We start from the raw sequence: 57671 nt of genomic DNA on the forward strand, positions 1-57671 counted from the left end.
GCTACGCAGAAACCACGATAGCGGAACAATAATGGATCGGATAATGACAGGTATGCGGAGCAGCATTATGGCCCCGACCGGACACGCCCGCCTGCGTGGCGCGCTTTGTGGGCTGGCTATTGCCCTGACCCCGGCCCTTGCCATGGCGCAGGACGCAGGTGGCCAGCAGCAGAACCCCATTCTGCCCATGCCGCCCGTGCCGGAATTCAAGCCCCTGCCTGCTGGCAACAAGCCTGCGGCGCCTGTTATCGGCATCTTCAACACCCAGCAGATCATGGCGCAGTCCACTGCCGTGCAGAAGCTGCAGACCGAACTGGGCAGCCGCCGTGAAGCGCTGGTCAAGGACGTGCGCGCCGAGGATACGCAGTTGCAGGCGCTGCGCCAGTCCATCATCAAGGCGGGCAAGGCCCCCACGCCCGAGCAGCAGCAGGAGCTGCAGAAGCGCGTGATGGCCGACCGCACCAAGTTCGGCAACCGCAACCGCATCCTTGAAGAAGACGCGCAGGTCGCCCTGAACCAGGTGCAACGCGAAATGCAGCAGGTTGTCAGCGCCATTGCCGCAGCCCGTGGCATGAACATGGTGCTGCAGGCCGGCACCGCTGCCCTGCATGACAACAGCCTCGATATCAGCGATCAGGTCGTGACCTACCTCAACCAGGTGCTGCCCACCGTGTACCTGCCGGGCCCCACGGAAGACCCTGAGGAAATTGCCAAGAGCGGCAAATACCCTGTCATGCCGTTCCAGCCTGCTGATAACGGCGGCGAATAACACCCAAGGGCCGCGCCTGCCGCCCCTGACAATAAAAATTTCAGGGTGCCGCCTTTTTTTTCAAAAGGCGGCATTTTTTTAATTTATTAGCAGTTAGTTACGGCCCTGCCCCACCAGCAGGTTGAGCGTCACGCCGGACAGGATGCACAGCAGCACCCCGTTGCCCAGCAGCAGCCGCGCCAGAGCGTTCATGTGGGTGAACAGGTCCGGGCAGGCCATGGGCAACAGCCCCAGCCCGAGCGAGACGGCAGCAATCAGCCCATTGCGCGTGCCCTCAAAGCGCACATGCAACAGTTCGCGTATGCCGCCCACCGTGGTCATGCCGAACATGACCAGCCCACACCCCCCCAGCACGGGCGCTGGCAGGGCGGCAATCAACGCGCCAAGCTTGGGGAACAGCCCCAGCCCGATCATGACCACGCCTGCCGCCGCCACCACAAAGCGGCTGCGGATGTCGGTCATGGCGATCAGCCCGGTATTCTGGGTAAAGGCATTATAGGGAAAGCTGTTGAACGCCCCGCCCAGCATGGTCGACAGGCCATCGGCCCGCAGCGCGCCTGCAATGGTGACGTCGTTCACCGGCAGGTCCACCACGCGGCCAATGGCCAGGCAGTTGCCAGTTGTTTCCGCCACGATAATGACCATGCTCAGCAGCATGATGAAGACCGGCATGGCGTGGAACTCGGGCAGGCCAAAGGCGAAGGGCGTGCTGACGGCAAACCACGGCGCATCAATCACCATGCCGTAATGCCCCATGCCGCATAGCGCCGCGATCACGCTGCCCGCCACCAGCCCCACCAGCACGCTGATATTGGACCAGAACCCCCGGCCCCATGCCTGCACGCCCACCGTGATGACAATGGTGGCGAAGGCAAGCACAAGATTGGCCACACTGCCAAACTCCGGCGCACCGGGCGTGCCGCCCCCAATCCACCGCCCCGCCACGGGAATGAGCGTAAGCCCGATGATAATGATGAGGCAGCCAATGACCACGGGCGGAAAAAAGCGCATGAGTCGCGCCATGAACGGCGCCAGCACCACCATGGCCAGCCCCGCGCCAATCACCGCGCCAAATACAGAGCGCACGCCATAGATCTGCCCGATGAGCAGCATCGACGCCAGCATGGCGAAGGATGACCCCTGCACGATGGGCAGACGCGAGCCGAATTTCCATACCCCCACACTCTGTATGATCGTAGCGATGCCCGATGTCATCAGCCCGCAATTGATCAGCATGACAGTCTGCGGACCAGACAGGTGCATGGCGGCGGCAAAGACCAGCGGCACCGCCACGGTACCCGCGTACATGACCAGCGCATGTTGCAGCCCGAAGGCAAACAGCATGCCCATGGGCAGCATTTCATCAACCGGGTGGTTTTTCTGTGCTGTCACATGCCCTCTCCACTTGCAGGTACGCGCCTGCACAAAAAGAACCCCGCCTTCTGGTAAAGGCGGGGTCCGGCAGGCGTAAGGGAAATCAGAAAGAGGTGGATACGGTGCCTGTCATGGTAAAGCGCGGCTCGACCATGAAGGAGTTGCCATTGGCATAACGGCCCAGTGGCGATGAGGCACCATAGTAAACCGGATACCCACCCTGCGTGCCTGCGTGATAGATCGCACCCATCGCACCCGTGCGCACGATCGAACCGGTCAGGTTGCTGAAGTTCAGCTTGAAGGTCGGCGACTTGGCATACATGAAGGGCTTGAAGTGATAGCCCAGCGACAGCGTGTCGGTCACATAACCCGGCATGCGCTCGCTGTTATCCAGTGCGACCGACTGCGGGCCGGTGTAATGCACCGCCCCGTTGGCAAAGAAACCCTTGTACTTATACGTCAGGCCAAAATTGGCCATGATACGCGGCGCCATGATGGCCTGCTGCCCCTTGGCGGCATAGGTGATGCCAGTCGTGGGGTCCGTAACGTTGGAATCCTGCGTCGCGTGCAGGTATTCAAATGACGCGTAAGGGCTGAACCCATGAATCGGGCGGCTTGCGATCATGGCGTCAAAGCCGCGCATGGTCTGGTTGCCACCTTCAATCGGCATGAACTGATTGGCACCAATATAGGTGCTCAGAATACGATTGGTCACGTTGTAGTTGAACAGCGACAGGTCAAACATGACGTATTTGTCGTGATACCGGTAGCCCAGTTCTTCCTTGATGGAATACTGGTTCTTCAGCATCTTCTGGTTACCACCCGGCGTCAGCCAGCCGAGATCGTTGGCTGAAGGCTCACGGTAGTCACCCTCGGCATTTACATAGATCTGGTGGTGGTTGTTGAAGGTGTAACCGATGGAAAGCTGCGGCAGGGGTTCGGTCGTGTTCGCCCCCATGCGGCCCACGCTCGCACCGGGTGAAAGGTTCTTGCCATATGTCCAGTTGCTGGCAGCCGAATTCCAGCCCTTGTCCCACGCATCGGACATGACAAACTTGAAGCCCGCATGGATCTGCAGCTTGTCATTAAAGTATTTTGCGGTGTCCTGAATGAAAAGCGCATGCAGTTCGTAACCCGCATTCACGCCCGATACGCCAAAGGTCTCGTTGGAATAGGTGTTCTGATACGCGGCTGCGTTGGGGCTTGGCGTCGAGCCATTGGCCATGGTGTAGCTTAGCGGATAGGACTGGATCGTCTGGTTGTTTTCATACCAGTAGCCAAACGAGACATGGTTGTGCCTGTCGACATCATAGCCCAGCTTGGCAACGACGCCGACCTGACGGGCCTCGTTCTCCAAGAAGAAATTCGTATAGTTACGACCTTCGGCGGAAGAATAATTCGTGCCATATGCCGTATTGTTACCCGGTGAGGCATCCCAGCCCTGACCAAAGCTGAAATAGGACTGCAGGTCGAACGTGAATTTGGCAGGCAGCACCACATGGATCGGTGCCGTCAGAAAGATCTGGTTCCAGTGGTCGTTATTGTTCTTCCAGTAGTTGTCACTGGTGGGGTCGGAGTTACGACCATAGCCTTCGCCCGTGCGCTTGTAGTTTTCAAACGCATCACCATCGGGATAGGCATCGATGACGAAATCCTCGGAGTTCCACGACAAGAACAGCTTGGCGGTGGAGCCGTTGTTCCAGTCCTTCTGCAGGCCAAAATCGATATGCTTGCGCTGGTTGATGCCCGAACCCATCCACGAACGTGAATGCGTGTTGGAGAACGAGAAATAGCTGCGCACGCCGGTATTGCCGATATCACCCGAATCAAGGCGAATGAACTCGCGCGACATGTTGTTCGTGCCATAGGAGAAATCGGTCATCCCGCCGAATTTGTGCGATGCCGTGCGCGAGCGCTCATTCATCACGCCGCCTGCGGCTGACATGGCGGGCAGGTCGGTGGCTGAACTGCCGGGGGTTACCTCGACACTCTCGAGGTTTTCAGAATCGATATCTTCGTTCAGGTATTTGGCTGCTTCCGCCGGCGCGCCATCAAGCATCAGCCCCATGTCGAGGTCGGTCAGGCCACGGGTCTGGATCTGGCCGCCTTCCATGCCCGACGGATCAGGCGAGTTCACGTTCATGCTCGGCAGGTTCTTGACCAGGTCGAGCGCCGTGCTGGTGGGGCTGCGCATTTCAATGAACTGCTTGCCGATGGTCTGCACCGCATGGGGCGCAGTTTCCTGGCGCATCATGCCGCCGCCGCCATCATGCTCCTGGCGCGAGGAAGCCACGCGGATCTGCTCGGGTGCCGATGTGTCCGTAACGCCTGCGGGCGCTGCGCTGCGCTGCTTCGGTGCTGCCGCCTGCCGGACCGGTGCGTGGCGATGGGGGGCAGTCTGCGTGGTGGCCACCTGCGCCCATGCCTCGTTACCTGTGGCGAGGCACATCGTGCCCACCAGGCAGGATACGGCACGCAGGCGCATTTTCAGCCCTGGCATGCGCAGCCCGGCCAATCCGCCCTGTCCTGCCGCGTTGCGCACCTGCCGTATCACGACGTTATAAATATCCCGGCCCGTCTTCATTCATTCCCCCGGCAAATCTGTCCGGCGCCCGCCATTGCGTGCAGCCATACGGTTTTCAGCGGCAGCCATCCCCGTCTGCCTCACTGACAGCATTTTCCGTCCCGTATCGGTCATGCTGAAATAGTTGCGGAAACTGAACATTCCGCCTTTCTGTTGACTTATGAAATACACTTGGGCAGGCCAAGCTTAAAAAACGCAACAGAGTGTTTATCTATCTGGAAACCCGGAAGGGCCCAGCAGGGGTAATAATGCCTATCCCGCTATAAACCAACGATTTTGTGTAATTCTGTTTTTAATTCGATATGAATTAAAGTCGCCAGATCGGCCCCAACAATGTGGGTTGCGTGCTTTTTATGATACAGGCCGTCAGGGCCATATGCCCTAAAAAACGGCATTTCATATCCATGCCTAAGACATGAAAAAGCGGCCCTCCCCGCAAGGGAAGGACCGCTTTTCAAGTCATGATGATGCGTTGTGAAAACGGAGCGCTTACTGCGCGTCCATGAACTGATCGCTTCCCATGATCCCCAGCTTGCTCACGCCAAGACGCTGTGCATCCGCCAGAACATGCGCCACGACCTTGTAGCTGGCCAGGCGGTCGGGATGGATGTGCATCTCGGGCTGGACCGGCTGGGCCGCCGCATCCTTGAAGCGGGACTGAAGGTCCGCCTCGCCTGCAACGGGCTCGCCATTCCAGGTGATTGTGTTGTCAAAATCGATCGCCACCGTATCCACAACCGGGTCAGGCGCGGAGGAAGGCGGCGGGTTGCCCTGCGGCAGGTCGATCGAGACCGAATGCGTCTGGAGCGGGATGGTGATGATCAGCATGATCAACAGCACCAGCATGACGTCAATCAGGGGCGTGGTATTGATATCGACAATACCTTCGTCCTCGGTCGTGCTGTCTGAGCCGACATTCATGCCCATGGTGTCTACTCTCCCCAATGTGGCCGGGGCATGAACCCCGGCCGGGAATGGATATCAGCCGTGCGGCTGCTCAGTGATGAAATCGACGTGAACGATGCCGGCCTGCTGGCAGGCTGCGATCACCTTGCCCACACCTTCGTATTTTGCCGTCTGGTCACCGCGGATCTGGATCTGGGGCTGCGGGGTTTCCGCAGCCGCGTGTTCCAGGTGCGATTCCAGGTCGGCATAGCTGGTGAGCAGCGTCTCGTTCCAGTAGGCCTGCCCGGTCGGCGTGATCGCCACGACGATGTTGTTCTGCAACGTCCGGGTTGGCTGGTTAGCATCCATGGGGAGACTAACCTTGATGGTATGTGTCGCGACGGGGATGGTGATCAGGAAGATGATCAGCAGCACCAGCATGACGTCGACAAGCGGTGTGGTGTTGATGGCCGACACCACCTCGTCTTCATCGCCGCCACCTCCAACTTGCATACCCATGATCAGGCCACCCGGTTATCGATAGTCGTGGTTGTGGGGGAGTTGTCGGGATGGATGGTGATTTCCGCGCCATGGCGGTAGCCACCCATCAGGATCGACTGCACGTCAGCGGCGAAGTTGCGCACCTTGTCGATCGCGCCCTTGTTGCGGCGGACCAGCAGGTTGTAGCCCAGAACGGCAGGAACGGCGGTGCCGAGGCCGATGGCAGTCATGATCAGCGATTCACCAACCGGGCCTGCAACCTTGTCGATCGAAGCCTGGCCCGCGATGCCGATGGCGGTCAGGGCATGATAGATACCCCAGACGGTGCCGAACAGACCCACGAACGGCGAGGTCGAGCCCACGGTGCCGAGGAAGGCAAGGCCGCCCTGCAGCTTGGTCTGGATCACGTCAACCGAACGCTGGATGGACATGGTGGTCCAGGAATGCAGGTCGATGGACTCCTGCATCGTGCCTTCGTGGTGCTCGGCGGCCTTCACACCCGTATCGGCAATGTAGCGGAACGGGGAGTTCGCGGGCAGCGCTGCGGCACCTTCCTTGATGGAACCCTTGGTCCAGAAATCGCTCATCACCTGCTTGGCGGCGTTCATCACGCGGGCCTGCTCGAAGAACTTGGTGATCATGATGTACCAGGTGCCCAGCGACATGAACACCATGATGAGCAGCACGCCACGGGCGATGAAGTCACCGTTGGCCCACAGCGCGCCAAGACCGTAGGGGTTGCCCTCGGGTGCCTTGGGCGCATCGGCCGGGGGAGCGGCGTCAGCAGCAGGTGCCGGGGCCGGTGCCTCTGCTGCGGGAGCGGGAGCTGCCGGTGCGGCGTCAGCGGCCGGGGCGTCGGCGCCCGGGGCCGGGGTTGCGGGTGCGCCAGCGCCATCGGTGGGCGGAGCGGAAACCGCCGGAGCCGAGGCCGCATCGTTCGCGGCCGGAGCGGCATCCTGCGCCAGCGCCGCAAGCGGCGAGGCAGCACACAGCATGGCAGCGAACGCGGCCGAGGCAACAAGGGTGTGTTTACGATGCAGTCTGATCATTTAACCAAAATCCTCTGGAGCAGGATGTTTTTTTCGCGATGCGGGCGGGGTGCTGCCGGCCCCCGCCGCGCCTGACCTAACACTCAGGCTCAGTCGTTCAGACTGAACGTGATCGTATAGAGATGGTGGAACTCCTTGACGGGCACACCATTTTTGACTGCCGGCGCATAACGCGAACGGCGGACCGCCTTCAGGGCTGCGTCGGCAAATGCCTGGCCACCTTTTACGTTGACCACCTGGCAGTTGCTGGTCACGCCGGTCGGCTCCACGTCGCATGCCACGGACACAACGCCCTCACGGCCTTCTTCGGACATTTCCTCCGGATATTCCGGCACGACATGGTTCAGCGGCGACGTGCCAGCCGAATGATCGGGCACGGGCGGCGCGTTGGAGACGGGCGCATCAGCCGGCGGCGTCGCCTTTGCGGGCGGCATGGGCTTGGGCGGCTTCTCGTGCGTCACCTTCATCGGCGGCGGCGGCGTCGGCACCTGAATCTTCGGCGGCGGAATATACGGCGGCGGCGGCTGCGTAATTTCCGGCGGCGGGGGTGGTGGCGGCGGCGGTGGCGGTGGAGGCGGCGGCTCCTTGATCATGTGCACCTCGACCGGCGGCTTGGGCGGCTCCTGGGGCGCATCTGGCGGCGAGCTGAGCCCGAACAGAAGCGCGAGCACCAGCAGCCCCTCGAATGCCAGGACGAGGGCAAAAACGATTACCTTTTGTAGTGTGTTATCACTCTGTTCCGCATACGTCATACCCATACCTCACTCAGAACGGCATAGTTTTTAGGAAGGATTATTACAGAATTTGTTCTGGATGTTCTGATTTCACCAATTTGACTACGGGAGTATGACCAGATTTCTACGAAACGACTGATGCGATCCGCCTTGTTCTCCCCGGCTTGACCCTGAAGCACGATAATCCTCTTTCCCGGCGGAACGGAAAAGCATGACAGTCGCAGCCTCCGGCAGTCCATACGCCAATGCACGGACACTGGATGCATCCTGCCCTGACAAGCCAAGCCATTCATTCATCACGTTTTATCCATAAACATTATTAACATCTCGAAATCAACCCTGATCTTATATGAAATATTTTTATGTGCACCTTCTGCCCTGCAGGCCACTTCCTTCATGGCAAAAGGCCCTCCTGAAGCTGTGTTCCGCCTGCATGGCAGCCAAACAAAAAACCGTTCGTTCCAGCTTGATCAAAAAAAAAATCCAGTCAAGCAAAGTGTTAAAAAAATGAGAGAAAAATCCGTTCACACCCGTGCGGGCGGGCCTCGCCGCCAGCATATTACTTATTCGATATGAATGGGGCCACGCGGGCAATACAGGCAGCAACAGTCATTCCGCCACCACCTTGGTTTCTTGCCAAAAACGGTTCAGGCCGCGCCGTCGCGCTCCACGTTGCCAAAACGGGGCAGCGTGTCGGGGCCGGGCTGGTAGGCCAGCGCCTCGCCCTGCTTGACCATTTCCAGGCAGGCGGTGAACGTGCTGCTCCACGCCGAGCGCCGCAGCCCCGTGCGCCGCACGCCCTCCGCCCCATGCCGAACGGAATCGGGCAGCATGCGGTCCAGCGGCACGGGTTTGCGGGCATGGGCCAGGCAGGCGCGCACCCGTACGCGCGCCTCCTCGACCGAGAACAGGTCAAGCTGCACCGGAGCATAGAAGGGCGTCGGCTCGGGCATGGCGCCCCAGTTGCCATCAAACACCGCAAGGCAACCCCACAGGAATTCGATCCGGTCCACTTTCCAGGCAGCCGATTCGTAACCCTGTGCAGGCTGTGCACCGCCAAAGGCATGAACATCGCGCCCGAGTTGCGCGCGCGCCGCCAGCCAGCCTGCCAGTTGTTCCGCCTGCTCGGCCGCGATCAGGCGCGCGCGCAGCTCGTGCGCCTCCTGCGTCGCCTGCTGCTGGCGCGGATCATCGGCAGGCAGCAAAAGCCGCGAGCGCAGCAGCAGCAGGCCCGACGCCATGACCACCCATTGCGCCTTCATGCCCAGCGGCAGGGCGGCATGCGCCCGCGCGGCCTCGGCCAGTTGATCGATCAGGGCCACGATATCAAGCCGGGTCAGATCGATTTCACGCGCATGGGCCAGTTGCACCAGATGCGTCAGATCACCCTGATACGCATCGAGCATGATGACCGGCTCGGAGCCGGGCCGCGCGGGGTCGAACAGGTCGGACTGGCGGGTCATGTCAGGGGCCGCTGGGTCAGGCGGAAGGTCAGCGTGGGGTAATGCTCCTCCATCCGGCGCACCACGGGCGCTGGCGTGCCGCCACGGGTGAAAAAGCCATACACCACCGCCCGATGCCCGCGCGGCAGCCGCCTGCCCGCCCTGCGCCCCGGCACCAGCGCCACCTGGGCGGGCGCTTCCACCACCCCCCAACTGGCCAACAGCCAGGCGCGGGCATCGGGGTGGGTCACGCCAAGGTGCAGGATGTGTTCGGGCACGGGCACCAGGCGGTTGAAATCCAGCGGGCAGGCGCCCTCGGGCCGCAGGGCCAGGCGGGCATGACGCGCCTCCGCCGCCGCGCGGAACTGGCGGGCAAGGATGCGGCACCCTTCCACCGACAGGCTGCCCCGGTCCTGACCGGGCCTGTTGGCCCCGATGGCCAGCGCGAACATGTCTTCTTCCACCCGCTCGGCATCGAACGGCCACGGAATCAGCCCTGGCCCGGCGGCCTCGGCGGCGAAGGCCGCCATGCCCGCGTCAGGCCCATGCACAAGCAGGTGCCAGCCCTGCCAGGGCACCGGCCCCGCAGGCGCGGGCCAGGCGGAAAGCGGCCGCCGCCCCCGGCGCGCGGCCGGACGACGGGCCGGGGCCGAGGGGCCTTCCTCCTCGCGCGGGGTGGCGGGCGGCAGGTCGGCCCAGGGCAGGCGCAGGGTTTCAGTCATAGGCAAGCAGGTCTGCATAAGGGCGCAGGGCGCGCGGATCACGGTAGCGGGTGCGTTGGCCCAGAGCCGTGGCGTCCATGCCGTGGCGCAGGGCCTCGACAATAAAGCCAGCCCGCAGCGCATGGGCGCTGAGCCGGGCCACGGTGGCGGGGGGCACTTCGGCCATCAGCGCCCGGCGTTGCAGGATGCGGGTCACGGCATAAGGGGTCAGCGCCCGCCCGCCCACGCGCTCGCCCTTGGAAATGGCACGGAACAGCGGCCCGGTCTGCCTGTGCGCCACCTGCTGCCATGCCGTAAAGGCCGCCGCCGGGCACAGGCCACGCTCCTGCGCCACGGGCAGCACTATGGTGGGGGTCTCATGCCCGTCGCGCACCGTCAGCATCACCGCCTGGGGGGTAAGGCGCACATCTTCCACCTGCAGCCCCACCAGCTCCGAGCGGCGCAATGCGCCCGCGAAGCCGAACAGCAGCAGGCAACGATCGCGCAGGCCGCGCACGCCATCGGTACAGCGTTCGGACATGGCGCCCAGCATGGCGGGGGTGACCACGGCGGGGCGCGGCGCGGGGCGGCTGGCCTGCTCCAGCATCTCGGCCAGTGCCGCGCGGATGAGCGGATGCGTGACATCCCACGCCAGGGCGTTGAAGCGGTGCATCTTGCCAATGGCGGCCAGGCGGCGGCGGATGGTGGCGGGGGCAAACGTGCCCAGACTGCGCAGGTAGGCTGCCACCCCCTCAGGCGTTGCGGGAATGGGAGAGATGGCGTGCTCCGCGCACCATTGCGTAAAATGCACCCAGTCCGCCCGGTAAGCGCGCAGGGTGGCCGTGGCCTCCCGCGTGGGGGCCTCCTGTGGCGTGGTCATGGGCATTTTCCGCGTGGCCGGATCAGACCAGTTCCATCCGGTTGACATCCACCATGCCAAAATCCGTGATCTTGAGGTGCGGGATCACCGGCAGCGGCAGGAAGGCAAGCTGGAGGAACGGTTCATCAAGCTGGCAACCCAGGGCGCGTGCGGCGGCACGCAGCACCTCAAGCTGGTCGCGCACGGCCTCGAACGGCGCATCGCTCATCAGCCCCGCCACGGGCAGCGGCATGTCGGCCACCACCTTGCCATCACGCACGACCACAAAGCCGCCGCCGGTCTTTTCCAGATGGTTGACCGCCAGCGCCATGTCGGCATCGTTCATGCCGACCACACAGATATTATGGCTGTCATGCCCCACCGATGAGGCCAGCGCCCCGCCAGACAGCCCGAAGCCCTTAACAAAGCCCCGGCCGATATTGTCGTTATGCCCATGCCGCGCCACCACGCAGATACGCGCGATATCCTGCGCCGGATCAGGCTGTACGATGCCATCCTCCACCGGCAGGTCGGCATGCAGGAAAGGGGTTATGATCTGGCCGGGCAGCAGGCCGATTACGGGGCGCTGCGTGCCGCTGCCCTTTATTTCCATATCCGCCGCGCTGACCGGAGCGGGCAGGCTGATGCTCTCCAGCCCCACGGGGGCAATGACCGCGCGGGCAGCAAACAGCGCATCATTCACCAGGCGGCCCGCGCTGATCACATCCGATACGCGGCATTCGCGCAGGTCATCAAGCAGCACGATATCGGCACGCTTGCCCGGCGCGATCATGCCCCGGTCGCGCAGGCCAAAGGCATTGGCCGCACTGAGGGACGCGCTGCGATAGGCGGCAAGCGGCTCGACACCCAGCGAGATGGCAAGGCGGATCAGGTAATCCAGATGGCCTTCATGCGCGATTTCCAGCGGATTACGGTCATCGGTGCAGAAAGCGAAGAAGGGCGAGGTCACCGGGTTGAGCAGCGGAACGAGCGCGCGCAGGTCCTTGCACACCGAGCCTTCGCGGATCAGCACCATCATGCCCTTGCGCACTTTTTCCAGCGCTTCTTCCGCCGTGGTGGCTTCATGGTCGGTGGTGATGCCCGCGCTCAGGTAGCCATTGAGTTTGCGCCCACGCAGCAGCGGGGCGTGACCATCGATATGGCCCCCGGCAAAGGCTTCCAGCTTTTCCAGGCAGACCGGGTCGCCATTCAGCACGCCGGGAATGTTCATGAACTCGGCCAGGCCAATCACCTTGGGGTGGTCGCGATAGGCCAGCAGATCGGCTGCACCGAGCGTGGCACCCGAGGTTTCAAGATGGGTGGACGGCACGCAGCTTGAAAGATTGACCCGCAGGTCCATCACCGTGCGCAGGGCGGCTTCGGTAAAGTAATCCAGCGCCGGGCGGCCGAGCACGTTGGCCATCTCGTGCGGGTCGCATATGGCGGTGGTCACGCCATGGGGCAGCACGCAGCGATCGAACTCGAAAGGCGTGATGAGCGAGGATTCGACATGCAGGTGCGTGTCAATGAAGCCGGGCACGGCGATGCGGCCACGGCCCTCGATTACGTTGGTGCCCTCGTAGTGGTCCAGCGTGCCGACAATGGTGTCGCCACAGATGGCGATGTCGGTTGGCAGCATCTCCCCCGTCACCAGATCAAACAGGCGCACATCACGGATGACGGTATCGGCCACCATGCGCCCGCTACCCTGTGCAATCCGGCTGGAAATCGTGCTTGCTGCCATCCTGTCCCACTTCCCCATAAAATGATGTTCCCTGCTACTCTATCACAACGGGGCGGCTGGCAAATCGGCACACGAATTCTTTTTCAGGCCAGCGCCCTGCGCCCCGCCTGCATGATTGACAAGGCAGGCGGGATTGATGATCCTGACCGGACCAAGGGGAGTCCCGGCAAGGGGCTGAGAGACCGCTGGCATGGGCAGCCATGCGCGCGGAGACCCTTCCGGGCGCATTGTGCGTTCCGGGGAACCTGATCCGGCTCATACCGGCGGAGGGACTGGTGCGGACAATCGGCAGCACGCCGCATGCCCCCGGCACGCGGTCGCCCGCATGAGGCGTGGCATCTCCGGTTTTCTCTCCACACCCCCTGTCGGAGAGAGGATGCGAGGAGCACTGCCATGACTACCGTCGCTTCGCCTTCATCTCCCGACCATGTCACCACCGGCCCCATCATGGGGTCCGTCAAGGTCTGGTCATCGCCCGAGGGGCATGCGGATATCCGCGTGCCGTTCCGCGAAATCGCGCTCGAACCCAGCGCCAACGAGCCGCCGGTGCGCGTGTATGACACCTCCGGCCCCTATACCGACACCAATGCCCATATCGACGTGCGCCAGGGGCTTAAACCCGTCCGCGCGCCATGGATCGTAACCCGCGGCCTGCCCGCGGTCAGGCCGCGCGCCGTGCGGCCGGAAGATAATGGCTTTGCCAGGGGCGAAAATCTGGTCCCCGCCTGCCCCGCGCCGCATGTAGTGCATGAGGGCCGTCCGGGCCAGATGGTGACGCAATACGAGTTCGCGCGCGCAGGCATCATCACGCAGGAGATGATCTACGCCGCCCACCGCGAGAACCTCGGCCGCGCCACCATGGTCGAGGGCGCTGAAGAGCGCCGTGCCGATGGCGAGGATTTTGGCGCTGACATTCCCGCCTTTGTTACCCCTGAGTTCGTGCGATCAGAGATCGCGGCAGGCCGGGCCATCCTGCCCGCCAACATCAACCACCCCGAGCTTGAGCCGATGGTGATCGGGCGCAACTTCCTGGTGAAGGTCAACGCCAATATCGGCAATTCCGCCGTGACCTCATCGGTTGCGGAGGAAGTGGAGAAGATGGTCTGGTCCATCCGCTGGGGTGCGGATACGGTGATGGACCTCTCGACAGGCCGCAACATCCACAACATCCGCGACTGGATCCTGCGCAACGCGCCGGTGCCCATTGGCACGGTGCCGCTCTATCAGGCGCTGGAAAAGGTGGGCGGCGTGCCCGAGGACCTGACATGGGAAATCTTCCGCGACACGCTGATCGAACAGGCCGAACAGGGCGTGGACTACTTCACCATCCACGCCGGCGTGCGCCTGAGCCATGTGCCGCTGACCGTCAACCGCGTGACCGGCATCGTCTCGCGTGGCGGCTCGATCATGGCCGGGTGGTGCCTGCACCATCACCGCGAAAGCTTCCTGTATGAGCATTTCGAGGAAATATGCGACATCATGCGCCGTTATGATGTCTCGTTCTCGCTCGGTGATGGCCTGCGCCCCGGCTCGATTGCCGATGCGAATGACGCCGCCCAGTTTGCCGAACTTGAAACGCTGGGCGAACTGACAAAAATTGCCTGGGCCAAGGGCTGCCAGGTGATGATCGAGGGGCCGGGCCATGTGCCCATGCACAAGATCAAGGTAAACGTGGAAAAGCAGCTGCGCGAGTGCGGCGAGGCCCCGTTCTACACGCTTGGCCCGCTCACGACCGATATCGCGCCGGGTTACGACCACATCACATCGGGCATCGGGGCCGCCATGATCGGGTGGTTCGGCACTGCCATGCTGTGTTATGTCACGCCCAAGGAACATCTCGGCCTGCCCGACCGCAATGACGTGAAGGTGGGCGTGGTAACCTACCGCATCGCAGCCCACGCCGCCGATCTGGCCAAGGGGCACCCGGCGGCACGCATCCGTGATGATGCCATCAGCCGCGCGCGATTCGACTTCCGCTGGAATGACCAGTTCAAGCTCTCGCTCGACCCGGATACGGCGTGTTCATACCACGATGAAACGCTGCCGCGCGAGGCGCACAAGAACGCGCATTTCTGCTCCATGTGCGGCCCCAAATTCTGCTCCATGCGCATCAGCCACGACCTCAAGGCCAATGCCGAGCGCATGGCCGGGCTGGAGCAGAAAAAGGAAGAGTTCCGCAACAACGGCAACCGGATCTATGTGCCGGTGGATGAGGTCGCGACCCCTGCGGAATAAAACAGAAGTTTTGGGTGAAGCTTTTTTCAAAAAGCTTGAGAAGAACGCCGCCTTTTTGAAAAAAGGCGGCACCCAAAAACTTTTATCCGTGTTTTAATTAAGGAAGGCGTTAACGGGAGGCCACCACCGCCTCGCGCTGCACGGCCACCGCTGCGCCACCATCCCTGCGGATCATGAGAAAGCGCCCGGACCACGATCCTTCAATCCGCCACGTTCCCTCGATTTCAGTGCTATCGGCATTCAGCCTGCCCGCATACAGCACGACATGCTGGCGCGGACCGCCCTCATAGGTTTTGGTAAAACGCACCTCGGCTGCGTGGCGCATGCCACGTACGGTCGAGACAAAACATTCCGCCCCGGCCTGACCTGAGGCCGGGCGCTCCGTTACCGTGCCACCCATGGCGCCACCGGCCTCGAACAGGGAGGCGGAGAAAAACTCCGGCGGCAACGTGCGCGGGTAGCTGAACTGGCCATCCCACTGCCCCGTCACATCAAACCTGTTTACAGCCATTGCGATCTCCCCGCCCCTGAACTGCCTGCCACAAAATAAAACGGGCCATGCCTTACAGCATGACCCGCCTTTTTTCCATTTTCCTGCCTTGCGGGAGGGAAATCAGATCACCTTTTCCACCCAGCCATGGGTATCAGGCGCCGTGCCGCGCTGGATGCCGATCAGGGCATTGCGCAGCTTGGCCGTGACCGGGCCAATGCCCGCGCCATCACCAATCACCGCCTCGCCCTTGTGGCCACGGAAGCGCCCGATGGGCGAGACCACCGCCGCCGTGCCGCAGGCAAACACTTCCTTCAGGCGGCCCGAGGCCGCATCGGCATAAAGCTGGTCAATGGCGTAGGGCTCCTCACGCACGGTCAGGCCCATCTCACGCGCAAGGGTGAGCAGCGAATCGCGGGTGATGCCGCGCAGGATGGTGCCGGTCAGCGGCGGGGTGGCAACCGTGCCATCATCGAACACGAAGAACACGTTCATGCCGCCCATTTCCTCGATCCAGCGGCGCTCCACCGCATCAAGGAACAGCACCTGCGCGCAGCCATGGCCCTTGGCTTCCTGCTGGGCCAGCAGGCTTGCGGCATAGTTGCCGCCGCACTTGGCCTCGCCCGTGCCACCGGGAGCGGCGCGACAGAAATCAGACACCCACACGCTCACCGCTTCCGCACCGAAATAGGCGCCCACGGGCGAGGCAATGACCATGAACAGGTATTCCGACGCAGGCTTGACGCCGAGGAACGTCTCGCTCGCAATCATGTAGGGGCGGATGTACAGGCTCTCATCAGGCTTGCCCGGCACCCATGCATGGTCCACGCGCACGAGCTGGCGCACGGCCTCGACAAACACGTCCTCCGGCAGTTCGGCCATGGCAAGGCGCTCGGCCGATTTGCGGAAACGCGCGGCATTGGCCTGCGGGCGGAACAGGGTAATGCCGCCTTCCGCCGTGCGGTAGGCTTTCATGCCCTCGAATATTTCCTGCGCGTAGTGCAGCACGGCCGCCGCCGGGTCGAGAGTCAACGGCGCATAAGGCTGTACGCGGGCATCATGCCATCCCCTGCCTTCCTGGTAGCGGATCACGACCATGTTGTCGGTAAAGACACGCCCGAAACCGGGATTGGCCAGAATTTCCGCCCGTCGCTCGGGCGAGACCGGGGTCGCGGTGGGTGAAAGCGTGAAGGGAAGGGAAGTGGCGCTGTCCATAGCCGTTATTTCTCTTTCATCATGGCGCTGGCGCGCCATACGGAGCGCGCCCCTGCCCGCCTCAAGCTGCGGGCAACCGCACCAGAAGTTCACCAGAACATTGCGCCGGTCAACCCCGCCCCGTGCGCATGACCCCTGCTTTTACGCCTTGCCCAGCACAAAACCCAAAGCGCGCAGGGCAGCAGGCAGGTGCTCGCGGCCATGGAGTGCGCCCACATCCCCCATTCGCGCCACCACGCCCTCGCTCCAGCCCCGCGCACCCGCGCGGCTGGCCTCAAGGCAGGCGTCATAAGCCTTTATGCTGGCTTCATCGCTGGCAGTAGCGGGGTTGTAGCGTTCCTCATGCAGCACCATAGCCTGCGGCAGGCGCGGCTTGATGGCGGTGGGCTGCGCGCGGTCGGGGTAGCCCACGCTCATGCCAAACAGCGCGAACGTTCCGGGCGGCAGGCCGAGCTCGGCGGCAATGGCCTCGGGCTGGTTGCGCACGGCACCCACGTACACGATCCCCAGCCCGTAGGATTCAAACGTCGCCGCCGCATTCTGCCCGGCCAGCGCCGTATCCACCACGCCGCCCAGAAATGTATCGAGGCAGTCCAGCCCCGGCAGTGCCCGGCCCTGCGCCTGCCCCACATGCTCGAGCCGCGACAGGTCCACCACCCACGCCAGGAACAGCGGCGCCTGCGCGATGAAAGCCTGATCGCCCGCTATTTTGGCCAGCCGGGCACGGCGCGCGGGGTCGCGCACGGCAATTACGCTCCATGCCTGCAGGTTGCATGAGCTCGAGGCCGACTGGGCTGCGGCAATCGCCGCCTCCACCACGCCTTCGGGCAGGGGTGCGGGGCTGAAATGCCGCACGGAACGATGCGCCATGAGGCTGCGCGCCACCGGGCTTTCGGGCAGCGGCTGCGCCGGCGGTTTCGTGCCATAACGGGCCTGCCACAGCGCATTCATGGAGGACTGGGCGGAAAAGGAAGAAACGGTACTGCTGGACATAGGCATGCCTCCTGCCTGTGCAATGCTGGCTGAAAAAGCAGCACACCACAGCGCAACAGCCACAGCTAGCGGGGCGATATCACACCTGCCCTGCACATTTTCATGCCGCGGGCCGGCCCAGGAGGGCAGTACGCCCGCCCACCGTTTGCGCATGGCCCGATTTTTTGAAAATATCTTTCCAGATCAGTTATTTATTTCAGCACGCCCATCACGTTCATGCGAAATCACACGGGTTTAAATAGGAAGAAACACCCCAAGAGAGCATGAAGGCCACAGCACGCACCCTGTTTCAATAATAAGCAAGGAACCCGTTCGCATGTTCGAGGCCCTCATGATCCGCCAGGCCGATGGCGAGACCACCACCCGGCTGGAACAGGTCGACCCCGCAAGCCTGCCACAGGGCGATGTGACGGTTGAAGTCGCGCAGTCGAGCCTGAACTACAAGGATGCGCTGGCCGTGACGCACGGCACGCCGGTGGTGCGGCATTTTCCCATGATTCCGGGCATCGACCTTGCGGGCCGCGTTCTCCACTCCGATGACCCGGTCTTCCGCCCCGGCGATCAGGTTCTGGCCACCGGCTGGGGGCTGGGAGAAAAGCACTGGGGCGGCATGGCCGGCATGGCCCGCCTGCCGGGGCGGTGGCTGCTACCGCACCCTGCAGGCCTGTCGGGGCGGCAGGTGATGGGAATCGGCACGGCAGGCTTTACGGCCATGCTGTGCGTGATGGCGCTGGAAGATGGCGGGCTGACGCCTGCCTCCGGCCCCATCATCGTAAGCGGTGCGGGCGGCGGCGTGGGCGGCATGGCCGTAATGCTGCTGGCACAATTAGGCTATCAGGTGGTGGCGGTGACCGGGCGGGCGCAGCTTCAGGCCTATCTGATCAGCCTCGGTGCGGCTGAAGTGCTGCCGCGCGAGGCGCTGGCCCCCACTGGCAAACCGCTGGAAAAGGCGCGCTGGGCAGGCGGAATCGATGTGGTGGGGGGCGAGGTTCTGGCCACGATGTGCGCCTCCATTACGCAGGGCGGCACGGTGGCGGCCTGCGGGCTGGCAGGCGACATGGCCCTGCCGCTGACGGTGGCCCCTTTCATTTTACGCAATGTGCGCCTGCAGGGAATCGACAGCGTCATGTGCCCCCGCCCGCGCCGCATGACGGCATGGGCGCGGCTGGCGCGTGACATCGACCCCACACGACTGGACAGCATGCTGCATGACGCAACACTGGCCGAGGTGCCTGCCCTCGCGCCGCGGCTGCTGGCAGGGCATATAAGAGGGCGGACAGTCGTCCACCTCACTGATTCAAAATAATAAAAGTTTTTGGCGAAGCTTTTTTCAAAAAGCTTCGAAAAACGCTGCCTTTTTGAAAGAAGGCAGCAGGCAATAAAAAACGGCAGGCGCGAGGGGCGCATGCCGTTCTTCACATCAGGCCATGCAGGGCAGTTGCCCTGCGCCCCTTAGTGGCAGGGGAAGCCAAGCAGATGGCGGCCATCATGCACGAATTCATGCACGTAATGACCGGAAATGAGCGATGTCGCCCCCTGCTCCGCGCCCACGAAGTAGATCAGCAGCGAGGCCAGAACCAGCCCGAACACACCCCACGGCAGCAGGTCGCGCACCGGAATGGCAACCGGCGGGGCGGCAATATTGGCGGACAGGACGGATGTGTCTTGGCTCATGCTGAAAAAACTCCATGGATCATGCTCGACCCGGAGCAGTATGGCATGACAGGGCTGCATGCAATGCCCATGCCGTGTTACCGGATCAGCGGCCATGGTTTCAAAATTGCCCAGCAAGGTCAATCATCCATTGCTCGCCCCACCCTTTCGGGCCACGCAGGGCAGCATGAACCAGACGCTGACCTGCATCGCCCTGCCCGCGCCCGATGAGTTACGCCGCGGCGTCATACCCGTGCGCGATGCCACCCCCGCCCTGCCCGCAGGCTTCATGGACCACCTGCCCCCGGCCGACCGCCTTTTTGTGCCACCCGCCCTGAGCAGAGCCATCGGGGCCGATGCATGTGAAGCCGTGCCCGCCCTGAATGCCGCCGATATGGGCACGTGGCATGGGCTTTCGCTCAAGGCTCTGCCTGCGGCCGACCTGGCCCGCTGGGTGGAAGACGACAGCTTTGCCCCGCCGGGGGGTGAAAGCCGGGACTCGCTGCTAAGCCGCGCAGGTACCTGGCTGGCCGCATGCCCCAAAACGCCAGCACGCATGCTGGTGCTGGCCGATGCCACGGTTGCCCGTGCCCTTGCCATCGCGGCCCTTGGGGGGGATGGCGCCATGATGGCGCGGCTGGACATCGCCCCCCTGACCCGCACGGTACTGACCCGCCACACCACCTGGCGGCTGGCCACAAGCGGCGCGCCCCTGCCCTGAAAACAAGCCGCGCTTTTTTTGACAGCGCGGCCCGCAATCGGCTAGATCCGCCGCTGATGGTTCCCCCAACAGGGAGAATAGGGAAGACGGTGCGCCTGATGGCAATTCCGTCGCTGCCCCCGCAACTGTAGGTGGTCGAATCCGGCCCGGTGCCCGCACCGGCCCCGCCACTGGCCCCATAAGGGCCGGGAAGGCTGTCGGATATTGAGGGTGTGCCCGCCACGCCCTTCGCCACAAGCCAGGAGACCTGCCATCCCCGCCCGTGCGGGATAGATGACCGTTTCGATCGCATGGCTGGCGGGGTGCCCGGCACGCGACTGGCCACCACCTGGCAACGCTGCTGCCGGGCGGGGCATGACCGCGCACCCCGCTTTTCCTGCCGCCCGCGCGGCAGCGCCGCGAAAGGGCACGGACCAGATGACTACTTCCCCCCCGCCACAAACGCCTGCCGTGCACCTGCATGTGTGCGTGACCTGCCGCAGGGGCCTGCCTGCATCCGATAACCCGCAGGGCCGCCAGCTGCACGATGCCATGCAGGCACTGGCCAAAGGCAATTCCAGCATTGTGGTGCATGAGGTCGCCTGCCTTGCCGCGTGCAACGATGGCTGCACCGCCGTGATCGCCACACCGGGTAAATGGGGCTGGCTGCTCGCCAATCTTGGACCGGAAAAGGCAGGTGACCTGCTGACCTATATCGACGCCTATGCCGCATCGGCCAAAGGCACCGTCATGCCATCGCGCAGGCCCGCAAGCCTGTCGGACATGGTGCGCGGCCGCTTTCCCGCATCCCTCTTTTCCGGAGTCTGAGTGCCATGAACATCTCCGCCACGGCCCGCGCCAAGGTGCCCGTTACCGTCATCACCGGCTTTCTGGGCGCGGGCAAGACCACGCTGCTGCGCCACGTTCTGGCCAATGCCAAGGGCAAACGCATTGCCATCGTGGTCAATGAATTCGGCACGCTGGGCATTGATGGCGACACGCTGCGCGCCTGCGGCGTGGAAGGCTGCACGGACGAAGATATCGTCGAACTGACCAATGGCTGCCTGTGCTGCACCGTGGCCGACGACTTCCTGCCCACCATGGAAGCCCTGCTCGACCGCGCGACCCCGCCCGACCATATCGTGATCGAGACCTCCGGCCTCGCCCTGCCCAAGCCGCTGCTGAAGGCCTTTGGCTGGCCCACCATCCGCACGCGCATGACGGTTGATGGCGTGGTGACCGTGGTCGACGGCCCCGCCGTGGAAGCAGGCCGCTTTGCCGATGACCCCGAGGAAGTCGCCCGCCAGCAGGCCGCCGACCCCTCGCTCGACCACGACAACCCGCTTGCCGAGGTGTACGAGGACCAGCTCCTGTGCGCCGACCTGATCGTGCTCAACAAGACCGACCTCATGACACCTGCACAGGCCGATGCGGTCGAGACCGAGATCCGCGCCGAGATCCCGCGCGCGGTCAAGGTGGTGCGCGCCACCGATGGCGAGGTTGATCCCGCCGTGCTGCTTGGCCTTGATGCGGCGGCGGAAGATGACCTCGCCGCCCGCCCCTCCCACCACGATGCCGAGGGTGGCGAGCACGAGCATGATGATTTCGAGAGCTTCGTGCTGCCCATCCCCGAGCAGGACAGCGTGGAAGGATTCATAACCCGGCTGAAGAAACTGGCCGAACAGCACGACATCCTGCGCATGAAGGGCTACGCCACCGTGCACGGCAAGGCCATGCGGCTGGCGGTGCAGGGGGTTGGCAGCCGCTTTCGCCACCAGTTCGACCAGCCCGTGCCCAAGGATGGCCCGCGTACGGGCAACCTTGTGGTGATCGGCCAGAAGGGCATGGACCAGGCTGCCATTGCAGCGGCGCTGGCACAGGCGTAAGGCACGGGCAAACGGCACACGGGGAGCCGCATCATGCACCTGCTGGCACGCGAGGTCCGCACGCTCGACGAAGCCGATCAGGCCGAAGACCTCGGTCACGCACCGGCCGATATCGTGTTCCTGTCCTTTTCGGACAGCGACCTGCTGTGCCTCAACGCCGCCCACGCGGCAGGTGCCGCCCCCGATGCCAGCCTGCGCACCGCAACGCTTGCGCGCCTGCGCCACCCCATGTCGATCGACCTGTACGTAGCCGACACCATCATGGAGTCGCGCTGCGTGGTGGTGCGGCTGCTCGGCGGCCTGGAATACTGGCGCTACGGGGTGGAGGAACTCGGCCGCGCCTGCCAGCAGGCCGGCATTCCACTGGTGCTGCTGGCAGGCGACGGGCGCGATGACCCGCGCCTTGCCGAACGCTCCACCGTGCCCCAACCCCTCCGCGCCCGTCTTGATGCCCTGTTGCGCACGGGCGGAACCACCAACACCGCCACCGCCCTGCGGCTCATGGCCCATATTGCCGGGCGCGGGCCGGATGATGGCGCAGGCCCCGAACCCCTGCCGCCTGCGGGCGTGCTGCATGCAGCCAACCCGGCCCTGCCGCTGCGCGCCATGGTGGTGTTCTACCGCGCCCATCTGCTGGCCGCCGATATCGCTCCCATCACGGCACTTGCCGCTGAACTGGAGCAGCACGGCATGGGGGCGGAGCTTGTTTATGTCACGTCCCTCAAGAACCCGGAATCGGCGGCTTTTGTGACGGCACGGCTGGCGGATGCGCCGCCGGATATCATCATAAACGCCACCTTCTTTTCCGCGCGCGCGGGAGCGGACAGCCACTCTCCGCTCGACATGGCAGGTGTGCCGGTGCTGCAGGTGCAGCAGCCCGGCATTCCCCACGCGCTGTGGCGCGACAGCGTGCGCGGCCTGTCGCAGGCGGACCTTGCCATGCAGGTGGTGCTGCCCGAACTCGATGGCCGCATGCCCGCCTTCCCCATCTCCTTCAAGGAGGACACAACCCCCGGCCTGCCCGCACGCCACGAGCCCTACACACAGGGCATTGCGCTGACCGCCGCCCGCGCGCTGGGCTGGGCGCGGCTGGGGCATAAGCTGCCTGGCCAGCGGCGGGTCGGCATCATCCTGTCCGACTATCCCGGCGCGCAGGGTGCCCCCACTGGGCAGGCGGCGCATGCCGTGGGGCTGGACAGTTTTGCAAGCCTTGAACACATCCTGAGCCTGCTTCACGCCGCAGGCTACGACACGGGTGACATACCCACGGCGGACCAACTAACACACGCACTGGCCCGCGCCCCTGCCACGCCTTTTGTTTCGGTTGCGACCTATCACCAGTGGCTCGAGACCCTGCCGCAGGCCCTGCGCGACCAGCTTGCCGCCTGCTGGGGGGCGCCGGAGGATGATCCCGCCGTGCATGACGGCGCGTTCCACCTGCGTCACCTGCACGCAGGCCATATCCTGATGGCGCTGCAACCCGACCGGGGCACGACAACCGACCGCCATGGCGGCTACCACGACCCCGACACCCCGCCGCGCCACGCCTATGTGGCCTTCTACCTGTGGTTGCGCCATGGGTGCGGGCTTGATGCCATGGTGCATCTGGGCACGCATGGCACGCTGGAATGGCTGCCGGGCAAGGCGGCGGCGCCTTCGGCTGACTGCTGGCCCCCGGTGCTGGTGGCGGGGCTGCCGGTGATCTATCCCTTCATCGTCAACAACCCCGGCGAGGCGGCAGCCGCGCGGCGCAGGCTGGGAGCGGTGACCATCGGGCACATGACGCCGCCCATCGTGGCCGTGAACAGCGCAGGCGCCGATACGGGCGAACTCGAACGCCTGATTGATGAATATGCCGCAGCCGACGGGCTCGACCGAAGGCGGGGCGCCATCCTGCGCGGCGAGATCCTGCAACGCGCGGATGATCTTGGCCTGCTTGATGAAGGCGGCATTGCCCGCGCCGATAACGAGGATGAAGCCCTCGCCCGGCTCGATGCCTATCTGTGCGATGTAAAGGACCTCCAGATCCGCGACGGGCTGCATGTCTTTGGCCGCCCCCCCACCCGGACAGGGGAACTGGCCCAGGCCATCGCCCGCGCCTGCGGCCAGGACGCGCCCGCTGACCTGCCCGCCCGCCTGCACGCCTGCGGCGCGGCGGAGGCTGCCGCCCTGCTGGCAGCCCTTGATGGGCGGTTCGTGCCAGCAGGCCCGGCAGGTGCGCCCACCCGTGGCCGGGCCGACGTGCTGCCCACGGGGCGCAACCTTTATGCCATGGACCCCCGCGCCATCCCCACCCGCTCCGCACTGGTGCTGGCCGAGCGCACGGCGGCGCTGTTGCTGGAGGAACACCTGCAGGATCAGGGCGAGCCGCTGCGCACGCTGGTCATCGACCTGTGGGGCTCGGCCAGCCTGCGCACCGGCGGCGAGGATCTGGCCCTTGCCCTGCTGCTGATGGGCGTGAAACCCGTATGGGATAATGCCTCGGGGCGCGTGAGCGGCATCGAGGTCATTCCCATGGCCGCACTCGACCGCCCGCGCGTGGATGTGACACTGCGCCTGTCGGGGCTGTTCCGCGATGCATTCCCCGGCCAGATCGCACTCTTCGAGCAGGCGGTCCAGACCATTGCCGCCCGCACTTTCGAGGCCCCCGACCTCAATCCGCTGGCCGCCAGCACCGAAGGGCTTGAAGGCGCAGCACGGCATGCCGCCACGGCACGCATGTTTGGCGCGGCGCCGGGCAGCTACGGCACGGGGGTGGAAGATGTGCTGGCCAGCGGCCAGTGGCGCGAACGCGGCACGCTGGGACAGGCCTGGCTTGATGGCTCGGCCTGGACCTATGGCGGCGGACGCGAAGGCCTCAAAGCGCCTGACATCCTTGCCGGGCGCATGGCGCAGGCGGGCGTGCTGCTGCATGTGCACGACCATGCCGAGACCGACATCCTTGAAAGCGTGGACATGGCCACGCATGAGGGCGGCATGGCGGCCGCCGCCCACCTGCTGGGCAACGCGCCCCGCCTCGTGCATGGCGACACATCCCGCCCCGATGCCCCCCGCCTGCGCGGCACGGCGCAGGAGGTGGCCCGCGTGGTGCGCGGGCGGCTGGCCAACCCCGCCTGGCTTGCGGGCATGCGCCGCCATGGCTACCGGGGGGCGAGCGAGATCGCGCGTGGCGTAGAGGCGCTGCACGGTTTTGCCGCCACCGTGCCCGCACGCTTCGACCGGCAGTTCGACCTCGCCTTCAGTCACCTGCTTGATGACCCGGAGATGGACGCCTTCCTGCTCCAGGCCAACCCCGATGCCCATGCCGCCATCCGCCGCCTGATGGCCGATGCCCTGCGCCGCGACCTGTGGCAACCACGCAGCAACAGTGCTGGCATGCTGCTGGACCCCGCGCCATGACCACAGCCCCTTCCGTGCGCGGCTGGTGCCCCGGCCTGCACACCCCCATGGAGGCCGCCGATGGCTGGCTGGTGCGCGTGCGCCCGCCGCTCGGCCGCCTGTCCGCCGCGCAGGCCCGCATTGTGGCCCGTGCCGCCCGCGTGCATGGCAACGGGCTGATCGAACTGACCAGCCGGGGCAACCTTCAACTGCGTGGCCTGACACCACGCAGCGCCCGCGCCTTTGCCCGCGACATGGCCGAAGCGGGCCTTGCCAGCACGGACGCCGCAACCGAGGCAAGGCGCGGCCTGCTGCTCTCGCCGCTGGCTGGCATTGACCCTGACGCCGCACCCGATGCCCCCGCCATCATGCAGGCACTCGATGCCGCCCTGGCCGGAGCCGCGAGCCTGCGCGGCCTGCCCGCCAAGTTCGTCATTGCGGTGGAATGCGGGGGATACATGCCCGCAGGCACGCTGCGGGCTGATATCGTCGTGCGTGCGCAAGGGACTGGCTGGCTGGTGGTGTGCGGCGCGCGCGCCCTGCCCTGCCCTGCCGCCGCCATCGCCCCCACAGTGCTTGCGCTGGCACACGCATTGGCGGCCTCCGGTGGCCGCCCCCTGCGTGATCCGGCCCTTGGCACGCAGGCATTTGCCCACCTTGGCCTGCTTGAGGCCACACAGGCAGCCCCCCCAGCCGCGCATAACATTCCCTGCCTTGCTGGCCCCCTGCCCGGCCACGCCATGGGTGCCGTACTGCCCCCCGGCCCGATGGAGGCTGACCTGCTCGACGCCGTGGCGCAATGGAGCATGCAGGCGGGCAACGGCCACATGCGCATTACCCCCCTGCGCCGCGCGATCGTGTTTGAAGACTGCGCCACGGCCCCACCCCTGCCCGGCCTGATCACGCATGCGGATGATCCGCGCCTGCGCATCAGCGCATGCATCGGCGCGCGCGGCTGTGCCTGTGCCGCGCGTGACGTGATTGCCGATGCTACCCTTCTGGCCCCCGCCTTGCCTGCGCGGGCTACGCTGCATGTATCGGGCTGCCCCAAGGGCTGCGCCCATCCGGGGCCAGCCGACATCACGCTGGTGGCACAGGTGGATGGCTATGGCCTGTGCCCGCATGGCCGGGCGGCTGATACGCCTGTAGACAACGGGCTTTCGCTGGCACAGATACAGCACATCGTGCGGGACTGGCCCCGCAACCTGACCACGCCACGGAACGGGAGAACCCAACCGGCATGACCGCGCAAACGGAACCGTACGACTACATTCACGACGGGGCGGCGATCTATGCCCGTTCCTTTGCCATCATCCGTGAAGAAGCCGATCTGAGCGGCCTGAGTGAGGCCGAAGCCCGCGTGGTGGTGCGCATCATCCACGCCTGCGGCATGGTGGATGTGGCCAAGGCCGTGCGCATGTCGCCCGATTTCGTGGCCAGCGCGCAGGCGGCCCTAAAGGCGGGCAAGCCCATACTGTGCGATGCCAACATGGTGGCCCATGGTGTGACCCGCGCACGCCTGCCGGCCGATAACCCGGTCATCTGCACCCTGCGCGACCCGCGCACGCCCGAGATTGCAAAACGCATCGGCAATACCCGCTCGGCCGCCGCGATGGACCTGTGGGGGGATGATCTGGCCGGTGCCGTCGTGGCTATTGGCAATGCGCCGACCGCCCTGTTCCACCTGCTGGAGATGATCCGTGCGGGCGCGCCCCGCCCGGCAGCCGTGATCGGCATGCCGGTGGGCTTTGTGGGTGCCGCCGAATCGAAGGAGGCACTGGCCGCGTTTGGTGACCTGCCCTTCATCATCGTGCGCGGCAGGCTTGGCGGCAGCGCCATGGCGGCGGCCACCGTCAACGCGCTGGCGAGTGACACGGAATGAGTGCCGGCCGTCTGTCCATTCTCGGCATGGGCCCGGGTGACCCCGAACTCATGACAATCAAGGCCGCGCGCCTGCTGCGTGAAAGCCCGGTGGTGGGCTGGTTCTGTCGCCACGACCGCCCCGGCCATGCCCGCCAGATTGCAGGCGACATGATTGGCCCCGACGCCACCACGCTGCGCTTCGCCTACCCCTTCACCACCGAAATTTCGGTCAGCGACCCGGCTTATCTGATGCGCATGGGCCAGTTCTATGATGAATGCGCGGCACAGGTCGCAACGCACCTTGCGGCGGGCCAGGATGTGGCACTGCTGTGCGAGGGCGATCCGTTCCTGTTCGGCTCGGCCATGTATGTGTTCGACCGGCTGCATGAGCGTTTTGAAAGCACGGTAGTGCCCGGCATCACCGCCATGAGCGGCTGCTGGTCAGCAGCCCGGCGCCCCATGGTGCATGGTGATGACGTGCTGTGCGTCATCCCCGGCACGCTGGATGAAGAGGCGCTGGTGACGTGGCTGGAAAAAGCCGATGCCGCCGTCATCATGAAGCTGGGCCGCAACCTTGCAAAAGTGCGCACCGCCCTGCGCCGCACGGGGCGCGAGGCGCGCGCGATCTATGTGGAACGCGCCAGCCAGCCCACCCAGCGCTGCCTGAAACTGACCGAGATGACCGGGCCTGCCCCCTATTTCTCCATCATTCTCGTGCCGGGCCGGGAGGGCGCACGATGAGTGGCCGCATCTTCGTCGTGGGCCTTGGCCCGGGTGTTGCAAACCAGCGCACGCCCCAGGCCGATGCCGCGCTCGTGCAGGCCACCGACCTGATCGGCTACGCGCCTTATGTCGCCCGCGTGCAGGCAGGCCCGGAGGTGGTGCGCCATGCCAGTGACAACCGCGTGGAGCTTGAACGCGCACAGCATGCCATTGAGCTTGCGCTGGCGGGGCGCACGGTTGCGGTCGTGTCGGGCGGCGATGCGGGCGTGTTTGGCATGGCAAGCGCCGTGTTCGAAGCGATTGACCACGGCCCCGCTGCCTGGCGTGGGGTTGAAGTCACGGTCATTCCCGGTGTCTCTGCCGTGCTGGCCGCCGCCGCCCGGCTGGGCGCGCCATTGGGTGGGGATTTCTGCGTCATTTCGCTGTCCGACAACCTCAAGCCGCAGGCAGTCGTGCATAAAAGGCTGGCGGCGGCAGCGGAAGCGGGACTGGTCATCGCGCTGTACAATCCACGCTCGAAGGCCCGCCCGCACCAGTTGGGCGAGGCGTTCGATCTGCTGCGCACCCTCCTGCCCGGCACCGTGCCGGTTGCCTTCGCGCGCGCCATTGGCCGCCCGGATGAGCGCGTGATCCTGACCGACATCGCCCATGCCGACCCCGAGCAGGTGGATATGAGCACGCTGGTGCTGATCGGCTGCCCGCTCACCCACACCATTGAGCGGGCCGATGGGGAAAAATGGCTCTACACCGCGCGGCGGGTGGATGAGGCAGGATAAAAGTTTTTGGGTGTCGCCTTTTTTCAAAAAAGCGGCGTTCTTCTGAAGCTTTTTGAAAAAAGCTTCACCAAAAACTTCTTTTTTATTTACAGGATTTTTTGTGAGCAGGCTTTCCATGCAACCCCGACAGGCTTTCCAGCCATGCCATGGCGGCCGCGGCATCCGCCACGGTCTGGGCCGGGGCAACGGGTGGGCGATCGACCATGATCACGCCAAGGCCCAGCCTGCGGGCCGCCGCAAGCTTGGCCTGCGTGGCCGTGCCGCCGGAATTCTTGGTCACGATCACATCAATCCGTTCCCGGCGCAAAAGCGCCTCCTCGCCCGCTTCATCAAACGGGCCACGGGCCAGCAGCAGCCGCGTGCCTGCGGGCAGCAGGGCCGCATCAGGCGCGTCCACGCAGCGCAGCAGCCAGTCATGCGGCCCTGCGTGGTGGAAGGGCAGCAGGTCCTTGCGCCCCACGGTCAGCAGCACGCGCCGGGGTGTCGTGCCCAATGCGCCCGCTGCGGCCTGCATGTCGGGCACGCGGGTCCAGCGATCACCCGCCACAGGCGTCCAGCCAGGGCGTTCCACGCGCAGCAGTTTCACATGGGCCTGCGCGCAGGCAGTCACCGCATGGTTGCTCATCTGCACGGCGAAGGGGTGGGTGGCGTCAATCACCGCTTCGACATGATGGGCCAGCAGCCACTCACGCAGGCCGTCCACACCGCCAAAGCCACCAATGCGCACTTCAAGCGCAGGCAGGACCGGTGCGCGGGTGGCCCCTGCGAGCGAGACGGTAACCTTAAAACGGTCCGTGCGCTGCTCCAGCGCCGCATAAAGCTGGCGGGCCTCCGTCGTGCCGCCCAGAACCAGAACCCGCATCTTTTCCTTCCTGCTGCTTGTAAGGCCACACCATGAGCACGCCATGGCTGCATGTTATCGGCATTGGGGAGGATGGTGTCGAGGGCCTGCCCGCTGCCACCCGCGCCCTGATCGCGCATGCGGAAATGGTGGTGGGAGGCGCGCGCCACCTTGCCCTTGCGCACTCCCTGATAACAGGCCAGACGCTGGCCTGGCCGCACCCGCTGGCCGATGGCATTGCCGCACTGCTGCGCTGGCGGGGCAGGCGCGTGTGCGTGCTGGCCTCGGGCGATCCGTTCCTGTTCGGCATTGGCACCACCCTGCGCCGCCATGTGCCGTTGAGTGAGATGATGGGCCTGCCCGCCCCCTCCTGTGTTGCGCTGGCGTGCAACCTGCTGGGCTGGGCGGAGCAGGATGTGAGCCTGCTCTCACTATGCGGCCGCCCGATGGAAGCCATTGCCCCTGCCCTTCAGCCCGGTGGCAGGCTGGTCGTGCTCTCGGCGGATGAGCACACGCCACATGCCTTTGCCCGCTGGCTTGAGGGGCGCGGTTTTGGCGCCTCCGTGCTGCATGTGCTGGGTGCGCTGGGCGGTCCGGGCCAGAGCCACCACACCGCCACGGTGGCCAAGACTGCGCGGGGTGAAGGACCTCTGCCGCCCCGGCTGAACCTGATGGCGCTGGAAGTCATGGCCGACCGGAATGCGCAGGTCATCCCGCTTGCCTGTGGCCTGCCCGATGAGATGTTCGACCATGACGGGCAGATCACCAAGCGCGAGATCCGGGCGGTCACCCTCTCGGCACTGGCGCCACGGCGGGGCGAGATGCTGTGGGATATTGGCGGCGGGTCCGGCTCGATCAGCATTGAATGGATGCTGCGCCACCCGGCCAACCGCGCCATCGCCATTGAAAAATCACCCGCACGCGGCGCACGGATTGCCCGTAACGCGCTCACCCTTGGCGTGCCCGGCCTGCGCGTGATGGCGGGCGAGGCCCCTGCCATCCTGCCCCAAATGCGGGCCGAGGGGCTGGCAGCGCCCGATGCCATCTTCATTGGCGGCGGCATCAGCAACCCCGGCATGCTCGAGGCTGCGTGGGACGTTTTGCGCCCCGGCGGGCGGCTGGTAGCCAATGCCGTAACGCTGGAAAGCGAGGCCGCCGTAATCGCTGCCCATGCCCGCCGGGGCGGCACGCTGACCCGGCTGCATGTGGAGCGGCTGGAGCCGATCGGGCGCTTTCACGGCTTTCGCCCCGGCATGACCGTGACCAGCTACACCGTGAGCAAACCGGCATGATCGTGGCCGGTCTGGGCCTGCGCAGCGGGTGCGATGCGCACGCGCTCATCACCCTCGTGCGGGCCGCACAGGAACATTGCGGCAGGCAGGCGGAGCTTGTAGCCGTGCCTGCCTTCCGCTACCGCGAGGCGGGCGTACAGGAAGCCGCCCGCCAACTAGGTCTGGCGCTGCGGGCGGTAACGCATGAGGAACTGCTGGCGGCCCAGCCGCGCTGCGTCACCCGTTCCGCCCGCGCGCAGGAGGCCCTGGGCGTGGCCTCGGTGGCGGAAGGCTGTGCGCTGGCAGCAGCGGGGCCGCGCTCAAGGCTGATCGTGCCGCGCCTGACGGGCGGCAAGGCAACATGTGCCATGGCACAGGGAGAGGATGCATGACCGTACACTTCATTGGCGCAGGCCCCGGTGCCGCCGACCTGCTGACCCTGCGCGGGCGCGACCTGCTGGCAAAATGCCCGGTGTGCCTGTACGCAGGTTCGATCGTGCCGACCGAGATGCTTGAACACTGCCCGCCCGATGCCCGGCTGGTTGATACCGCACCCCTCACGCTCGACCTGATCGAGCAGGAATATATCCGCGCCCATGCGGCGGGGCAGGATGTGGCGCGGCTGCATTCGGGCGATCTTTCGGTGTACAGCGCCGTGGCCGAACAGATCCGCAGGCTCGACCGCAACAACATTCCGTGGACCATGACCCCCGGCGTGCCCGCCTTTGCCGCTGCGGCCTCCGTGCTGGGGCGCGAACTGACCGTGCCGGAAGTAGCCCAGAGCGTGGTCCTGACACGCGTGAGCGGCCGGGCCTCGGCCATGCCGGAGCGTGAAAAGCTGGCCGCCTTTGGCGCAACGGGGGCTACGCTGGCCATCCATCTGGCCATTCATGTGCTGGACCAGATCGTGGCCGACCTCACCCCGTTTTATGGCGCGGACTGTCCTGTGGCCATCGTGGCGCGCGCCACATGGCCCGACCAGCTCGTGCTGCGCGGCACGCTGGGCGACATTGGCGCAAAACTGGCCGAAAACCCCATAGAGCGCACGGCGCTGGTGCTGGTGGGCCGGGCGCTGGGTACGCATGATTTCCGTGAAAGCGCGCTGTACAACGCCGATTACCACCGCCGCTTCCGCTCCTAAACGTGCGGGAATCATTTGAGGAATAAAAAATAAAGTCTTGGTGCCGCCGAAAGTCTAAAAGAGCGGCATCGTTTAAAGCTTTTTGAAAAAAGCTTTACCAAAAACTTTTATTAATTTATTTCTTTTATTATTTAAGTATAATTATGGAAATGTTATCTTAATATATATCTTTATCTACAATTAAAAAAACAAAATCCCGTAAAAAATAAAAATTTCTGGTAAATATTTTCCAAAAATATTCAAAGAACACCGTCTTTTTGCAAACAGGCGGCACCCAAAAACGTTTATACTTTCAACCGGCAACCGGATGCGGACCATGCCGGGCCACCAGCGTGCCCGCGCGGTCAAACAGCAGCACATCCAGCACGCAGGGCGTGCCCGCCAGCACATCGCACGCCGTCTGCCACGCGCCACGCGCCACCGCCGGGCCAAGGGGGCAGCCTGCTTCGGCGGCCAGCGCGAAGGCGGCTGCGACGGAATGGGCCTGTGCAATGGCGTGCACCAGTGCATCCGGTGCCTCAATGCCGCGCGCAAGGTCTGCCAACCGGCTCATATCCGCCTGCCCTCGCCGGGAATGCAGGTCAAGGAACCCCTGCGCCAGTTTGGTCATCTTGGCCACGCCGCCGCCAATGGTGATGCGCGGCACAGGGTGACGGCGGAGGTATTTGAGCAGGCCACCGGCAAAATCACCCATTTCCAGCATGGCTTCCTCCGGCAGGTCGTATAGTGCGCGGGTGGCGCGTTCCGACACATCGCCCGTGCAGCCCGCCACATGGGGCAGGCCCAGCGCGCGGGCCACATCCACGCCACGGTGGATGCTGTCGATCCATGCAGCACAGGAAAACGGCACGACAATGCCCGTGGTGCCGAGGACGGAAAGGCCGCCCACAATACCCAGCCGGCCATTGAGCGTGTGCCGCGCCATCTCCTCTCCGCCTGCAATCGAGATGGTCACCTCCGCATCGGGTTCGTGCCCGTCCGTACCGGTCAGGGCCGTGCGGATCATGCGCCGGGGCACGGGGTTTATGGCAGGCTCGCCGGGCGGTATGGGCAGGCCGGGCAGGGTTACGGTGCCCACGCCGGAGCCCGCGCGAAACACCACGCCGCTACCTGGCGGGGCACGGCGTACATCCACGCGCACATGCGCGCCATGGGTCACGTCCGGGTCGTCGCCCGCATCTTTCACCACTTCTGCCCAGGCGCTGTCGGGGCCATGACCATGGGCCGCCAGCGCAAAGGCCACATCCTGGCCGCCGGGCAGCGTGATGGTGACCGGATCGGGAAAGCCCTGCCCGCACAACGCTTCCCATGCGGCCTTTGCGGCGGCGGTGGCGCAACTGCCGGTCGTCCACCCCCGGCGCAGGGTAGTATGGGTACGCTCCATCGGGATGACCTTCTCGTCCAACAGGGGTAAGGGTGGCATCGCTCGCCACGCTTTAGCAGGAACGCACATGATGACACGAGGGCTGATGATCGCCGCCCCCCGCTCGGGCGGTGGCAAGACCACGCTCACACTGGCCCTGCTGGCCGCGCTGCGCCGTCGCAATATAGCCGTGCGCGGGGCCAAGACCGGGCCGGACTATATCGACCCCGCTTTCCACGAGGCCCTGACCGGCCGCACCAGCCTCAACCTCGATAGCTGGGCCATGCCCCCGCACCTGCTTGATGGCGTGATGGCACAGGCCCGGAACGACTGCGACGTGCTGGTGACCGAGGCCTCGATGGGCCTGTTCGATGGATTGATGGGGCCTGCGGGCGCACGCGGGGCGCCAGCCGATATCGCGGCGCGATACGCCCTGCCCGTGCTGCTGGTACTCGACATTTCGGGTCAGGGCCAGTCAGCCGCCGCCACCGCGCTGGGCTTTGCAACACTGGACCCGGCGGTAAAGATTGCGGGCGTGATCCTCAATCGCGTCGGCTCCCCCCGCCATACCGCCATGGCCACGCAGGCCATGGAAGCCATTGGCCTGCCGGTGCTTGGCGCATTCGGGCGCGATACGCAGCTTGAACTGCCCGAGCGCCATCTGGGACTGGTGCAGGCCCGCGAGCATGGCGGCCTCGACGCGCTGGCCGAACGGCTGGCCACACAGGCCGAGCGCGACCTTGACCTTGACGCCATTCTGGCCTGCGCAGCCCCCCCGCGCCTGCCCACGCCCGTCAGCAGCCCGTGCGCCCTGCCGCCGCCGGGGCAGCGCATTGCGGTGGCGGATGATGCGGCATTCTCGTTCCTGTATGCCCATCTCATCGCGGGCTGGCGGCAGGCCGGGGCGGAACTGCATCCGTTTTCACCCCTTGCCGATGAAGGTCCGGGCAAAGACTGCGATGCCTGCTGGCTACCCGGCGGCTACCCTGAACTGCATGCGGGCCGCCTTGCCGCATGCGGGCATTTTCGCACGGCACTGGCCCATTTCGCCCGCACCCGACCCGTGCATGGAGAATGCGGGGGCTTCATGGTGCTGGGCGAGAGCCTGACCGACAAGGCGGGCGAGACCCACCGCATGACCGGCCTGCTCGGCCATGCCACCTCCTTTGCCAAACGCCGCATGAACCTTGGCTACCGCAGCGCCACATTGCGCGAAGGCTGCGCCATAGGCCCTGCAGGCACCGTGCTGCGCGGGCATGAATTCCACTACGCCACGGTAACCGACCCCGGCCCGGACACGCCGCTGGCTGACATGACCGATGGCTACGGCATGGACCGGGGCACGGGTGGGGCAAGGCGGGGGCATGTTTCGGGCACGTTCTTCCATGTGCTTTCTACGCTTGGACATGCAACCTGAAAGCGGAACAGTCCGTATCTGAAGCTTTTATTACGATTGAAGAATTTAAATTGTTTTATATCAAATGTTTATGGAAACATGATGACCGCTCGGAGGAACCGGACGTCATTTATTGTGAATTTGATGGCGAGAGAACCGAACTGAGAAAAATCGAGCTGTATGAAAATGGCCAGCACGGCGTGGCAACACAAACATTCTCGACCGGTGATACCCACCTCGCCGATATCGCCATCCCCCCGCTTGAAGAGATCAATGCCGACCCCCGGTTTGAAGCGCGTGACATAACCGCGGCGGAATTTGAGGCGGTATGGCAGGCGTGCCAGCCATACCGCGGCATGCACGCGCAGCAGTACTCAACGCAACCCCTGCACTGCAAACATATCGGCACCAGCGATAACGCAGGTATCGGGGCAAACGTGATGGACAATATTCCCGGCAGTATTTAATAATAATTATTACTTACTTTTACCATTCGGATTACTCCTGTCTTATGCGACTGAATGACCTGCCACGCGGAACCGACGCCGTGATCGACAGCGTTGATGATAACGGCAGCCCCGACCCTGTGGCGCAGCGCCTGCGTGAGCTGGGCTTTGTGCCGGGCGAGGCCGTGCGCATCGTGGCGACCGCGCCGCTGGGCGGTGACCCGCTGGCCGTGCGCATTGGCTTCACCCGCTTTGCCCTGCGCCGCACCGAGGCGCAGCGCGTGCGCGTGCATGTGGTAAAAGAGGCGGCATGACCCCGCTCAACATAGCCCTGGTCGGCAACCCGAACTGCGGCAAGACCGCCCTGTTCAACCTGTTGACCGGCAGCAGGCAGAAAGTAGCCAACTACGCTGGCGCCACCGTGGAGCGCAAGGAAGGCTGGTTCACCACGCCTGCCGGCCGCAGCGTGCGCCTGCTCGACCTGCCCGGCGCCTACAGCCTCAACGCCACCAGCCCTGATGAGGCGGTGACGCGTGATGTCTGCGCGGGCACCTATCGCGGCGAGACCGCGCCTGACCTGCTGGTCTGCGTGGCCGATGCCACCAACCTGCGCCTTCACCTGCGCTTCGTGCTGGAAATGCGCAGCCTCGGTCGCCCCGTGGTGCTGGCGCTGAACATGATCGATGCAGCCCAGCGCAGCGGCATGGAAATTGACCTGCCGCGCCTGCAGGCGGAGCTGGGCATGCCCGTCGTGCCCACGGTAGGCATCAGGCGCAATGGCGCGCGTGACCTGCTGGCCCAGCTCGATGGCGTACCGCCGCCCGTGCCCGCACCCCTGCCGCCGGGCACCGACCTGCACGCCATGGTGCGCCAGATCCTGGCAGACTGCGTTACCCACGCCACCCCATTATCGGACCGGATGGAGGAGCGGCTCGACCGCTGGGTGCTGCACCCGGTCTGGGGACCGGTGATCCTGCTCGTGCTGCTGTTCCTCATGTTTCAGGCGGTATTTGCCTGGGCGCAGCCGCTCATGGATGGCATTGACGCGGGCATGGGGCTACTGGGCGAGCAGGTGGGCCGCCTGATGCCCGATGGCGTGCTGCGCAGCCTGATCGTGGATGGCGTGATCGCGGGTGCTGGCAGCGTGGTGACCTTCCTGCCGCAGATCCTGATCCTGTTCCTGTGGATTCTCGCACTGGAGGAATCAGGTTACCTGCCACGCGCGGCCTTCCTGCTTGACCGGCTGATGTCGGTGGCGGGCCTGAGCGGACGCTCGTTCATTCCGCTGCTGTCGAGCTTTGCCTGCGCGGTACCGGGCATCATGGCCACCCGCACCATCCAGAACCCGCGCGACCGGCTGGTGACCATTCTCGTCGCCCCGCTCATGACCTGCTCGGCCCGGCTGCCGATCTATACCCTGCTGATCGGGGCGTTCATTCCGCACCGTAACGTGGCGGGCTTCATGAACCTGCAAGGCCTGGTGCTGTTCGGGCTTTACGCGCTGGGCATCGTGTCGGCACTGGTGGTGGCGCGCATCATGCGCTGGCGCAACCCCGACCGGCGCGAAGCCACCCTGCTGATGGAACTGCCCGCCTACCGCCTGCCCAACCCGCGTGACCTGGCGCTGGGGCTGTGGGAGCGGGCGCGCATCTTCCTCATGCGCGTAGGCACCACCATCGTCTCGCTGACGGTGCTGCTGTGGGGGCTGTCCAGCTTTCCCAAGCCGCCTGCGGGCGCCGTGGGGCCCGCCATCGACTGGAGCCTTGCCGGGCGCATCGGGCACATCATGCTGCCCGTCTTCGCGCCGCTGGGCTTCAACTGGCAGATCTGTGTGGCTCTCATTCCCGGCCTTGCCGCGCGTGAGGTGGCGGTAGGCGCGCTGGCCACGGTCTATTCGCTGGGCTCAGGGGCCGATACCGACCAGGCAGCCCTTCAGCTTGGCGGCATGCTGCCCACGCACTGGAGCCTGCCCACGGCGCTGTCGCTGCTGGCATGGTATGTCTATGCCCCGCAATGCGTGGCAACGCTTGCCGTCATCCGGCGCGAGACCGGTTCATGGCGCGTGGTGGCGCTGACGGCAGCCTACCTGTTCGGCCTGGCCTACGGTGCGGCCTTTCTCACCTATCACATCGCGCGGATGTTCTGATGCACGCGTCACAGTGGCTTCAGGCACTGGTGGCGGCAACGCTGGTTACGGCATGCGCCGCCTACTGGCTGGGGCGGATATTTCCCCGGCTGGGGCACAAAGCCTGGCAGGGCACGGGTGGCCTGCTCCGCTACCTCCATGCGCCCGAGGCCCTGATACGCCATGCGCAGACAAGAAGCCGCCCGCGCCCGAAGGGCGCATGTGGCGGCTGTTCGGGCTGCGCGGGCAAGGACGACTGCGGCCCGAAAACCTGACATGCGTGGAATATGGCAATTTTGCGTACGGGATGTGATGGATCAACCGCGCCGTGAATGCTATATGGACGCATCCGTTACGGAAATTATTAAAAACGGCGTTAATTCATATCAATGCGGTATAATGATTATCTTGGATAATATGTAATATGGTTATCATCATCCTATGATATTCCTGCGGCCGCCATACGCTGTCCCCGCCCGGACAATGGTGCGCCGCGCCCTGCATTTCAGGCCGCCTTATACCCCTGCCGCAGCCGCCTGCCGGTAGCTGCTCCTTGTCCTTTTTTCGAGGTAATTCAATGTCAAAGCCCAACCTGAGCGCTGAAGTCCTGATTTCGGCACTGGAGCAGGCCATAGACGCAACCGTGATTATTGATGACAGGAACGAGGTCATCTTCTTCAATCAGGCGGCGTCGAACCTGTGGGGCCTCGACAAGAAAGACGTGCTGGGCAAGAACGTGAACGTGCTGGTGCCCACGCTGCACCGGGACGGGCATGATGCCTTTGTCGAGCGCAGCCGGGGCAGCGAACACAACCGCATTGTCGGCACCTCGCGCGAGGTGGAGTTCACCCGCTCGGATGGGGAATATATCTGCGGCGAGCTTTCGCTGTCCAAGGTCGTGACCCATGACGGGCGCATCTTCTTCATGGGCGTGATGAAGAATGTCACCAACGAAAGCCAGCAGCGCAAGATCCTGATCCTGCAGAACGACGTGCTGCAGGCACTCGCCAGCGACATGATGATCCAGGACGTGGCCGACCTGCTGTGCCGCCGGGTGGAAAGCTTCGTGCCCGGCACGGTGGCCGTGCTCATGCTGATTACGCCAGACGGGCAACTGCGCGTCCTGTCCAGCCCCACGCTGCCCAAGCGCTACCGCGCCTCGCTCGAGAGCCTGTATGTCTCGTCATCCGAACTCGAGAAGCTGCGCGTCGACCCCAAGCATGCCACCCGCATGGTGTGGGACAGCTACCGCTCGCTCGGCATCTCGCTCGGCCTGCAGCAGTGCTTCTGTACTCCGGTCAGCACGCGTTCGGGGCAGGTGAAGGGCATTTTCGCCCTCTATGCGCGTGAAGACCAGGGCCGCAATACGTGGCCGCAGCGCATTGTCGATTCGTGCATTCCCTTCTGCGCGCTGGCATTCGAACAGAACGCGACGCAGGAGCATATCTCCCACCTTGCCAATTTTGACAGCCTGACCGGGCTGCTCAACCGCTCCTCGGTGCACAAGGTGATCGAGAACATGATCAGCAAGCAGGATGGCAACCTGCAGTTCGCCATCTTCATGCTCGATATCGACCGTTTCCGCGATATCAATGATGCGCTTGGCCATGTCTATGCTGACCAGTTCCTAATCGAGATCGCAGGGCGCATCCGCTCCATCGCCAAGGAGGATTACGTGCTCAGCCGCTCGGGCGGCGATGAGTTCGTGGTGGTGGTGCCCAACTGCCCGCACAAGGAAGCCACAGCCTTTGCCGAGCACCTGCTCGCCTCCATGACCATGCCCATGCAGATCGGCCAGAACACGCTGACCATTTCATGCTCGATCGGCATCAGCACCTACCCCGATAACGGGCCGGACAGCGAATCCCTACTCAGCACCGCCGATGTGGCGCTGCGCCAGGCAAAGGAAGACGGGCGCGGCATCTTCCGCTTCGCCAATCTGGAAAAGAACCAGGTGGCGCAGGACCGGCTGGTGCTTGGCTCGGCGCTGCGTGACTCGCTGGCCAAGGGCATGCTCAACCTGCATTACCAGCCACAGGTGCGCACCCACACGCTCGAGCTCAGCGGCGTGGAAGCCCTGTCGCGCTGGCACCATCCGCACCTTGGCAACATCTTCCCCTCACGCTTCATCGCCGTGGCGGAGGAGACCGGCCAGATCGAGGCCATTGGCCGCTGGTCACTGCTTGAGGCGTGCCGCCAGATCGTGAAATGGGACCGCGACGGCGTGCATGTGCCCACCGTGGCCGTGAACCTGTCTGCCGTGCATTTCCGCAACCGCGCGCTGCCCGAGCATATCGCCGCCCTGCTCAAGGGTCATAACCTCAAGCCCGCGCGCCTGACGGTGGAAATTACCGAAAGCGTGATGATGGATAACAGCCGCGACACCGAGGAAGTGCTCCAGTCGATCCGCAATATCGGCTGCGGCCTGTCTATGGATGATTTCGGCACCGGGTATTCATCGCTCTCGCGGCTCACGCGCCTGCCGCTGACCGAGATCAAGATCGACCGCAGCTTCATCAATGATTTCGAGCACGACACCAATGCCCAGGCCGTGACCATGGCAGTGATCGGCATCGGCTCGCGGCTGGGCATGACGGTCGTGACCGAAGGCGTCGAGACCGAACAGCAGCGCGACCTGCTGGAAAAGCTGAATTGCGACGTGATGCAGGGCTACCTGTTCGCCAAGCCGCTCGCACCTGACGACTTCGAGAAGTGGATGCGCCACCACCAGACGATCCGGCAAATGCTGCCCGCCGCGCCAGCTGCCAAAAATGTTTCGTCAAAAAAGAAATCATCCTAAATTACCAACAGGTCAATTCAGGTTTTCCGATCCGTATCCGAGGTAACAGAATGTCCGCACCGCATGATAACAGGCTCCGTGCCCTTACACATGAAGATGCCGACTTCTGGGCGGACGTGGTGGATAATGTCCTTATTGTTGCGGTAACCGACCGTAAGGGCATCATTACATACGTCAATGATAAGTTCTGCGAGATCAGCCAGTATTCCCGCGAGGAACTGCTTGGCCACACCCATCGCATCCTGAACTCGGGCGAGCACGGGAAGGCCTTCTTCCGCGAGATGTACCAGACCCTGCTGGCAGGCCGCACCTGGTATGGCAACCTGTGCAACCGCGCCAAGGATGGCAGCCATTACTGGGTGGCCACCACCATCATGCCGCACCGCAATCCGCAGGGCGAGATTACCGGTTTCGTGGCAAGCCGGTTTGAAATCACGGAACTGATGAACACCAAGGTCCGGCTCAAGAAACAGGCCGCGACCGATGTACTGACCGGGCTGCTCAACCGTGGCGGCTTCAATGCCAGCCTTGTCACGGCCCTCGAGAACGCCAAGCGCCCGCACCCCGAGCCGCAGGCGCTGGTCATGTTCGATCTTGACGGGTTCAAGCCTGTCAATGACATCCATGGCCACCATGCGGGCGATGAAGTGCTCAAGATGATCGGGCAGCGCCTGCTCGAGCTGATCGGCCCCGATGATGCGATCAGCCGGCTTGGTGGCGATGAGTTCGCCATCATCCTGCGCCGCAGCCTCAAGCTCATGCCGCTCGAGACCATCCTGACCAAGGTGCAGAACCTTCTTGAAGAGCCGATCATGCTGGACAGCGCCACGGTGCGCATATCCGGCAGCATCGGGGCCACGCCTATCACGGCGGCGGACACGCTTGAGGGCCTGCAGAAAAACGCCGATGTAGCGGTCTATGCCGCCAAGCAGTCAGGCGGCAAGCAGGCGCGCATGTTCACGCCGAGCCTGCACAAGACCACGATGGAGCGCGCCAAGATCCTGACCGAGGCCCGCAAGGGAGTAGAACTCAGGCAGTTCGAGGTTTACTACCAGCCCATACTCAACGCGCGTACCGGCCGCATCGAGCAGGCGGAAGCGCTGATGCGCTGGCATCACCCCGATCGGGGCCTGCTCTCCGCCGGGGCGTTTACCGATGTGTTTGCCGACTCGGCTCTGGCCCAGATCATGGAGACGCACCTTGTGCAGTCCTTCCATGACGATATCCAGAAATGGAAGGAAGCGGGCCTGCCGAGCCTGCGGCTGGCGGTGAACCTGTCGCATCTGGACCTGCTCAACCTGGAGCAGCAGATCGACCTGTTCAGCGAGATCCGTGAACTCAACCTTGAGCCCTCCACCTTCATGCTGGAAGTGACCGAGCAGATGCTGCAGGGGCGGCGGGCGGAAAAAAGCCGCCTGCGCCTGCGCGCCCTGGCGGAAGACGGATTTGGCCTGGCAATGGACAATTTCGGTTACGGCACGGTGCGCCTGTCCACCCTGCGTGAACTGCCTCTGCAGTCGCTCAAGCTCGACCGCTGCCTCGTACGCGACATCGCCACCGACACGGAAGCCCGCAGCCTGCTCGCTGCCCTCATCAAGCTTGGTCATGGCTATAATCTGGCCGTAACGGTGGAAGGCGTGGAAACACAGGAAGAATTCGACACCGTGCGCGCGCTGGGCGTGGATTACGTGCAGGGTTTCTTCATCTCACGTGCGGTTTCCGCAACAGAGTTGATCCGTATTACCCAGCGCGATGCCTGGAACCCCGTGAAGACAACCACGGCCTGAGAGAGCGTGGGCTATCTTTTTTAGAAAGACGGCGGGCTTCTGAAGCTTTTTTTCAAAAAGCTTCACCAAAAACTTCTTTTGTCATTCATAAAAAAACCCACCCGGCAACAAGGCCACCGGGTGGGTTTTTTGTTACTGCGCCGGGTCAGATATGGATGGCGCGCTTGTCCACATCGAGTGCCGCTTCCTTCACCGCCTCGCTCAGCGTGGGGTGGGCATGGCAGGTGCGGGCAATATCTTCCGACGAGGCGCCGAACTCGATCGCCATGGTGCATTCGGCAATCAGTTCGCCCGCCATCGGGCCGATAATGTGCACGCCAAGCACCTGGTCGGTCGTGGCATCGGCCAGAACCTTCACGAACCCGTCGGTCATGCCGATGGCGCGCGCGCGACCATTGGCGGTGAAGGGGAATTTGCCAACCTTGTAGGCAACGCCCTCTTCCTTCAGGTTCTCTTCGGTCTTGCCCACGGTCGCCACTTCCGGCCACGTATAGACCACGGCCGGGATCGCGCCGTAATTCACATGGCCTGCCTGACCTGCCAGCAGCTCGGCTATGGCAACGCCTTCTTCCTCGGCCTTGTGGGCCAGCATGGGGCCTGCAATCACGTCGCCAATGGCATAGATGCCGGGCACACTGGTGGCGTAATGCGCGTCGGTCACGATACGGCCGCGCTTGTCGAGCGCGATACCCGCTTCCTCCAGCCCGAAGCCCTTGCTTGCTGCCGTGCGGCCAATGGCCAGCAGCACCACGTCGGCTTCCAGCGTTTCAGCCGTTCCGCCCTTGGCGGGTTCCACGCTCAGGGTCACGCCCTTGGGGCTTTTCTCGGCCTTGGTCACCTTGTGGCCCAGCTTCATCTTCAGGCCCTGCCTGGTCAGGATGCGCTGGAAGGTCTTGGCCACCTCGTTATCGGTGCCGGGCACCAGACGGTCGAGATATTCAATAACCGTCACATCCGCGCCAAGGCGGTGCCACACGCTGCCCAGCTCAAGGCCGATCACGCCGCCACCAATCACCACCATCTTTTTGGGCACGGCAGAAAGCTCAAGCGCACCGGTGGAGGTGACGATCTGCTTTTCATCCACATCCACGCCCGGCAGGCCCGCACTGTCGCTGCCGCTGGCAATGACGATGTGCTTTGCCGTAACCGGCTTGCCATCAACCGTGATGCGCCCCGTGCCCTCGATCTTGCCGGTGCCCTTGAGCCAGGTGACCTTGTTCTTCTTGAACAGGAACTCCACGCCCTTGACGTTCGCATCAACCACGGACTGCTTGCGCGCCATCATCTTCGCCAGATCCAGCTTCACGCTGTCGATGATGATGCCCATCTCGCCATATTCATCCTTGGCGGCATGGAAGTTCTCGGACTGCTGCAACAGCGCCTTGGACGGGATACAGCCCACATTGAGGCAGGTGCCCCCAAGGGTGGCGCGCTTTTCCACGCAGGCCACCTTGAAGCCAAGCTGGGCTGCGCGAATGGCGCACACATATCCACCCGGGCCCGCGCCGATCACGATCACGTCGTAATCCGTCTCGCTCGGTGCCTCGGCTGCGGGCTTCGCCGCAGGGGCTGCCGGGGCAGGTGCGGGTGCAGCAGCCTGCGCGGGTTTTGCGGCGGCAGCCGGAGCCGCCTTGGCGCCACCCGCACCTGGCGTAAGGGTGGTCAGCACGGTGCCGACCTCGACCTCATCGCCTTCGTTGACGGCATGCGCACCGAGCACGCCTGCCTGCGGGGCGGGCACTTCCACGCTGACCTTGTCGGTTTCCAGCTCAGCGATCGGGTCATCGGCATTGACCGCGTCACCGGGCTGTTTGAGCCATTTGGCGACCGTGGCCGTGGTCACGCTCTCGCCCAGCGTGGGCACCTTGATATCGATTGTCATGTCTTGTCAGTCCTGCTTGCTATGCGGTTGCGCGTAGGGGCCGCGACACTGGCGCGGCCCCGGCAGGCATCAGACCTGCAGCAGCAGACGGCGCGGATCTTCCACGTTCTGCTTGACGCGCACAAGGAAGCTGACCGCCTCCTTGCCATCCACGATCCGGTGGTCGTAGGTCAGCGCGATATACATCATCGGGCGGATCACCACCTGCCCGTTCACCGCCATCGGGCGCTCCTGGATGGCATGCATGCCAAGGATGGCCGACTGCGGCGCGTTGATGATGGGCGTGGACATGAGCGAGCCATAGATGCCGCCATTGGTGATCGAGAACGTGCCACCCGACAGTTCATCGATCTTGAGCGTGCCTTCGCGGGCCTTCTTGCCAAAGCCTGCAATCGCGCTTTCGATCTGTGCGAAGCCCATCTTGTCGGCATCGCGGATTACGGGCACGACCAGCCCGTTGGGGCCGCCCACGGCAATGCCGAGGTTGACGAACTCGCGGTAGATCACGTCATCGCCGTCGATCTCGGCGTTGATGGCCGGGAATTCCTGCAGCGCCGCAATGACCGCACGGCTGAAGATGGACATGAAGCCCAGCTTCACGCCGTTATGCTTCTTGATGAACAGTTCCTTGTATTCGGCGCGCATCTGCATCACCGCCGACATGTCCACCTCGTTGAAGGTGGTCAGCAGGGCTGCGGTGTTCTGCGCATCCTTCAGCCGGCGGGCAATGGTGCGGCGCAGGCGCGTCATCTTCACGCGCTCTTCACGCGGGTCGTCCTGACGCGGCGGGCGCGGGGCGGCGGCAGGAGCAGCCGCGCGCGGCTGTGAGAGGAAGCTCTGCACGTCGCCCTTGGTGATGCGCCCGTCCTTGCCCGTGCCGGTGCCGACCTGGGCGGGCGTTACACCCTGCTCGGCCATGGCCTTGCGCGCGGCGGGGAAGGCCACGTTGGCCGCACCCTGTGCCGCCACATCGGATGGCGGGGTGGCAGGCCGCGCCACCGGGCCCGGGGTTGCGGGCTGGGCCTGCACGCCAGCGGGGGCGGCTTCCTTCTTGGGCGCGGGGGCGGCAGCAGCCTTGGGGGCTGCGCCACTACCGGCCTCGATGGTGGAGAGTACGGTGCCCACTTCCACTTCGGCGCCTTCAGGCACCAGCAGCGGGCCAAGCACGCCAGCCTGCGGGGCGGGCACTTCCACGCTGACCTTGTCGGTTTCCAGCTCCACCAACGGGTCATCCTCGTTCACGGCGTCACCCGGCTGCTTGAGCCACTTGGCGATGGTTGCCGTGGTTACGCTTTCACCCAGTGTCGGTACCTTGATCTCGGCAGACATTTCCTGTTTCCCAATCCCTTGGCCGCCCCTGCCCCAACCGGGCTGCGGGGCGGCCCTATTCGTTATTTGGGGGTGCGGCCGGCAGGCCGCCCCCGTGTTGTGTGTGCTCTATCCGGCCCGTATCAGGCGCTGACGCCCAGCGCCTTGTTCACCAGTGCCGCCTGCTCGGCCACATGCACCTTGGCCAGACCCGTGGCCGGGCTTGCCGCCGCAACCCGCCCCACAAAGGTCGGGCGCGTGCTTTTGTGGCCAATATCGGTCAGCACGCCCTCGATCAGGCGATCGACAAAGGTCCAGCCGCCCATGTTCTCGGGTTCTTCCTGGCACCAGATCACCTTGGCCTGCCTGTAGCGGGCCAGTTCCTCGCCCAGCATCTTGGCCGGGAAGGGATAGAACTGCTCAAGGCGCAGGATGGCGACGTTATCGAGCTTGCGCTCGCGGCGCTCGGCCAGCAGGTCATAATAGACCTTGCCCGAGCAGATCACCACGCGGTCCACCTTGTCGGGGGCTGCAATCGGGTCGATCTCGCCAATGACCGGCAGGAAGCGCGTGCCCGGCCCGAAATCCTTGAGTTCCGACACCGCCAGCTTGTGACGCAGCAGGGACTTCGGCGTCATGATGATCAGCGGCTTGCGGTAGTCGAGGAAGAGCTGGCGGCGCAGCGCGTGGAAGTAGTTGGCAGGCGTGGTGATGTTGCACACCCGCATGTTGTTCTCGGCGCACAACTGCAGGTAGCGCTCGAGGCGGGCGGAGGAATGCTCCGGCCCCTGCCCCTCATAACCGTGGGGCAGCAGCATCACGAGGCCCGACATGCGCAGCCACTTGGTCTCGCCCGAGGCAATGAACTGGTCGATGATGACCTGCGCGCCGTTGGCGAAGTCACCGAACTGCGCCTCCCACAGCACCAGTGCGTTGGGGTCGGCCAGCGAGTAGCCGTATTCAAAGCCCAGCACCCCGAATTCGGACAGCAGCGAGTTGTAGATCTCGATGGCCGCCTGATCCTTGGCGATGTTGTTGAGCGGCACGTAGGTGTTCTGGTTCACCTGATCGATCAGCACCGCATGGCGCTGGCTGAAGGTGCCGCGCTGGCAATCCTCGCCCGAAAGGCGGACATGGTGCTTGTCGAGCAGCAGCGTGCCGAAGCCCAGCGCCTCGCCCGTGGCCCAGTCGATGCCCGCGCCGGTCTCGAACATCTTCGCCTTGGCCTTGAGCTGGCGGATGATCTTGGGGTTGGCGTTGAAGTCATCGGGCACATGGGCCAGCGATGCGCCAACTTCCTTCAGCCGGTCGATGGCAACACCGGTTTCGGGCGCGGGCAGGGTCGTGTCGACCGGTGGCGGCTTGAGGCCCTTCCACGCACCTTCCAGCCAGTCGGCCTTGTTGGGCTTGTAGCCCTGTGCGGCCTGATAGGCCTGCTCGAGCCTGTTGTGGAAGCCATCCCACTCGGCGGTCACTTCAGCTTCGGTCACCACGCCTTCGCGCACAAGGCGGTCGGAATAGAGCGTGCGGATGGTAGGCCGCGCCGCGATGGCCTTGTACATGGTGGGCTGTGTGAAGGACGGCTCATCGGACTCGTTATGGCCGTGGCGGCGGTAGCCCACGATGTCGAGCACCACGTCGGATGCGAACTTCTGGCGGAACTCGGCGGCAAGGCGCGAACAGTAGATCACCGCCTCCGGCTCGTCGCCATTGACGTGCAGGATCGGCGCCTGCACCGCCTTGGCCACGTCCGTGCAGTACAGACCCGAGAAGGAATGGACCGAGACGGTGGTAAACCCGATCTGGTTGTTGACCACGACGTGGATCGTGCCGCCGGTGCGGTAGCCGATCAGCTGCGACATGGCCAGCGTTTCATACACGATGCCCTGGCCCGCAAACGCCGCATCACCATGCAGCAGCACGCCCATGTGGCGGCCACGCTGGTGGGGGTCGTCATCATCCTGTGTTGCGCGCACCTTGCCGATCACGACCGGATCGACCGCCTCGAGGTGCGAGGGGTTGGGCTGGAGCGAGATATGAACGGGGGTGCCGCCAATCTCGACATCGGTGGAGGTGCCGAGATGGTATTTCACATCGCCCGAGCCCTGCACGTCGTCGGGCTTGAAGGACACGCCGGCGAATTCGCTGAAGATGGCGGTGTAGGGCTTGCGCACGATGTTGACGAGCGTGTTCAGACGCCCGCGATGCGGCATGCCGATGGCCACCGAGCGCACGCCGCCCGAGGCCGCCTGGTCGATGATGGCGTGCAGCGCGGGGATGGTCACGTCCTCGCCCTCAAGGCCGAAGCGCTTGGTGCCCACATAGCGCTTCTGGCAGAAGGACTCGAAGCCTTCCGCCTCGGTCAGCTGCTGCAGGATGACCTTCTTCTGCTCGGGGCTTGCGCCCTTGCGCCAGTTATCGCCCTCAAGCCGCGCCTGCACCCACATGCGCTGCTCGGGATCCTGGATGTGCATGAACTCCGCACCGATCGGCCCGCAATAGACCGCGCGCAGGGCATCGAGCACCTGGTTGATGGTGGCGGTGTCCGAGCCGATCAGGCTGGCGACGATGTGGCCGAGATAGATCGGGCGGTCGCAATCCTTGGGGCCGAAGCCGTAGGTGGCAGGGTCGAGATCCGCATGGGGCTTGGGCACCTGCAGGCCAAGCGGGTCGAGCCGGGCCTCAAGATGGCCACGCACGCGGAAGGCGCGGATGAGCTGGGTCGCGCGCAGGCTGTCATCAGCCGCCGCCTTCAGGCTCTCCGCCGTAACGCCCGCCGCCTTGCCGTTGGGCAGGGGGGCCGGTTCATCGCCGGTGATGATATGCGGGCGCGGCGCCCAGGAGGCCCCTTCCGCATCATGAACGATTTCGGTGCCTTCCTCATGCAGTTCCTGGAACAGGGAGGCAAAGGAAGGATCGACGCTGTTGGGATCGGCCACCCAGCGCGCATACAACTCGGCCAGATAGGCCGTATTGGCGCCGCTGAATGCGGTCGAAAGAATATCTACGCCCGCCATATTGAAGACATCTCCTCGCTGGCGGCCTTTGTGGCCGCGCTATTTCCGGGTCCGGCCTGAAACGGCAGCCAGCCCGATTTGTATCGCTACCCTAGCCGCACCCTTGCCGGGATACCGCCATCATTCATCAGGATCAGGTCTGCTTGCCGCGCATACTGACATTTTCGTGCCTGACCCGTGATGGCGGGGCGTGGCGCTGCAAAACATCGCTTTTCGCGGCACGGCACCCGGCTGATGCGAACTTGCCCATACCCAAGCAAAGACAGTGCCGCTTGCCTACCGCCCCGGCAGTCACACCACCGCCATAATCGTCACGATGGCGTGACCCTTCCGCCGTTTGCGCCCATCATGCGTTGAGGTGCGGCAACTGCATGTAGGCGGCACTCTGCATCTCCTCGAGCCGCGAGGCAGTGCGCTCGAATGCGGTCGCTCCCTGCCCTTTGGCGTAGATGGCATCGGGCCGGTCCTCGGCGGATGCAAACAGCTTGACGTTCTGTTCGTACAGCGTGTCGATCAGCACGATGAAACGCCGCGCCTCGTCAAAATTGTCCGGCCCCATGCGCGGCACGCCATCAAGCACGAGGTTGGGGAAGCGCGTGGCCAGTGCCAGGTAGTCACCGGCACCCAGCGGCCTGCCGCACAGCTCGGCAAAGCTGAAGCGCGCCACCGGGCCTGCCGCGCGCGTCACCTTCAGTGGGCGGCCCATGATATCGAGCGTTACGGGCACCACCGGCGCGCCATCGGCCAGCCGGTCAAAGATCGAGTCGAGTTCCTTTGTCGCCGCCGCATCGACAGGGATGATCCATGTCTGCATGCCGCGCGCATTGCCGCGCCGGTAATCACGCGGGGAGTCGAGGATGACGGTATCAACCTCCTTGAGGATCGCGGCGATGAAAGGCTTGAACGCATCGGCGCCGGGCCGGTCCTGAAACAGGTCCTCGGGCTTTGTGTTGGATGTGGCCACCACCACCACGCCATCGGCAAACAGGTAATCGAACAGGCGGCCAAGGATCATGGCGTCCGCGATGTCATTGACCTGGAATTCATCAAAGCACAGCAGCCACGCCTCCTGCGCGATCTGGCGGGCAAGCGGCGGGATGGGGTCGGACAGGGAGGGGTCGGCTTCCTTCATGTCATGCAGGCGCTGGTGCACATCCTGCATGAAGCGGTGGAAATGCACCCGGCGCTTGTGCTCCACGGGGGCGAGGCTGAAGAACAGGTCCATCAGCATGGTTTTGCCACGCCCCACCTGCCCCACCATGTACACGCCGCGCGGCCGGGCCTGCTCGTGCGCGGGCCTGCCTGCCAGGCCAAACCGCGCCTTCAGCCCGCCCAGCCAGCCACCGGCGGCCGGGGCGGACTGCACCACCGGGTGGTAGTCGCGCAGTTCGCGCCAGAGCTGGTCGAGCCTGCGGGCGGCTTTTTCCTGCTCGGGGTCGCGGTCAAGACGGCCTGAAGCCACGCGGGCCTCATAGGCGGCGAAAGGGCCTGTGGCTGCGGGCGGCGCCGCAGCGGACAGGCGGGCGGGGGCGATATCCGTATTCATGATATTTTGGCGATAGTCCGTTAAAAAAGCCCCAGCAAGGCCCCGATCTCGCCAAACTGTGTCATGACAGGGGTTCTCTCCATCTGGTGAACTCAAACCCTACCAGATGGAGAACTTGTGATGACTGACTGGAACGCCTACCGCGCCCATCTTGGCGAGTCCATCGGCGCGTTTGCCACCCTCTCGCCGGGCACGCTCAAGGGACTCCAGACCCTCGATCGCGCAGGGGCCGAAACCGGCCACCTCGATGCCAAGACCCGTGAACTGATCGCGCTGGCCGTTGCCGTGACCACACGGTGCGACGGGTGCATCTCCGTCCATTCCACCGCGGCGGTCAAAGCCGGGGCCACCAAGGCGGAAATTGCCGAGGCGCTGGGCGTTGCCGTGGCGCTGAACGCGGGCGCTGCCGTGGTCTATTCCAGCCGCGTGCTCGATGCGGTGGATACGGTCAAAACCTGATCCGCGCGATCACTTGCGGGTGAAGGCAACTGGCCCTAGTCTGGTGCGTATTGGTTTTCTGGCCCGATCACAGGGCCGCTTTCACCCGCGTGCTTGCAGAGATGGCATGATCCAACCCGTCACCCCCGACTATGCAGCACTTGAGGCGACGCCGGTTGCAAGCGCGCCCTTCGCCCATGTGGTGGTGCCGCATTTCATTACCCCCCCGGACCTGAAGGCGCTGGCCACGAGCCTGCCCGCCATTCGCTCGGGCGGGTCGTTCCCGCCCGCGGCACTCAGCCTTTCACCGCTCATGGCAGGCCTGGTGGCGGAGCTTGAGGGGCCGCGCCTGCGCGCGCTCATCGCCGCCAAATTCGACCTCGACCTTGATGCCGCCCCAACCATGCTGACCCTGCGCGGGCGCACGCGGGCGAAGGACGGACGCATCCACCGCGATTCCGACAGCAAGCGCGTAACCGTGCTACTGTACCTCAACGCTGCCGATGAAGCCGCCTGGGCCCGGCATGAAGGCTGCCTGCGCCTGCTGCGCAACGGGCATGACCTGGAGGATTTCGCCGCCGAGATCCCGCCGGTCAATGGCACGCTGCTCATCTTTCCCAACGGGCCGGACACATGGCATGGGCACCGGCAGTATGTCGGCCCGCGCCATACCATCCAGCTCAATTACATGACCAATGACACCCGCGCACGCAACGAACTGCGCCGCCACCGGTTATCCGCCCTGACCAAGCGGCTGCCCTGGGTGGCCTGAAACAGCCCGGGCCATTGTTTCGCCACGCGGGGCGCCCATCATGCCCCCCGTTCTTCGCCTTCACGACACGCCGAGGTACTCAAAGCCCATGAAGCTGCGTAAACTTACTGCTTCCCTCCTGTCAGCCAGCTTCGCCCTTGGCCTGCTGGCCACCGCCACGCCTGCGGCCCATGCCCAGCCCTGGCATGGTGGTCCGCGCGGGCCCGGCCCCGGCTGGCATGGCGGCCCGCCGCGCGGCGGGTGGCATGGTGGGGGTGGCTACCGCCGTGGTGGCGGTGGCGCGGGACTGGCCGTGGGCAGCGGCATTGCAGGCCTTGCGGTTGGCGCCATGCTGGGCAGCGCGCTGGCCGAACGGGGTGCTGCCCCTCCGCCGCCTGCCTATTATCCGGCGCCCCCGCCTCCGCCGCCGCCCCCGGCCTACTACCCGTATGGCGGCGGTTACTGACCGCCTGACATCCCACGCATCTGATCTCTCCCGCGAAGGAAAATATACAACATGATGTTCCGCCGGTTTCTCCCTGCTGCCGCCCTTATGATGCTGCCCGCCATGACCATGGCCGCCGACATGCAGCCTGCAGCCCCTACGGCCCCCGCAGCACAGGGCACGCCCAACTCGACCGCATCCCTTGCCCATACCCCGCACGATCCTGCCCCCGACGAGGTCGAGGCCCATATCAAGGCGCTGCATGACGAGCTGGGCATCACCAAAAAGCAGGAAACGCTCTGGACGCCGTTCGCGCAGGACATGATGGACAATGCCCAGCGCCTGCATGACGCCATCGAGGCCCGCCGCGACAAGCTGCCCAAGATGAACGCGGTGGAAAACATGCAGTCCTATGCTGACCTCGTGGCCGAGCGCGCGCATGACATGCAGACGCTGAACAGCGCATTTGCACCGCTTTACGACAGCTTCTCCAAAAAGCAGCGCAAGCATGCCGATACCCTGTTCGTGCAGGGTGACAGCGAGCATGCCGAGAAGCAGCAGGAGCGTGCTGCCGCGAGCCAGGGCGCAGCCGCTGCCCCCGCCGCGCAGTAAGACCGCCTGCACCCATGCAAAAAGCCCGCACCATCATGGTGCGGGCTTTTTTTATTCAGTGAACAGTTTCGGGTGAAGCTGTTTTTAAAAAGCTTTGGAATAACACCGCCTTAAAAAAAGGCAGCACCCGAAAACTTCCGTTATTTCAGGCTTTGTCCAGCGGGTACCAGGTGCGCCCGTCACGCGCCAGCAGCGCGTCCGCCCCACTGGGGCCGGTAGTGCCTGCATCATACAGTTCGGGGCCGGTACTGTCCTGTGCCCAGGCCTGCAATACGGGATCGACCGCTTTCCATGCCGCCTCAATGTTGTCGGCGCGCTGGAACAGGGTCTCATCGCCCATCAGGCAGTCATAAAGCAGGGTCTCGTAACCCACATTGGGTGACCTGGTGAACACGTCTTCGTAACGGAAGCGGGCCTGCACGTCGGTCAGGTCCATTTCCGGCCCCGGCTTCTTGGCGCCAAGCTCCACCGTCAGCCCCTGGGCGGGCTGGATGTTGAGGATGATGCGATTGGGCGGCAGCTTCTCGGTCTCGGTATCGCGGAACATCAGCATCGGCGGCTTGCGGAACTGCACCACCACCTCCGTGCGTCGCCCCCCCAGCCCCTTGCCGGTGCGCAGGTAGAACGGCACGCCCGCCCAGCGCCAGTTCTCGACATGCAGCTTGAGCGCCACATAGGTCTCGGTATTGCTGTGGGGCGCAACACCGGGGCTTTCGCGGTAGCCCACCATGGGTTTGCCCTCCACGGTGCCGGCTGCGTACTGGCCGCGCACGGCATCCTTCGGGTCGATGGGGGTCACGGCCTCGAACAGCTGTTCCTTGGCGTTGCGCACGCTCTCGGCATCAAAGGTGTTGGGCGGCTCCATCGCCACCATGGCAAAAAGCTGGAACAGGTGGTTGGGCACCATGTCGCGCAGCGCGCCGGTGGGCTCATAGAACGCGCCGCGCTGCTCCACGCCAATGGTCTCGGCGGCGGTGATCTCGATATGATCGACATATTCGTTGCGCCATAGCGGCTCGAAGATCAGGTTGCCGAATCGCATGGCGAGAATGTTCTGCACCGTCTCCTTGCCCAGGAAGTGGTCGATGCGGAACACCTGCGACTCGTCAAGCACCGACAGCACGCGGCGGTTGAGGGCCTGGGCGGAGGCAAGATCGGAGCCAAACGGTTTTTCAATCACCACCCGGCGGAAGGCGCCATCCTTCTGCGCCACGACTCCGGCAGCACCCAGCGTTTCCACCACGGTGGCAAAAAAGCGCGAGGGAATGGCGAGGTAGAAGATGGCATTGGCGGGCAAGCCCGCGCCAAGGCTGCGGATGGCATCGACATCGCTGAAATCCGCCTTCACGTATTCCAGCCGCTGCGCCAGCCAGTCCCACTGCGCGGCATCGATGCTGGGGGGGTGGAATTCGGCGTTGGGGTCGTGGGTAAAGGACTGCATCATGGCATTCAGCCCGTCGCGCCAGGCGGCCGTGGTGCTGTCCACCCGGTCCACCCCGATCACGCGGAAATCCGGGTGCAGCAGGCCGCTGCCCACCAGATTGTACAGCGCCGGCACCAGCAGCCGCTTGGTCAGGTCGCCATGCGCGCCGAATATGACCAGCGTGCACGGCGGCGCGCGGCGCGCGCCTGCGGGGGTGACCGGGAGCACTGCTGCGGGCGTTGCGGGAATATCAGTTGATGAGGCCATGATCTCTTTAACCGTCCTTGCCTGCGCGGCCGCGGGGGAGGCCACAAAGGCCCCCCACGCACGGGCGCGATGGGTCAAGCGTGCATCGGGCACGCGGTACGCCACAAGACCTATCACCGCATGCAGGCCACCACCTTGACCTGCCCCCGATTCGATTCCGCCCGTTTGAGGCGGCACAGGCTGCTTGCACGTTGGCGGCGCAGGCTCTAGGTGTCCCTACAGTGACGGAAAACGGCCCGTTCTGCGTGAATGGACCGGCATGACAGGACAGGAAAGAAGATTATGGGTTACCGCGTTGCGGTGGTGGGCGCCACCGGTGCTGTGGGGCGCGAAATCCTCAAGACTCTGGCCGAGCGCCAGTTCCCTGTGGATGAGATCGTGGCCCTTGCCTCCGCCCGCTCGGCGGGCAAAGAAGTCTCGTTTGGCGACAAAAAGGTGCTCAAGGTGCAGAACCTCGAGACCTTCGACTTCACCGGCTGGGATGTCGCCCTTTTCTCGCCCGGCGGCGCGGTCTCGGCCGTGCATGCGCCGCGCGCGGCCAAGGCTGGCTGCATCGTGATCGACAACACATCCCATTTCCGCATGGAACCGGATGTGCCGCTCGTGGTGCCAGAGGTCAATCCCAACGATGTGAAGAAAGCGAAGCGCGGCATCATTGCCAACCCGAACTGCTCGACCATCCAGATGGTGGTTGCACTCAAACCGCTGCACGACCTGTTCACAATCAAGCGCGTGGTGGTGGCCACTTACCAGGCGGTTGCGGGTGCTGGCAAAAGCGGCATGGACGAGCTGTTCAACCAGGCGCGTGGCAGCCTGGTGGGCGACCCGATCAAGGCCGAGCAGTTCACCAAGCAGATCGCGTTCAACTGCATTCCCCATATCGACCGTTTCATGAATGACGGGGCGACGAAGGAAGAGTGGAAGATGACGGTCGAGACCCGCAAGATTCTCGACCCCGACATCGCGGTTTTCGCCACATGCGTGCGGGTGCCGGTGTTCATTGGCCATGCCGAGGCCATTACCGTCGAATTCGAGGAACCCGTTGATCTTGCACGCGCCCGCGAGGCCCTGCGCGAGGCGCCGGGCGTGGTGCTGCATGACAAGCGCGAGGATGGCGGCTACGCCACCCCGCTCGAGATCGTGGGCGAGGATGCGACCTATGTCTCGCGCCTGCGCATCGACCCCACCGTACCCAACGGACTTGGCTTCTGGTGTGTTGCTGACAACCTGCGCAAGGGTGCTGCCCTGAACGCCGTGCAGATTGCCGAAACCATGGTCGCCCTCGACCTGCTCGGGCACTGAAAAACGGGCCTTCGGTGGCGGCGCAGCGCGGCTGTACCGCCAGCGTGGCAGGGGCAGGGTCTCTCAACCTCGTGTTCCCCACCTGCGTTGACCCCGCCCGCCGCGCGGCGTAGGACCGAATTCAGACAAGGCGACGGAACAAACCGAAGCCATAACAGGGAAATTGACGAGACGACCATGCAGGATGTCCGTGATGCGCTCTATGTAGGGCAGCGAAGCGACGGAACTCTGACCAGGCGGCCTATGTCCCCACACCTCCAGGTCTACCGCTTCCGTCTTTCCATGTTCCTTTCAATCGCCAACCGCATTGCCGGTGTCGCCGCCGCAGGCGGTTCGGCACTTGGCCTGTGCTGGATCAGCGCGGCGGCAAAGGGACCCAAATCTTTCAGCAAGGTCCAGAAAGTGACCGGCAACCCGCTTGGCCAGATGCTGATGGCAGGCTGGGCGCTGGCTCTGGTCTACCACTTCGTGGCGGGGCTGCGCCATCTGGCGTGGGATAGCGGCTATCGCTTCTCCAAAAAGGAAATCAACGAGGATGGTCCGGTCGCCGTGGGTGTCACGGTCGGCACCACCCTGGCGCTCGTCGCCGGTATCGTTGGCGTTGCGATCTGTCGCTCCCGCAAAAAGGCATCCTGACCATGAGCAATCCAAAGAAGCCACATGTCACGGTCATGCGCTCGCAGCTGTCACGCGCGCGCGGCCTGGGTTCGGGGCAGGCCGGTGTCGGCCACTGGTGGGCCGAGCGCGCATCGGCGGTGGCCCTCGTGCCGCTGTCGGGCTGGTTCGTGATCCAGGTATTCCGCCTTGCTGGCGCATCACAGCCGGAAGTGGCGAAGTGGGGGGCACGCCCCTTCAACACCACCATGATGCTGTCGCTGGTGATCCTGACCTTCTACCACACCCAGCTTGGGCTGCAGGTCATCATTGATGACTACGTGCACGGCAAGGCGCACCTGCCTGCCGGCCTGCTGATGAAGGGGATCGTCTTCCTTCTGGGTCTGTTCGGCGCGGTTTCCGTACTGAAGCTGGCACTTGCCGGCAGCAGCCGGAGCACGATTGCCGCGGGCTGAGGCCCGCGCCATCGCCTGAGCAGAACATGACATTCGCGGACCGGCGGGCCGCACTTCCGGCTGGCCGTCCGAACGAGCATCGGGACACGTCCAAGAAATGAACGCGACCACTTCACCACTCACCGGCTCCTACAGGATCGTTGACCACGCATATGACGTGGTTGTCGTAGGCGCTGGTGGCTCCGGCCTGAGGGCCACGCTGGGCATGGGGGCTGCTGGCCTCAAGACCGCCTGCGTGACCAAGGTTTTCCCCACACGCAGCCACACCGTTGCAGCGCAGGGCGGCATTGGCGCATCGCTTGGCAACATGGCCGAGGATAACTGGCGCTGGCACATGTACGACACCGTAAAGGGGTCGGACTGGCTGGGCGACCAGGACGCCATCGAATACATGTGCCGCGAGGCCGTACCCGCCGTGCAGGAACTCGAGCACATGGGCGTGCCGTTTTCACGCACGGAAGATGGCAAGATCTACCAGCGCCCCTTCGGTGGCCACATGCGCAATTATGGCGAGGCTCCGGTGCCCCGCGCCTGCGCCGCCGCCGACCGCACGGGCCATGCCATCCTGCACACGCTGTACCAGCAGTGCCTGAAGCATAACGTCGAATTCTTTGTCGAATACTTCGCCATCGACCTGATCATGGATGAAGAAGGTGCCTGCCGTGGCGTAATGGCCTGGTGCCTGGAAGATGGCACGCTGCACCGCTTCCGCGCACAGAAGGTGGTTCTGGCCACCGGCGGTTATGGCCGCGCCTACCACTCGTGCACCTCCGCGCATACCTGCACCGGTGATGGCGGCGGCATGGCGATCCGTGCCGGCATTCCCATGCAGGACATGGAATTCGTGCAGTTCCACCCCACCGGCATCTTCCCTGCAGGCTGCCTGCTGACGGAAGGCTGCCGTGGCGAGGGTGGCTACCTGACCAACTCCAAGGGCGAGCGCTTCATGGAGCGTTATGCCCCCACCGCCAAGGATCTCGCCTCGCGTGATGTCGTCTCGCGCGCCATGACCATCGAGATCAACGAAGGGCGTGGCTGCGGGCCGGAGAAGAACTACATCATGCTCCATCTCGAGCATCTTGGCCCCGAGATCCTGCATGAGCGCCTGCCCGGCATTTCCGAGACCGCGCGCATCTTCGCAGGTATCGACGTGACCAAGGAGCCGGTGCCGGTCCTGCCCACGGTGCACTACAACATGGGTGGCATCCCCACCAACTACCATGGCGAGGTCATCCGCCCCACGGCTGATGATGTCGATGCGGTGGTGCCCGGCCTGATGGCCGTGGGTGAAGCGGCCTGCGTGTCCGTGCATGGCGCCAACCGCCTTGGCACCAACTCCCTGCTCGACCTCGTGGTGTTTGGCCGCGCCGCTGCCCAGCGCGCCGCAGCCACCATCAAGAGCGAGGAAGTCATCAAGCCACTGCCCGAGGGCGCGGGTGATGCCGCGATCGCACGCTTTGACAGGCTGCGCTACGCCAAGGGCAAGACCCATGTGGCTGACATGCGCTCCAAGCTGCAGCGCACCATGCAGAAGCATGCCGCCGTGTTCCGCAATACCGAGAGCCTGGCGCAGGGTGTGGAGAAGATAAAGGAAATCTGGTCGGAACTGCCCGACATCTCGATCAACGACCGCTCGCTGATCTGGAACAGTGACCTGATGGAAGCGCTCGAGTTCGAGAACCTGCTCGCCAATGCCACCGTGACCATGGCAGGCGCCGATGCCCGCCACGAAAGCCGCGGCGCGCAGGCCCATGACGATTACCCCGATCGTGATGACAAGAACTGGATGAAGCACACTGTCGCCCACATGACCGACGCGGGCGACGTTACGCTGAGCTACCGCCCCGTGCACATGAAAACGCTGACCGACGATGTGCAGGTCTTCC

General features: G+C 64.4%; 51 protein-coding genes and 1 riboswitch (1 of these 52 cut by a window edge). Of the genes, 30 read left to right on the forward strand and 21 right to left on the reverse strand.

The window, feature by feature from the left end:
• The first annotated feature begins 52 nt into the window (after positions 1-52).
• Positions 53-769 carry an OmpH/Skp family outer membrane protein gene (locus tag FMA36_RS04605; protein ID WP_159263612.1) on the forward strand — a complete coding sequence of 239 codons (717 nt, stop codon included), beginning with the start codon at positions 53-55 and terminating at the stop codon, positions 767-769.
• Positions 770-862: 93 nt separating this feature from the next.
• Here FMA36_RS04605 and FMA36_RS04610 read toward each other — a convergent pair whose 3' ends face one another.
• The 6 genes from FMA36_RS04610 to FMA36_RS04635 all read right to left on the reverse strand — a co-directional run bounded on the left by FMA36_RS04610 (position 863) and on the right by FMA36_RS04635 (position 7920).
• Entirely contained in the window at positions 863-2161 is a 1299-nt protein-coding gene (locus FMA36_RS04610; protein ID WP_240906477.1) for a nucleobase:cation symporter-2 family protein, read from the reverse strand.
• Between the two features lie 85 nt (positions 2162-2246).
• On the reverse strand, positions 2247-4727 hold the full coding sequence (locus FMA36_RS04615; protein ID WP_159261169.1) for a TonB-dependent receptor: 2481 nt from the start codon (positions 4725-4727) through the stop codon (positions 2247-2249).
• A 489-nt stretch (positions 4728-5216) separates the two neighbouring features.
• Entirely contained in the window at positions 5217-5654 is a 438-nt protein-coding gene (locus FMA36_RS04620; RefSeq protein WP_159261171.1) for an ExbD/TolR family protein, read from the reverse strand.
• Between the two features lie 54 nt (positions 5655-5708).
• Positions 5709-6131 carry an ExbD/TolR family protein gene (locus FMA36_RS04625; protein WP_159261172.1) on the reverse strand — a complete coding sequence of 141 codons (423 nt, stop codon included), beginning with the start codon at positions 6129-6131 and terminating at the stop codon, positions 5709-5711.
• Positions 6132-6133: 2 nt separating this feature from the next.
• Positions 6134-7162, reverse strand: coding sequence for a MotA/TolQ/ExbB proton channel family protein (locus FMA36_RS04630; protein ID WP_159261174.1), 1029 nt, complete (start codon positions 7160-7162; stop codon positions 6134-6136).
• Positions 7163-7251: 89 nt separating this feature from the next.
• Positions 7252-7920 carry an energy transducer TonB gene (locus FMA36_RS04635; RefSeq protein WP_159261177.1) on the reverse strand — a complete coding sequence of 223 codons (669 nt, stop codon included), beginning with the start codon at positions 7918-7920 and terminating at the stop codon, positions 7252-7254.
• Positions 7921-8292: 372 nt separating this feature from the next.
• Between FMA36_RS04635 and FMA36_RS04640 the strand changes: the two genes are divergently transcribed.
• Positions 8293-8472 carry a hypothetical protein gene (locus tag FMA36_RS04640; protein ID WP_159261179.1) on the forward strand — a complete coding sequence of 60 codons (180 nt, stop codon included), beginning with the start codon at positions 8293-8295 and terminating at the stop codon, positions 8470-8472.
• 71 nt (positions 8473-8543) lie between these two features.
• Here FMA36_RS04640 and FMA36_RS04645 read toward each other — a convergent pair whose 3' ends face one another.
• The 4 genes from FMA36_RS04645 to ade are packed head-to-tail and all read right to left on the reverse strand — an operon-like array spanning position 8544 to position 12642.
• On the reverse strand, positions 8544-9359 hold the full coding sequence (locus tag FMA36_RS04645; protein WP_159261180.1) for a segregation/condensation protein A: 816 nt from the start codon (positions 9357-9359) through the stop codon (positions 8544-8546).
• Entirely contained in the window at positions 9356-10060 is a 705-nt protein-coding gene (locus FMA36_RS04650) for a hypothetical protein (RefSeq protein WP_159261182.1), read from the reverse strand. The genes FMA36_RS04645 and FMA36_RS04650 overlap by 4 nt, the downstream gene beginning before the upstream one ends.
• Positions 10053-10919 carry a tyrosine-type recombinase/integrase gene (locus FMA36_RS04655; protein WP_240906478.1) on the reverse strand — a complete coding sequence of 289 codons (867 nt, stop codon included), beginning with the start codon at positions 10917-10919 and terminating at the stop codon, positions 10053-10055. The genes FMA36_RS04650 and FMA36_RS04655 overlap by 8 nt, the downstream gene beginning before the upstream one ends.
• 22 nt (positions 10920-10941) lie before the next feature.
• The gene (gene ade, locus FMA36_RS04660; RefSeq protein WP_159261184.1) at positions 10942-12642 is read right to left on the reverse strand and encodes an adenine deaminase; all 1701 of its coding nucleotides are present in this window, start codon (positions 12640-12642) and stop codon (positions 10942-10944) included.
• Between the two features lie 393 nt (positions 12643-13035).
• On the opposite strand from ade, the gene thiC reads away from it, so the two are divergent.
• Positions 13036-14877 carry a phosphomethylpyrimidine synthase ThiC gene (gene thiC / locus FMA36_RS04665; protein WP_159261186.1) on the forward strand — a complete coding sequence of 614 codons (1842 nt, stop codon included), beginning with the start codon at positions 13036-13038 and terminating at the stop codon, positions 14875-14877.
• 109 nt (positions 14878-14986) lie between these two features.
• Here thiC and FMA36_RS04670 read toward each other — a convergent pair whose 3' ends face one another.
• The 3 genes from FMA36_RS04670 to FMA36_RS04680 form a co-directional block, all read right to left on the reverse strand.
• A complete protein-coding gene (locus FMA36_RS04670; protein WP_159261188.1) occupies positions 14987-15388 on the reverse strand; it encodes a hypothetical protein in 402 nt (133 codons plus the stop codon).
• 102 nt (positions 15389-15490) lie between these two features.
• On the reverse strand, positions 15491-16582 hold the full coding sequence (locus FMA36_RS04675; RefSeq protein ID WP_159261190.1) for a branched-chain amino acid aminotransferase: 1092 nt from the start codon (positions 16580-16582) through the stop codon (positions 15491-15493).
• Between the two features lie 141 nt (positions 16583-16723).
• On the reverse strand, positions 16724-17575 hold the full coding sequence (locus FMA36_RS04680; protein ID WP_159261191.1) for an NADPH-dependent oxidoreductase: 852 nt from the start codon (positions 17573-17575) through the stop codon (positions 16724-16726).
• A gap of 316 nt (positions 17576-17891) precedes the next feature.
• Between FMA36_RS04680 and acuI the strand changes: the two genes are divergently transcribed.
• Positions 17892-18881: an acrylyl-CoA reductase (NADPH) gene (gene acuI, locus FMA36_RS04685; RefSeq protein ID WP_159261194.1), complete on the forward strand. Its 990-nt coding sequence runs from the start codon at positions 17892-17894 to the stop codon at positions 18879-18881.
• A gap of 146 nt (positions 18882-19027) precedes the next feature.
• Here the strand turns inward: acuI and FMA36_RS04690 are convergent, their stop codons facing one another.
• Positions 19028-19249 carry a CbtB domain-containing protein gene (locus FMA36_RS04690; RefSeq protein WP_061275445.1) on the reverse strand — a complete coding sequence of 74 codons (222 nt, stop codon included), beginning with the start codon at positions 19247-19249 and terminating at the stop codon, positions 19028-19030.
• Positions 19250-19343: 94 nt separating this feature from the next.
• On the opposite strand from FMA36_RS04690, the gene FMA36_RS04695 reads away from it, so the two are divergent.
• From FMA36_RS04695 to cobJ, 8 genes are all read left to right on the forward strand, one after another.
• Positions 19344-19949 carry a histidine phosphatase family protein gene (locus FMA36_RS04695; protein ID WP_240906479.1) on the forward strand — a complete coding sequence of 202 codons (606 nt, stop codon included), beginning with the start codon at positions 19344-19346 and terminating at the stop codon, positions 19947-19949.
• 40 nt (positions 19950-19989) lie between these two features.
• Positions 19990-20218, forward strand: a riboswitch (cobalamin riboswitch).
• A 148-nt stretch (positions 20219-20366) separates the two neighbouring features.
• Entirely contained in the window at positions 20367-20756 is a 390-nt protein-coding gene (locus tag FMA36_RS04700) for a DUF1636 domain-containing protein (protein ID WP_159263620.1), read from the forward strand.
• Positions 20757-20761: 5 nt separating this feature from the next.
• Positions 20762-21814, forward strand: coding sequence for a cobalamin biosynthesis protein CobW (gene cobW / locus FMA36_RS04705; RefSeq protein WP_159261196.1), 1053 nt, complete (start codon positions 20762-20764; stop codon positions 21812-21814).
• 33 nt (positions 21815-21847) lie between these two features.
• A complete protein-coding gene (gene cobN / locus FMA36_RS04710) occupies positions 21848-25213 on the forward strand; it encodes a cobaltochelatase subunit CobN (RefSeq protein ID WP_159261198.1) in 3366 nt (1121 codons plus the stop codon).
• Positions 25210-26436, forward strand: a complete 1227-nt coding sequence (cobG, locus tag FMA36_RS04715; protein ID WP_159261200.1) for a precorrin-3B synthase — start codon at positions 25210-25212, stop codon at positions 26434-26436. The genes cobN and cobG overlap by 4 nt, the downstream gene beginning before the upstream one ends.
• Complete coding sequence (locus FMA36_RS04720; protein ID WP_159261201.1) at positions 26433-27074, forward strand: precorrin-8X methylmutase; 642 nt, start codon at positions 26433-26435, stop codon at positions 27072-27074. Before cobG ends, FMA36_RS04720 begins: the two co-directional genes overlap by 4 nt.
• Complete coding sequence (locus tag FMA36_RS04725; RefSeq protein WP_159261204.1) at positions 27071-27796, forward strand: precorrin-2 C(20)-methyltransferase; 726 nt, start codon at positions 27071-27073, stop codon at positions 27794-27796. Before FMA36_RS04720 ends, FMA36_RS04725 begins: the two co-directional genes overlap by 4 nt.
• Entirely contained in the window at positions 27793-28554 is a 762-nt protein-coding gene (cobJ, locus tag FMA36_RS04730; RefSeq protein ID WP_159261205.1) for a precorrin-3B C(17)-methyltransferase, read from the forward strand. The genes FMA36_RS04725 and cobJ overlap by 4 nt, the downstream gene beginning before the upstream one ends.
• An 82-nt stretch (positions 28555-28636) precedes the next feature.
• On the opposite strand, the gene FMA36_RS04735 is transcribed toward cobJ, so the two are convergent.
• On the reverse strand, positions 28637-29416 hold the full coding sequence (locus FMA36_RS04735; protein WP_159261207.1) for a cobalt-precorrin-6A reductase: 780 nt from the start codon (positions 29414-29416) through the stop codon (positions 28637-28639).
• Between the two features lie 32 nt (positions 29417-29448).
• Between FMA36_RS04735 and cbiE the strand changes: the two genes are divergently transcribed.
• From cbiE to cobM, 3 genes are read left to right on the forward strand one after another with little or no spacing between them, the layout of a single operon-like run.
• Positions 29449-30687, forward strand: a complete 1239-nt coding sequence (gene cbiE, locus FMA36_RS04740; protein ID WP_159261209.1) for a precorrin-6y C5,15-methyltransferase (decarboxylating) subunit CbiE — start codon at positions 29449-29451, stop codon at positions 30685-30687.
• Positions 30684-31058: a cobalamin biosynthesis protein gene (locus FMA36_RS04745; protein ID WP_159261211.1), complete on the forward strand. Its 375-nt coding sequence runs from the start codon at positions 30684-30686 to the stop codon at positions 31056-31058. The genes cbiE and FMA36_RS04745 overlap by 4 nt, the downstream gene beginning before the upstream one ends.
• The gene (gene cobM, locus FMA36_RS04750; RefSeq protein WP_159261213.1) at positions 31055-31807 is read left to right on the forward strand and encodes a precorrin-4 C(11)-methyltransferase; all 753 of its coding nucleotides are present in this window, start codon (positions 31055-31057) and stop codon (positions 31805-31807) included. The genes FMA36_RS04745 and cobM overlap by 4 nt, the downstream gene beginning before the upstream one ends.
• Before the next feature lie 292 nt (positions 31808-32099).
• On the opposite strand, the gene FMA36_RS04755 is transcribed toward cobM, so the two are convergent.
• Positions 32100-33191, reverse strand: a complete 1092-nt coding sequence (locus FMA36_RS04755) for a cobalt-precorrin-5B (C(1))-methyltransferase (protein WP_159263622.1) — start codon at positions 33189-33191, stop codon at positions 32100-32102.
• A gap of 70 nt (positions 33192-33261) precedes the next feature.
• Here FMA36_RS04755 and FMA36_RS04760 point away from each other — a divergent pair, with 70 nt between their 5' ends.
• The 7 genes from FMA36_RS04760 (at position 33262) to FMA36_RS04790 (ending at position 41724) form a co-directional block, all read left to right on the forward strand.
• Complete coding sequence (locus tag FMA36_RS04760; RefSeq protein ID WP_240906548.1) at positions 33262-34587, forward strand: cobyrinic acid a,c-diamide synthase CobB; 1326 nt, start codon at positions 33262-33264, stop codon at positions 34585-34587.
• 50 nt (positions 34588-34637) lie between these two features.
• Positions 34638-35033 (forward strand): DUF6881 domain-containing protein, encoded by a 396-nt coding sequence (locus FMA36_RS04765; protein WP_159261216.1) that lies wholly within the window; start codon positions 34638-34640, stop codon positions 35031-35033.
• 44 nt (positions 35034-35077) lie between these two features.
• Positions 35078-35326 carry a FeoA family protein gene (locus tag FMA36_RS04770; protein WP_159261218.1) on the forward strand — a complete coding sequence of 83 codons (249 nt, stop codon included), beginning with the start codon at positions 35078-35080 and terminating at the stop codon, positions 35324-35326.
• A complete protein-coding gene (gene feoB, locus FMA36_RS04775; RefSeq protein WP_159261220.1) occupies positions 35323-37158 on the forward strand; it encodes a ferrous iron transport protein B in 1836 nt (611 codons plus the stop codon). Before FMA36_RS04770 ends, feoB begins: the two co-directional genes overlap by 4 nt.
• Positions 37158-37412, forward strand: a complete 255-nt coding sequence (locus FMA36_RS04780) for a DUF6587 family protein (RefSeq protein ID WP_159261222.1) — start codon at positions 37158-37160, stop codon at positions 37410-37412. Before feoB ends, FMA36_RS04780 begins: the two co-directional genes overlap by 1 nt.
• Positions 37413-37714: 302 nt before the next feature.
• Complete coding sequence (locus tag FMA36_RS04785) at positions 37715-39937, forward strand: EAL domain-containing protein (protein ID WP_159261224.1); 2223 nt, start codon at positions 37715-37717, stop codon at positions 39935-39937.
• A gap of 50 nt (positions 39938-39987) precedes the next feature.
• On the forward strand, positions 39988-41724 hold the full coding sequence (locus FMA36_RS04790) for a putative bifunctional diguanylate cyclase/phosphodiesterase (RefSeq protein WP_159261226.1): 1737 nt from the start codon (positions 39988-39990) through the stop codon (positions 41722-41724).
• Positions 41725-41869: 145 nt separating this feature from the next.
• On the opposite strand, the gene lpdA is transcribed toward FMA36_RS04790, so the two are convergent.
• From lpdA to zapE, 4 genes are all read right to left on the reverse strand, one after another.
• Complete coding sequence (gene lpdA, locus FMA36_RS04795; protein WP_159261228.1) at positions 41870-43606, reverse strand: dihydrolipoyl dehydrogenase; 1737 nt, start codon at positions 43604-43606, stop codon at positions 41870-41872.
• A gap of 69 nt (positions 43607-43675) precedes the next feature.
• On the reverse strand, positions 43676-44935 hold the full coding sequence (gene odhB, locus FMA36_RS04800) for a 2-oxoglutarate dehydrogenase complex dihydrolipoyllysine-residue succinyltransferase (protein ID WP_159261230.1): 1260 nt from the start codon (positions 44933-44935) through the stop codon (positions 43676-43678).
• Between the two features lie 122 nt (positions 44936-45057).
• The gene (locus FMA36_RS04805; protein WP_159261232.1) at positions 45058-47931 is read right to left on the reverse strand and encodes a 2-oxoglutarate dehydrogenase E1 component; all 2874 of its coding nucleotides are present in this window, start codon (positions 47929-47931) and stop codon (positions 45058-45060) included.
• 346 nt (positions 47932-48277) lie between these two features.
• On the reverse strand, positions 48278-49477 hold the full coding sequence (gene zapE, locus FMA36_RS04810; protein WP_159261234.1) for a cell division protein ZapE: 1200 nt from the start codon (positions 49475-49477) through the stop codon (positions 48278-48280).
• A gap of 120 nt (positions 49478-49597) precedes the next feature.
• Here zapE and FMA36_RS04815 point away from each other — a divergent pair, with 120 nt between their 5' ends.
• From FMA36_RS04815 to FMA36_RS04830, 4 genes are all read left to right on the forward strand, one after another.
• A complete protein-coding gene (locus FMA36_RS04815) occupies positions 49598-49936 on the forward strand; it encodes a carboxymuconolactone decarboxylase family protein (protein ID WP_159261236.1) in 339 nt (112 codons plus the stop codon).
• Positions 49937-50042: 106 nt separating this feature from the next.
• On the forward strand, positions 50043-50687 hold the full coding sequence (locus FMA36_RS04820) for a 2OG-Fe(II) oxygenase (protein WP_159261238.1): 645 nt from the start codon (positions 50043-50045) through the stop codon (positions 50685-50687).
• Positions 50688-50775: 88 nt separating this feature from the next.
• Positions 50776-51132 (forward strand): hypothetical protein, encoded by a 357-nt coding sequence (locus FMA36_RS04825; protein ID WP_159261240.1) that lies wholly within the window; start codon positions 50776-50778, stop codon positions 51130-51132.
• A gap of 51 nt (positions 51133-51183) precedes the next feature.
• Positions 51184-51723, forward strand: coding sequence for a Spy/CpxP family protein refolding chaperone (locus FMA36_RS04830; protein WP_159261242.1), 540 nt, complete (start codon positions 51184-51186; stop codon positions 51721-51723).
• Between the two features lie 145 nt (positions 51724-51868).
• On the opposite strand, the gene zwf is transcribed toward FMA36_RS04830, so the two are convergent.
• Entirely contained in the window at positions 51869-53413 is a 1545-nt protein-coding gene (zwf, locus tag FMA36_RS04835) for a glucose-6-phosphate dehydrogenase (RefSeq protein WP_159261244.1), read from the reverse strand.
• 282 nt (positions 53414-53695) lie between these two features.
• On the opposite strand from zwf, the gene FMA36_RS04840 reads away from it, so the two are divergent.
• From FMA36_RS04840 to sdhA, 4 genes are all read left to right on the forward strand, one after another.
• Positions 53696-54715: an aspartate-semialdehyde dehydrogenase gene (locus FMA36_RS04840; RefSeq protein ID WP_159261245.1), complete on the forward strand. Its 1020-nt coding sequence runs from the start codon at positions 53696-53698 to the stop codon at positions 54713-54715.
• Between the two features lie 243 nt (positions 54716-54958).
• Complete coding sequence (gene sdhC, locus FMA36_RS04845; RefSeq protein ID WP_159261247.1) at positions 54959-55351, forward strand: succinate dehydrogenase, cytochrome b556 subunit; 393 nt, start codon at positions 54959-54961, stop codon at positions 55349-55351.
• Between the two features lie 2 nt (positions 55352-55353).
• Complete coding sequence (gene sdhD / locus FMA36_RS04850; RefSeq protein WP_061274364.1) at positions 55354-55785, forward strand: succinate dehydrogenase, hydrophobic membrane anchor protein; 432 nt, start codon at positions 55354-55356, stop codon at positions 55783-55785.
• 97 nt (positions 55786-55882) lie between these two features.
• Positions 55883-57671 carry the 5' portion of a succinate dehydrogenase flavoprotein subunit gene (gene sdhA / locus FMA36_RS04855; RefSeq protein ID WP_159261249.1) on the forward strand. 23 nt of this gene lie beyond the right edge of the window, so only the first 1789 of its 1812 coding nucleotides appear in the window; it begins with the start codon at positions 55883-55885; the stop codon falls past the right edge of the window.

This window comes from Komagataeibacter xylinus, from assembly GCF_009834365.1.
Lineage (GTDB): Bacteria > Pseudomonadota > Alphaproteobacteria > Acetobacterales > Acetobacteraceae > Komagataeibacter > Komagataeibacter xylinus_D.

Excerpts from the sequence above, each read along its gene's own strand:
- FMA36_RS04725 (WP_159261204.1), top strand. The coding sequence starts at position 27,071 with ATGAGTGCCGGCCGTCTGTCCATTCTCGGCATGGGCCCGGGTGACCCC.
- sdhD (WP_061274364.1), top strand. The coding sequence starts at position 55,354 with ATGAGCAATCCAAAGAAGCCACATGTCACGGTCATGCGCTCGCAGCTG.
- FMA36_RS04690 (WP_061275445.1), bottom strand. The coding sequence starts at position 19,249 with ATGAGCCAAGACACATCCGTCCTGTCCGCCAATATTGCCGCCCCGCCG.
- FMA36_RS04640 (WP_159261179.1), top strand. The coding sequence starts at position 8,293 with ATGGCAAAAGGCCCTCCTGAAGCTGTGTTCCGCCTGCATGGCAGCCAA.
- FMA36_RS04635 (WP_159261177.1), bottom strand. The coding sequence starts at position 7,920 with ATGGGTATGACGTATGCGGAACAGAGTGATAACACACTACAAAAGGTA.
- FMA36_RS04830 (WP_159261242.1), top strand. The coding sequence starts at position 51,184 with ATGATGTTCCGCCGGTTTCTCCCTGCTGCCGCCCTTATGATGCTGCCC.
- FMA36_RS04680 (WP_159261191.1), bottom strand. The coding sequence starts at position 17,575 with ATGTCCAGCAGTACCGTTTCTTCCTTTTCCGCCCAGTCCTCCATGAAT.
- FMA36_RS04615 (WP_159261169.1), bottom strand. The coding sequence starts at position 4,727 with ATGAAGACGGGCCGGGATATTTATAACGTCGTGATACGGCAGGTGCGC.
- sdhC (WP_159261247.1), top strand. The coding sequence starts at position 54,959 with ATGTCCCCACACCTCCAGGTCTACCGCTTCCGTCTTTCCATGTTCCTT.
- FMA36_RS04625 (WP_159261172.1), bottom strand. The coding sequence starts at position 6,131 with ATGGGTATGCAAGTTGGAGGTGGCGGCGATGAAGACGAGGTGGTGTCG.
- zwf (WP_159261244.1), bottom strand. The coding sequence starts at position 53,413 with ATGGCCTCATCAACTGATATTCCCGCAACGCCCGCAGCAGTGCTCCCG.
- cobG (WP_159261200.1), top strand. The coding sequence starts at position 25,210 with ATGACCACAGCCCCTTCCGTGCGCGGCTGGTGCCCCGGCCTGCACACC.
- FMA36_RS04790 (WP_159261226.1), top strand. The coding sequence starts at position 39,988 with ATGTCCGCACCGCATGATAACAGGCTCCGTGCCCTTACACATGAAGAT.
- FMA36_RS04700 (WP_159263620.1), top strand. The coding sequence starts at position 20,367 with ATGACTACTTCCCCCCCGCCACAAACGCCTGCCGTGCACCTGCATGTG.
- cobW (WP_159261196.1), top strand. The coding sequence starts at position 20,762 with ATGAACATCTCCGCCACGGCCCGCGCCAAGGTGCCCGTTACCGTCATC.
- ade (WP_159261184.1), bottom strand. The coding sequence starts at position 12,642 with ATGGCAGCAAGCACGATTTCCAGCCGGATTGCACAGGGTAGCGGGCGC.
- cobN (WP_159261198.1), top strand. The coding sequence starts at position 21,848 with ATGCACCTGCTGGCACGCGAGGTCCGCACGCTCGACGAAGCCGATCAG.
- acuI (WP_159261194.1), top strand. The coding sequence starts at position 17,892 with ATGTTCGAGGCCCTCATGATCCGCCAGGCCGATGGCGAGACCACCACC.
- FMA36_RS04645 (WP_159261180.1), bottom strand. The coding sequence starts at position 9,359 with ATGACCCGCCAGTCCGACCTGTTCGACCCCGCGCGGCCCGGCTCCGAG.
- cbiE (WP_159261209.1), top strand. The coding sequence starts at position 29,449 with ATGAGCACGCCATGGCTGCATGTTATCGGCATTGGGGAGGATGGTGTC.
- FMA36_RS04735 (WP_159261207.1), bottom strand. The coding sequence starts at position 29,416 with ATGCGGGTTCTGGTTCTGGGCGGCACGACGGAGGCCCGCCAGCTTTAT.
- FMA36_RS04650 (WP_159261182.1), bottom strand. The coding sequence starts at position 10,060 with ATGACTGAAACCCTGCGCCTGCCCTGGGCCGACCTGCCGCCCGCCACC.
- FMA36_RS04745 (WP_159261211.1), top strand. The coding sequence starts at position 30,684 with ATGATCGTGGCCGGTCTGGGCCTGCGCAGCGGGTGCGATGCGCACGCG.
- cobJ (WP_159261205.1), top strand. The coding sequence starts at position 27,793 with ATGAGTGGCCGCATCTTCGTCGTGGGCCTTGGCCCGGGTGTTGCAAAC.
- FMA36_RS04620 (WP_159261171.1), bottom strand. The coding sequence starts at position 5,654 with ATGGGCATGAATGTCGGCTCAGACAGCACGACCGAGGACGAAGGTATT.
- FMA36_RS04655 (WP_240906478.1), bottom strand. The coding sequence starts at position 10,919 with ATGACCACGCCACAGGAGGCCCCCACGCGGGAGGCCACGGCCACCCTG.
- FMA36_RS04820 (WP_159261238.1), top strand. The coding sequence starts at position 50,043 with ATGATCCAACCCGTCACCCCCGACTATGCAGCACTTGAGGCGACGCCG.
- FMA36_RS04805 (WP_159261232.1), bottom strand. The coding sequence starts at position 47,931 with ATGGCGGGCGTAGATATTCTTTCGACCGCATTCAGCGGCGCCAATACG.
- feoB (WP_159261220.1), top strand. The coding sequence starts at position 35,323 with ATGACCCCGCTCAACATAGCCCTGGTCGGCAACCCGAACTGCGGCAAG.
- FMA36_RS04815 (WP_159261236.1), top strand. The coding sequence starts at position 49,598 with ATGACTGACTGGAACGCCTACCGCGCCCATCTTGGCGAGTCCATCGGC.
- FMA36_RS04605 (WP_159263612.1), top strand. The coding sequence starts at position 53 with ATGCGGAGCAGCATTATGGCCCCGACCGGACACGCCCGCCTGCGTGGC.
- FMA36_RS04780 (WP_159261222.1), top strand. The coding sequence starts at position 37,158 with ATGCACGCGTCACAGTGGCTTCAGGCACTGGTGGCGGCAACGCTGGTT.
- zapE (WP_159261234.1), bottom strand. The coding sequence starts at position 49,477 with ATGAATACGGATATCGCCCCCGCCCGCCTGTCCGCTGCGGCGCCGCCC.
- thiC (WP_159261186.1), top strand. The coding sequence starts at position 13,036 with ATGACTACCGTCGCTTCGCCTTCATCTCCCGACCATGTCACCACCGGC.
- lpdA (WP_159261228.1), bottom strand. The coding sequence starts at position 43,606 with ATGACAATCGATATCAAGGTGCCCACGCTGGGCGAGAGCGTGACCACG.
- FMA36_RS04760 (WP_240906548.1), top strand. The coding sequence starts at position 33,262 with ATGACACGAGGGCTGATGATCGCCGCCCCCCGCTCGGGCGGTGGCAAG.
- FMA36_RS04770 (WP_159261218.1), top strand. The coding sequence starts at position 35,078 with ATGCGACTGAATGACCTGCCACGCGGAACCGACGCCGTGATCGACAGC.
- FMA36_RS04670 (WP_159261188.1), bottom strand. The coding sequence starts at position 15,388 with ATGGCTGTAAACAGGTTTGATGTGACGGGGCAGTGGGATGGCCAGTTC.
- FMA36_RS04630 (WP_159261174.1), bottom strand. The coding sequence starts at position 7,162 with ATGATCAGACTGCATCGTAAACACACCCTTGTTGCCTCGGCCGCGTTC.
- FMA36_RS04695 (WP_240906479.1), top strand. The coding sequence starts at position 19,344 with ATGGTTTCAAAATTGCCCAGCAAGGTCAATCATCCATTGCTCGCCCCA.
- FMA36_RS04785 (WP_159261224.1), top strand. The coding sequence starts at position 37,715 with ATGTCAAAGCCCAACCTGAGCGCTGAAGTCCTGATTTCGGCACTGGAG.
- FMA36_RS04755 (WP_159263622.1), bottom strand. The coding sequence starts at position 33,191 with ATGGAGCGTACCCATACTACCCTGCGCCGGGGGTGGACGACCGGCAGT.
- FMA36_RS04825 (WP_159261240.1), top strand. The coding sequence starts at position 50,776 with ATGAAGCTGCGTAAACTTACTGCTTCCCTCCTGTCAGCCAGCTTCGCC.
- cobM (WP_159261213.1), top strand. The coding sequence starts at position 31,055 with ATGACCGTACACTTCATTGGCGCAGGCCCCGGTGCCGCCGACCTGCTG.
- FMA36_RS04720 (WP_159261201.1), top strand. The coding sequence starts at position 26,433 with ATGACCGCGCAAACGGAACCGTACGACTACATTCACGACGGGGCGGCG.
- FMA36_RS04675 (WP_159261190.1), bottom strand. The coding sequence starts at position 16,582 with ATGGACAGCGCCACTTCCCTTCCCTTCACGCTTTCACCCACCGCGACC.
- odhB (WP_159261230.1), bottom strand. The coding sequence starts at position 44,935 with ATGTCTGCCGAGATCAAGGTACCGACACTGGGTGAAAGCGTAACCACG.
- FMA36_RS04840 (WP_159261245.1), top strand. The coding sequence starts at position 53,696 with ATGGGTTACCGCGTTGCGGTGGTGGGCGCCACCGGTGCTGTGGGGCGC.